Here is a 57671-nt window from a genome sequence, read left to right as displayed (position 1 = left end):
GTGGCCAGTACGGCGGATGTGCCGGTCTACCTCAATGCTTTGGGTACGGTGATCCCCAACGCCAGCGTAACCGTCACCAGTCGGGTGGCGGGTCAGTTGGAAAAGGTCTACTTCACCGAGGGACAAAAAGTGGCAGCGGGCCAGTTGCTGGCGCAGATCGATCCGCGCAGTTATCAGGCGACGCTGGCGCAATATCAGGGCGATCTGGCACAGAACCAGGCGTTACTGAAAAGCGCAGAGCTGACGCTGACACGCTACAAAAAACTCTATGCGCAGGACTCGCTGGCGCGTCAGGATCTCGACACGCAAACCGCCACGGTCGGCCAGTATCGGGGTGCGGTGGCTGCCGATGAAGCGCAGATCGCCAGCGCCAAACTGGATATCGAATATTCGCGCATCACCTCGCCGGTCAGCGGTCGCGTCGGCTTACGCCTGGTCGATCCCGGTAATATGATCCAGACCACCGATACCACCGGCATTGTGGTGGTGACGCAGATGCAACCGGCGGCGGTGACCTTTAGCGTGCCGCAGAGCAATATCCCGCAGCTGACCAAAGCGCTGCACAACAATCAGAGCCTGCCAGCGACGGCATTTGATCAGGACAACACCACGGTGCTGGCGCAGGGTGACGTGCGCTATATCGGTAACCAGATCGACACCAGCACCGGCACCATCGAACTGAAAGCCAGCTTCCCGAACGAAGACGAGTCGCTGTTTGCTAACCAGTTCGTCAACCTGCGTCTGCAAACCGATACACTGAAAAATGCCACGGTGATCCCGGCGCAGGCATTGCAGTTGAGTAGCGACGGCAGCTTTGTGTTCATCATCAACAAAGACAACACCGTGACGCGCAAAGCGGTCACCACCGGCCCTGCCTTCGGTGATGATCAGCAGGCGATCCTGAAAGGGGTTGAACCGGGCGATCGTCTGGTGACGGAAGGTATCGATCGCCTGACCGACGGCAGTAAAGTGACGCTGGCCGATGAGAGCAAACCGACTGCGACCGCCGAGGCCAAATGAACCCGTCACGCCTGTTTATCCAGCGTCCGGTCGCGACCATCCTGTTGATGGTCGGCGTGCTGATCTCTGGCATCTTCGCTTATAAGTTTCTTTCCACCTCGGCGCTGCCGCAGGTGGATTATCCCACCATCCAGGTGACCACCTTGTATCCCGGTGCCAGCCCGGATGTGATGGCTTCTTCCGTCACCTCGCCGCTGGAGCGCCAGCTCGGACAGATGGCGGGGCTGAGCCAGATGACCTCCACCAGCTCCGGCGGTTCGTCGATCATTACCCTGAAGTTCAGCCTCGATCTGTCGCTGGACGTGGCCGAGCAGGAAGTTCAGGCGGCAATTAACGCTGCCAACAACCTGTTGCCGAGTGATTTGCCTAATCCGCCGACCTATAAAAAGGTCAACCCGGCAGACAGCGCGGTGATCACTCTGGCGGCAAGCTCCGATACGCTGCCGCTTACCCAGGTTCAGGATCTGGTGAATACCCGCGTGGCACTGAAGCTGTCGCAGATCTCCGGCGTCGGTATGGTGACGCTGGCGGGCGGCCATCAACCGGCCATCCGCGTGCAGATGGATCCAAGAGCGCTGGCGGCACACAACCTGACGCTGGAAGACGTCAACACCCTGATCAGTAACGGCAACGTTAACGGTTCGAAAGGGGGCTTCGACGGCAAATATCACTCCGTCACCATCGATGCTAACGACCAGCTTCGCACCGCCGAAGAGTACGGCAATCTGATTATCACCTACCAAAACGGTGCTGCGCTGCGCCTGAAGGATATCGCTCATATCGAACAAGGGCCGGAAAACAGCTTCCAGTCGGCCTGGGCCAACAACAGCCCGGCGATTGTGATCAGCGTGCAGCGTCAGCCAGGGGCGAATGTGATTCAGGTGGTGGATGCAATCAAAGCCAAATTGCCGACCTTGCAGGCCGCACTGCCGGATGGCGTGAAGATGAGCATCCTGTCGGATCGTACGCAAACCATTCGCGCTTCGATTAGCGACGTGCAGTTTGAGTTGATGCTGTCGGTGGCGCTGGTGGTGATGGTGACCTTCCTGTTCCTGCGCAATATCGCGGCGACGCTGATCCCCAGCGTGGCGGTGCCGCTGTCGTTGATTGGCACCTTTGGCGTGATGTATCTGGCCGACTTTAGCCTGAATAACCTGTCACTGATGGCACTGACCATCGCCACCGGCTTCGTAATTGACGATGCCATCGTGGTGGTGGAAAACATCTCGCGGCGGCTGGAGGAGGGTGAAACGCCAATGCAGGCGGCGTTGAAAGGATCACAGCAGATTGGTTTTACCATTATCTCTCTGACCTTCTCGCTGATTGCGGTGCTGATCCCGCTGCTGTTTATGGGCGATGTGGTGGGGCGTCTGTTCCGCGAATTTGCTATCACCCTTGCGGTATCGATTCTGGTGTCGATGATAGTGTCGCTGACGCTCACCCCAATGCTGTGTGCTTATTTGTTGCAGCATATCCCGCCGGAGAAACAATCGCGCTTCTCGCGCAAGGGCGGCGAGTTCTTTGACAAGCTGATTCGCGGTTACGACCGCATGCTGACCATCGTCCTTAACCACCAGAAGCTGACGTTGCTGGTGGCGCTGGCAACTTTCGCACTTACCGCGTTGCTGTACATCGCTATCCCGAAAGGCTTTTTCCCGACGCAAGATACTGGCCTGATTCAGGGTGTGACCATCGCGTCGCAAGATGTGTCCTTTAATGAGATGTCGAAACGTCAGCAGGCGCTGGCGCAGGTGATTCTGAAGAATCCTTCGGTGGAAAGCCTCTCCTCCACCATCGGCATCGACGGCACCAATACCAGCCTTAACAGCGGCAGCATCCAGATCAACCTCAAACCGTTTGGTGAGCGTGATGATAAAGCCGACGTGGTCATTAAGCAGCTGCAACAAGCCGCCGCGCAGGTGACGGGTATTCAGCTTTATCTGCAACCGGCGCAGGATCTGACGGTCAACGATCAGGTCACACCGAATCAGTATCAGTTCACCCTCGACGATGCCGACAGCGAAAACCTGGTGAAATGGACACCACAACTGGTTGCTGCGTTACAGAAACGCCCGGAATTTAACGGCGTGGTGAGCAATTTGCAGGATCAGGGGCGCGTGGCGTACGTGGAGCTGAACCGCGACAAAGCTGCGCGCTATGGCATTACCGCTGCCGATGTCGATACCGCGCTGTATAACAGCTTTGGTCAGCGTCTGGTTTCCACCATCTTTACCCAGGCGAACCAGTATCGCGTGGTGCTGGAGGTGGCGCCGCGTTTCCAGCAGTCGCCAGCCTCGTTCGACGATGTCTGGCTGCCCTCGACCACCAGCACCAGCGATAGCAGCACCAGCAGCACCACGACATCATCGTCCAGCAGCACCACGAGCAGCTCGACCTCCAGCAGTTCGGATTCGAGCAGCAGCACCACCACCGGTATGGTGAAACTGACCTCGATCGCCACCATTCATCAACGCACCGGTTCACTGATGCATATGCGCCTGAACCAGTTCCCGGCGGTGATGGTGTCGTTCAACCTTAACAGCGACTATTCGTTGGAGGATGCGCAGAAAGCGATTGCCGACGTGACGCAACAACTGAATCTGCCTTCGAGCATCACCTTGCGTTATCAGGGCGAGACTTCCGCCTTCCAGAGCGCCACCAGTAACACGCTGTGGCTGATTCTGGCGGCGCTGATCACCATGTATGTGGTGCTGGGCATTCTGTACGAAAGCTTTATCCATCCGGTGACCATCCTCTCCACGCTGCCATCGGCGGCGGTCGGAGCGCTGTTGACGCTGCTGCTGGCTGGCAGCGAGTTCAGCCTGATTGCGTTGATCGGGGTGATCCTGTTGATCGGTATCGTGAAGAAGAACGCGATTATGATGATCGACTTTGCGCTGGAAGCGGAAAACAAACAGGGGATGAGTCCACGCGATGCTATTCATCAGGCGTGTTTATTGCGTTTCCGCCCGATTCTGATGACCACGATGGCGGCGCTGCTCGGTGCGTTGCCGCTGATGCTGGCCTCCGGCTCTGGCGCAGAACTGCGTCAGCCGCTCGGCCTGGTGATTGTCGGCGGATTGATCGTCAGCCAGGTGCTGACGCTGTTCTCCACCCCGGTGATCTACCTGTGGTTTGATGGTTGGGCGCAGCGCGGCAAGCGTTTCGTGCAACGCAAACAACAGCAGGCGCGAGGCGAGCAATGAATTTGACGCGGCTGTTTATCTTCCGCCCGGTTACCACCTTACTGCTGACGCTGTCGATCATGCTGCTCGGCCTGCTGGGCTACCGGTTGTTGCCGGTAGCGCCGCTGCCGCAGGTGGATTTCCCGACCATTATGGTCAGCGCCAGTCTGTCTGGTGCCAGCCCGGAAACCATGGCCGCCACGGTGGCGACACCGCTGGAGCGCTCGCTCGGCCAAATCGCCGGTATTACCGAGATGACCTCCAGCAGCTCGCAGGGTTCCAGTACCATTATTTTGCAGTTTGAACTGGACCGCGATATCAACGGCGCAGCGCGAGATGTGCAGGCGGCGATTAACGCGGCACGCAGTTTGCTGCCCAGTTCAATGGAATCGCTACCGACCTATCGCAAAGCCAACCCGTCGGATGCGCCGATTGTGATGCTGGCGCTGGTATCGGCGACCCGTACCCCAGGTGAACTCTACGATCTGGCGGAGAGCAAGATTGAGCAGGCGGTAAGCCAGGTGCAAGGGGTGGGTGAAGTGTCGCTGATGGGCAGTGCGCTGCCTGCGGTGCGTATCGACCTGCAACCGCAGAAACTGACGCAGTACGGAATCTCGCTGGACACGGTGCGTACCGCCATTGCCGACAGCACCACCAACTTGCCGAAAGGTATCCTGCAAGGCAACAGCCAATCCTGGGTGGTGGACAGCAACGGCCAACTGGATAAAGCGGCGCAGTACCGCAATCTGATCATCACCTATAAGGACGGCAAAGCGGTACGCCTGCATGATGTCGCCACCGTGTATGACTCGATAGAAGATAAGTACCAGGCCGGTTTCCTGAACGCCACACCGTCGGTAATGGTGGGGATTAAGCGTCAGGCCGGTGCCAACATGCTGGATACTATCGACGCCATCAAAGCCCAGTTGCCGGAGCTGGAGAAAGATCTGCCCGCCGATACCCAGTTGAAGGTGGTGGTGGACCGTTCGCCAACGGTGCGCGAATCTCTGTACGACACCGAAGAGACGCTGTTGATTGCCGTGATGCTGGTGATTGCGGTGGTGTTTATCTTCCTGCGTAACGTGCAGGCGGTAGTAATCCCGGCGCTGGCGCTGCCGGTGTCGCTGATTGGCACCTGTGCGGTGATGTATTTACTTGGCTATAGCCTCGATAACCTGTCCCTGATGGCGCTGATCATCTCCACCGGTTTTGTGGTCGATGATGCGATTGTGGTGCTGGAAAATATCACCCGCCATATCGAAGAAGGGCTGAGCCCGCTGCGTGCCGCCTTACGGGGTGCGCAGGAGGTGAGTTTCACCGTGCTGTCGATGACCATGTCGTTGATTGCGGTGTTTATTCCTATCTTGTTGATGGGCAGCATTGTCGGGCGTCTGTTCCGTGAGTTTGCGGTAACCCTGACCATCTCGCTGCTGATCTCAATGTTTGTCTCGCTCAGCCTGACGCCGATGTTGTGCGCGCGCCTGCTGAAGGCCAAACCGAAAGTCACCCAACGCCCGCACCCGGTGTATCAGTTCATTGAAAACCAGCTCAATGCGCTGCTGGCCGCCTACTCGCGCGGTCTGGCGTGGGTGATGGCACACCAGAAAATCACCATGTTTAGCCTGGTGCTGACCGTGCTGCTCAACCTGTTTCTCTATTCGGTGGTACAGAAGGGCTTCTTCCCCAACCAGGATACCGGCCTGCTGATGGGCGCGTTGCGCGCCGACCAGAACATCTCGTTCCAGGCAATGAAGCCGAAGATGCTGGAGTTCACCAAAATCATCCAGTCCGACCCGGCGGTGGAGAGCGTGATGTCATCGATGGGGAGCGGCATGTTTGGTTCGCGTAACAGCGCCAACTTCTTTGTGCGTCTGAAGGATTTTGATCAGCGCAGCGCGACCGCGACCGAAGTGGCTAACCGCCTGAGCATGAAAACCAGCCATATTGCCGGTGGGCAGATGTTCCTGATGGCGGCGCAGGATCTGCATATTGGTGGCCGTAGCGCCAACGCCACCTATCAATACAGCTTACAAGCCGACGATCTTGACCTGCTGCGTACCTGGACACCCAAAGTGCAGGCGGCGCTGGCAGCGATCCCGCAGCTAAACAGCGTCGATTCCGACTCGCAAACCGGCGGTCAGGAAGTGGTGATCAACATCGATCGCGATCGGGCGAAGATGCTGGGCGTTAACGTGCAGATGATCGACACCATGCTGAATAACTCCTTCAGCCAGCGACAAATTGCCACGCTGTACCACACGCTCAACCAATACCATGTGGTGATGTCGTTGCAGGATAGCTACACCCGTGACCCGGACATTTTGCAACAGTTGTTTGTGGTGAATGACAGCGGCGATCGCGTGCCGCTTTCGGCATTCGCCACCTTTAAGGGCGGCAACGCGCCGTTGTCGGTGGCGCATCAGGGCCAGTCAGCGACCAGCACCATCGCCTTTAACCTGAATGACGGCGTGTCGCTGGAACAGGCGCAGGCGCTGATTAAGCAGGCGATGGCGAAACTGGGCCTGCCTTCGACGATTCAGGCGGGCTTTGCCGGGACGGCGGCGGCCTTTGCCCAACTGACGGCCACCATGCCGTGGTTGATTCTGGCAGCGCTGGCGGCGGTGTATATCGTGCTGGGCGTGTTGTATGAAAGCTATATCCACCCGATCACCATCCTGTCGACGCTGCCCTCGGCAGGGGTGGGGGCGCTGTTGTTGCTGTTGCTGACCAACACGCAACTGACGGTGATTGCGCTCATTGGCATCATCTTGTTGATCGGTATCGTGAAAAAGAACGCCATTATGATGATCGACTTCGCCATCGATGCGGAGCGCCGCCTTGGTCTGACGCCACAACAGGCGATTACGCAGGCCTGTCTGATGCGCTTCCGTCCAATCATGATGACCACGCTGGCGGCGTTCTTTGGTGCCTTGCCACTGGCGCTGGGCAGCGGTGGTGACGCCGATCTGCGTAGCCCGCTTGGTATGGCGATTGCCGGTGGTCTGGCGCTCAGCCAACTTCTTACCCTGTTTACCACGCCGGTTGTTTATCTCTGGCTCGATAGTCTGAGCCGCGCCACGAAACGTCAGTGGCGGCGGTTGCGTCATGCGGAATCCTGATCCATGAAAATGTCGTTATCTGTTACCCCGATCGTTATGGCGCTGTTGCTGGCAGGCTGTACCGTTGGCCCTGATTATCAGCGTCCAACGATGGCGATGCCGACCCATTTTAAAGAGGCCAAAGGCTGGACCCAGGCCATGCCGCAGGATGATAAGAGCAAAGGTGAATGGTGGTCGGTCTACCACGACGCCACGCTCGACAGCTTGCTGCGTCAGGTCAGCATCTCCAACCAGAACGTTGCCAACTATGCGGCGCAATATCGTGAAGCCCAGGCGCTGGCGGGGCAGTCGCGTGCGGAATTGTTCCCATCGGTCAGCTATGACGCCAGCAGCACCCGCAGTGGCAGCCGTGTCAGCACCACCGGGCAGCGCAGCGTCAGCAACAGCCATCAGGCTGAGCTGAGCGCCAGTTGGGAACTGGATCTGTGGGGCAAACTGCGCCGCACGCTGGAAGAGAACAAAGCCAGCGCTCAGGCGAGTGCGGCGGAACTGGCGAATATCACCCTCAGCGCCCAGTCCGAGCTGGCGCAGGACTATTTCCAGTTGCGCATCATGGACGAAAAGATCGCCCTGTATCAGCGCAGTGTTGATGCCTATCAGCGTTACCTGACGGTGATTCAGAACAAATATCAGGCAGGCAGCGAATCACGCGCCACCCTGGCGCAGGCTCAGATGCAACTGGAGAGCGCCCGTGCCTCGGCGCAGGATTACCAGTGGCAGCGCGCCCAACTGGAGCACGCCATTGCGTTGCTGATTGGCCGTGCCCCGGCGGATTTCTCACTGCCGGTGGCGAAGCTGGAAGCGACCTTACCGGAGATCCCCAACAGCATTCCGTCGCAGTTGTTGCAACGCCGCCCTGATATCGCCTATGCCGAACGTAACGTGGCGGCAGCCAATGCGGCGGTGGGGGTAGCGATTGCCGGTTACTACCCGGATCTGACCCTGAGCGCCAGTGGCGGCGTCAGTTCATCAACCTTCAGTAATCTGTTCTCGCTGCCGAACCGTGTCTGGTCGCTTGGCCCGGAACTGAGCGGCACGCTGCTGGACTTTGGTGCCACCTCGGCGAAAGTGGAACAGGCGAGGGCTTCTTACGACGCCAGTGTCGCCAGCTATCGCCAGGCGGTGCTGGAAGGGATGCAGGAAGTGGAGGATTACCTGGTGGAGCTGAACACGCTGAAAGGCGAACTGGTTTCACTGCAATTGTCTACTGCTGCTGCGCAGGAATCGGCACGCGTGACGCGGAATCAGTATGAGGCGGGGATGATCGATTATCTCGACGTTGCCACCACTGAAAACAGCAGCCTGAGTGAGCAGCAGACCCTGCTGTCAACGCAAAGCACCCAATGGGTGACCAGCGTAGAGTTGATTGCCGCGCTGGGTGGTGGCTGGCAGGCGGATAAATCGCACTAACGGCTGGTGCGGGTTTCGTTCGCCATAGGCTGATGTAGTTGCAGCTCGCCGGTGCGGCGACCGAGCAAAGGGTGCCTGGCCGCACCCTTTGCAATCCCGGGCCTCGCGCCAGCCTCTTTTTTTGCGCGATAAATCGCGCCGCTACCACTCAACGCCGCCTTTCGCCGCATGGATGCGGCGAGAGAGCGGAATGAGCCAGGGATGGCGAATCCGCGCGTGCCGTGTGGCCTGAGTGATAAGCGAGGGCACAGCGCTATGCGCTGCGCGAGGACGGCGCAAGGCGCGGATTGCAAAGGTCCGCGCCCTCGGACCTTTGCCCGTCCGCTTGCACGTTGCGGCTGAAACTGCCTAATGCCTGGCGGGCGGACCCTTCTCAGTGCCAAACCGCTGCCTGACACGTAACACGATTTATCGTGCAGCCCCGCGCGATAAATCGCGCCGCTACTTGTCGAAAATCCCTGAATCCTGCATCGTAGGGGCCATTTTTAACGACTGCTAAGGAGCTGGCATGTTATTCACCTGTCTGCGTTTCCTCTGCCGCCTGTTATGGCGCGTCGAGCTGCGCGGTGATCTGACGGTACTGAACAAACCCAAGGTGTTGATCACCCCTAACCACATGTCATTTCTCGATGGCGTGCTGGTGGCACTTTTTCTGCCGATCAAACCGGTGTTCGCCGTCTATTCATCGATCAGCGATCAATGGTTTATGCGTATCCTCAAGCCGCTCATCGACTTCGTGCCGCTTGACCCCACCAAACCGATGTCGATTAAACATCTGGTGCGTCTGATCAACGAAGGCCGCCCGGTGGTGATATTTCCGGAAGGGCGTATTACCGTCACCGCTTCGCTGATGAAAATCTACAGTGGCGCTGGCTTTGTGGCAGCGAAATCGGGTGCCACCGTGGTGCCAATGCGCATCGAAGGCGCGGAATATACCCCGTTTGGTCGCCTTGCCGGCGTATTTAAGCGCCGTCTGTTTCCGCGTATTACCCTGAGTGTGTTACCTGCGACGGTTATCCCGATGCCAGAAGCCAAACGCGCGCGTGAGCGGCGTATCCTGGCTGGCGAGCATTTACATCATGTGATGATGGAAGCGCGTATGGCGGTGCGGCCACGGGAAACGCTGTTTGAGGCATTCCTCAATGCGCGTACCCGCTACGGTCTGTTTAAGCCGTGCATCGAGGACATCAACTTCAAAACCGACAGCTACACCGGATTGCTGAAAAAAGCGCTCGGCGTGGGCCGTATCCTCGAGCGCTACAGTCGTCAGGGCGAATATGTCGGCCTGCTGCTGCCGAATGCCACCGTGACCGCTGCGGCCATTCTGGGGGCTTCGCTGCGTGGACGCATCCCGGCCATGCTCAATTACACCGCCGGGGTTAACGGGATGCGCGCAGCGTTGACCGCCTCACAGGTGAAAACGGTCTTCACCTCGCGTCAGTTCCTTGATAAAGGCAACCTGTGGCATCTGCCCGAAGGTTTGACGGACGTGCAGTGGATCTTCCTCGAAGATCTGCGATCGACCGTCACCACCAAAGATAAACTGTGGATCCTCAGCCATCTGCTGATGCCACGTCGTGCGATGGTGGCGCAAAAGCCTGAAGAGGCCGCGATGGTGCTGTTTACCTCCGGCTCGGAAGGCAATCCCAAAGGAGTGGTGCATTCGCATAAAAGCCTGCTGGCGAATGTTGAGCAGATTCGCACCGTTGCCGATTTCACCCCGCGTGACCGTTTTATGTCAGCGTTGCCACTGTTCCACGCCTTTGGTCTGACCGTGGGGCTTTTCACGCCGCTGCTGACCGGTGCGCAGGTGTTCCTTTACCCCAGCCCGCTGCATTATCGCGTGGTGCCGGAGCTGGTATATGACCGCAACTGTACCGTGCTGTTCGGCACCTCCACCTTCCTCGGCAACTATGCACGCTTTGCCAGCCCGTACGATTTTGCCCGTCTGCGCTACGTAGTGGCGGGGGCGGAAAAATTGCAGGAAGGCACGCGTCAGATTTATATGGAGAAATACGGCATCCGTATTCTCGAAGGCTATGGTGTGACCGAGTGCGCACCGGTGGTGGCGATTAACGTGCCGATGGCGGCAAAATCGCACACTGTAGGCCGAATTCTGCCGGGGATGGACTCGCGTCTGATTTCGGTGCCGGGTATTGAGCAGGGCGGTCGCCTGCAACTGCGTGGGCCAAACGTGATGAACGGTTATCTGCGCGTGGAAAATCCCGGTGTGCTGGAGCCGCCAGTAGCCGATAACGGTGAAGGTGAGATGGAGCCGGGTTGGTATGATACCGGCGACATCGTCAGCTTTGATGAGGGAGGGTTTTGCCAGATTCAGGGCCGCGCCAAACGCTTCGCGAAAATTGCCGGAGAGATGGTTTCGCTGGAAATTGTCGAGCAGATTGCGTTGAAAGCCTCACCAGAAAAACAACATGCCGCATCGTTGCGACCCGATGGCAACCGTGGAGAGGCGCTGGTGCTGTTCACCACTGACAGCGAGCTGGATCGCGAGATGCTCAAACATGCGGCCCGTGAGTTGGGGGCGCCAGAACTGGCGTTGCCGCGTGATATCCGTGTGCTGAAACCTTTGCCGATACTCGGCAGCGGTAAACCTGACTATGTCAGCCTGAAAAAACTGGCCGAAGAGGAGCAGGCATGAGCCAGGCGGTAAATCCGGATACGCCGCTGTTGTCGCGTGGCATGATGGCGGTGATTGTGGCGCAGTTTCTCTCGGCGTTTGGCGATAATGCGTTGTTATTTGCCACCCTCGCGGTGCTGAAAAACCAGTTCTATCCCGACTGGAGTCAGCCGATTCTGCAAATGTTGTTTGTAGCCACTTACATTCTGCTCGCGCCTTTTGTCGGGCAGATGGCCGACAGCTTCGCCAAAGGTCGTGTGATGATGTTTGCTAACAGCCTGAAGCTGTTGGGGGCGTTGATTATCTGTTTTGGCTTCAATCCGTTCCTTGGATACACCCTGGTAGGGGTGGGCGCGGCGGCCTATTCTCCGGCCAAATATGGCATTCTGGGTGAAATCACGCAGGGTGATAAGTTGGTCAAAGCCAACGGACTGATGGAGGGATCGACCATTGCGGCGATCCTGCTGGGGTCGGTTGCGGGTGGCATTCTGGCGGACTGGCATCTGCTGGCAGCGCTGGCGGTGTGTGCACTTACTTACGGCCTGGCGGTCGTCGCAAACCTGTTTATCCCGCGTTTGCTGGCAGCACGTCCCGGCCAGAGCTGGCACTTTGGCATGATGCTGCGCAATTTTACTCAGGCAACGTTGTTGCTGTGGCGTAATGGCGAAACCCGTTTTTCATTGATGGGTACCAGCCTGTTCTGGGGCGCAGGGGTGACACTGCGTTTTCTGCTGGTGCTGTGGGTGCCCGTGGCGCTGGGTATCAGCGATAACAAAACGCCGACCACGCTGAATGCGATGGTAGCGATAGGTATCGTGATTGGCGCGGCTGCGGCAGCAAAGCTGGTGACGCTGCAAACCGTACGCCGCTGCATGCCTGCCGGGGTGCTGATTGGCGTGATGGTGGTGGTGTTTTCCTTGCAGCACAGCTTGTTGCATGCGTACCTGATTCTGATGCTGATTGGTGCGCTGGGCGGGTTCTTCGTGGTGCCGCTCAACGCGCTGTTGCAGGAGCGCGGTAAAGCCACTGTCGGAGCGGGCAATGCAATTGCCGTGCAGAACCTCGGTGAAAACACCGCGATGTTGCTGATGCTGGGGCTGTATACGCTGGCGATTAAGCTGGGGGCACCGGCAGTGGCGACCGGGGTTGGTTTCGGCGCGATATTCGCTGTGGCTATCGCAGTTTTATGGTGGAAAGGACGGCGCTAGCCGCGGTGGGTTCGAACGTAGCTGCGCGATAAATCGCGCCGCTACGGATGATGGTACGCTTGGTAGCGGCGCAATTTATTGCGCGATGTTGAGTGTGCGTATCAAGGCGCCGGGTAAGTAAACTGGCGGTGAATCGCCTCAATGCCTTCCAGCACGTCCGCATTTAACGTCAGATTAAAACTCTCAACATCGGTCTTCAGCTGTTCCAGCGTGGTCGCCCCCAGCAGGGTGCTGGCAACGAAGGGTTGCTGACGGACATAAGCCAGTGCCATCTGCGAAGGATCGAGATTGTGCTGCTTCGCCAGCGCCACATAGGCCGCTACCGCTTGTTGCGACTGCTCGCTGCTATAGCGGGTAAAGCGACTGAACAGGGTGTTACGCGCACCAGCAGGTTTGGCACCGTTCAGATACTTACCACTCAGGGTACCAAATGCCAGGCTGGAGTAAGCCAGCAGCTCTACGCCTTCATGCTGGCTGATCTCCGCCAGACCCACTTCGAAGCTGCGGTTCAGCAGGCTGTAGGGATTCTGAATGGTGACGATGCGCGGCAGTTCATGTTTTTCCGCCAGTTGCAGATAACGCATCACGCCCCAGGCGGTTTCGTTCGAGACGCCGATATAGCGAATCTTGCCGGCACGGACCTGCTCGGTCAGCGCTTCCAGCGTTTCCAGCAACGTCACCGGTACGGTCGATTCCGTATATTGATAACCCAGCTTGCCAAAGAAATTGGTCTGGCGCTGCGGCCAGTGGAGCTGATAGAGATCGAGATAGTCGGTATTCAGGCGCTTCAGGCTGGCTTCCAGCGCTTCACGGATATTTTTACGATCCAGCGCCTGGTTAGGGCGAATGGAGGCATCCGCGCCACGTACCGGACCCGCCACTTTGCTGGCGAGGATGATCTTGTCACGGCTGCCACGCTTTTTCAGCCAGCTGCCAATATATTGTTCAGTTAATCCCTGAGTTTCCGGGCGCGGCGGCACCGGATACATTTCTGCGGTATCAATCAGGTTGATCCCCTGGCTGACAGCATAATCCAGTTGCGCATGAGCATCGGCTTCGCTGTTCTGCTCACCAAACGTCATGGTTCCCAACCCCAGCTGACTCACTTCCAGCGTGCTATGGGGGATACGGTGATAGTGCATTGCCGGCTTCCTTTTTTCATTATGGAATGGAATGTTGTGTCCTGTGGGACTATAGCGCGTTGATCGGCGCGGAAGGAAGGGGGGAAAGTTCGGGAAATCGCCTGCACAACTGGAAAAATACCGCAGGCGATGAAATTTGGCACTTAACGCTCAATGATGGTGGAGACCTCGTCACCATTGATCTGCATCTCATGGCCTTTTTCGTCGGTGTACTGCACCAGGCCGGTGTCTTTATCAATCGACGGCTTACCTTCCGTCATGATCATGCGACCATCTTTGGTCGCCATCACGTAATCACTGCTGCAACCGCTTAACACCAACGCCGCCAGCACTAACCCCACTACACTTACCAACCCTTTCATTCGCCACTCCCTACACAGCTTCAACAGCAAAAGTGTAGTAATAAATGTTTTGGGCGTCTGAGGTAATCGCATGATTCTTAAAATCAGTGGGCGAGAATAACTCGCCCTTGACTTTGTCAGGCCGCGCCTTTCTTGCCGCGCATCAGGTTGAGGCACTCCACGGCCATCGAGAAGAACATGGCAAAATAAATGTAACCTTTTGGTACATGGACGCCAAAACTCTCCAGAATCAGGGTAAAGCCCACCAAAATCAGAAACGCCAGCGCCAGCATTTTCACCGATGGATGTCGGTCAACAAACTCGCCAATGGTTCGCGCGGCAAACATCATCATCAGCACGGCAATCACCACCGCCATCATCATAATGATCAGATGGTCTGACAGACCGACAGCGGTAATGACAGAATCGAGGCTGAAAATAATGTCCAGCAGCATAATCTGCACGATGGCCCCGAAGAATGAATGGACGTTGGTTTTATGTTCCTCTTCTCCACCTTCGATCGTCTCATGGATCTCCATGCTCGATTTCCACAGCAAAAACAGGCCACCGAACAGCAGAATCAAATCACGCGCCGAGAAGGCGTGGTCCATCAGTGAAAACAGGGGATTGGTCAGGCGGGCCACCCAGGCAATCGAGGCCAGCAACCCGATACGCATCAGCATGGCACCCATCAGCCCCAGACGGCGAGCGCGATTTTGTTGATGTTTGGGGAGTTTAGCGACCACCAGAGAAAGGAAGATGATGTTATCAATGCCCAGCACCACTTCCAGTATGGTTAACGTTCCCAACGCCAGCCAGGCATTCGGATCAGCAATCCAGTCAAACATGTGTAGATTTAATCCTAAACGAAAGTTAAACGGCGATTATACACGATATCGTTGACGCTCCGGTTACGGCAGCAAAAAATGGCGCGCCAGCAGTGGTCCGGTAAAACTTTTCTTCAGATAAAAGCCGCGCGGGAGCGTCATGATAGGCTCGCCGTGAGCACCGATGGCTTCGGTCAGTGCTTTGCTGTTTGCCGCTTTGGGGCGGATTTGTAGCCAGGCACCGTGACGAGCGGTGATGCGTTCCACCTGGCCCAACACGATCATATCCATCAACTCTTCCCAATCTTCGCGCAGTTGTTGCTCTTCTTCGGCATTTGGCTGCCATAGCAGCGGTGAGCCGACGCGACGTTCCGCCAGCGGCAAGGCGCGATCGCCTTCAACCGGGATCCACAACACCCGTGCCAGCTTATGGCGCACATGGCTGGTTTCCCAGGTAACGCCGCTGTTCCCGGTGAGCGGTGCAACACATACGAAGGTGGTCTCCAGCGGTTTTCCCAGGGCATCGACCGGAATGGTTTTCAACTCAATGCCGAGATGGGCGAAATCCTGCTCCGCTTTACTGCCCGCGCTGGCACCGAGATGCAATTCCAGCAGCATCCCCACCCAGCCCTTATCCCGTTTCAGATTGGCGGGCATCGGCAGGTTAAGCTGGGCCGCCAGCGCGGCGAAAGTCTGGCCTGCCAGTTGTTGTGCACGTTGCAGTAATTCCGCTTCGTTTTGCGGCGTTGCGGGAGGAAAAGCTGGGGAACTCATGGTTTTGCTCGTGTTGGTTAAATGATAAACAGCAGGCTGCCAGAAAGGTTGTCCACATTTCATAACCGCCGGGCCTGAAGATAATAGCATGATTCGGCATACTTTTTTATTCACCCTCACCCAGCCTTTACCGCAGCGGTGGCAGGTTATCCCGGTTTGTTATCGACAATAAACAGGATCTTAAACCCAGTTATCCACAGAAAGATGGGATAACCCCCACTTTCCTGTACCCCTGTTTCGATTTCCAGCCTTGACTTTAGTGATTTGTTGGCTTTTTTTCCCATTTCTGACCAGGTTTAGGTCATTCTCTGTGGATAAAAACGACGGAGGTCGATCTTTGACCAGTTCGCTAAGGGGCGGTTTTACAAAGCCCCGGTTTCTGGATATGAATTTCGTGTTTTTTATTTTATCATTATGATTATAATGATTTTTAATATTGTCCGGCCCTGTCTTGATAAGACTTTTCCTAACCGGTTATTCATTTAATTCCCGTGTTCTGCACAAAGCTATCCACAGAAAAGGTGCATAAGATCGCCTGGAAAACCCCATCGCTGTTTATAACTTGGCTAAACTCTGTGAGTTATCCTGTAATTGTTCCGCCATCTCCCCTGATATCCAGTGGTTTACCGCCTGTAAGGAGTGTGAAACAATCAGACTATTCAAATTTAGCTTTGAGGTAGTCCAGTGATCGATGATGATGGCTACCGCCCGAATGTTGGTATCGTAATCTGTAACAGGCAGGGACAAGTGTTATGGGCCAGGCGCTTTGGACAGCACTCCTGGCAATTTCCTCAGGGAGGCATCAATCCCGGTGAAACCGCAGAACAGGCGATGTATCGCGAACTGTTTGAAGAAGTGGGTTTGCACCGTAAAGATGTTCGAATACTTGCTTCAACCCGTAACTGGTTACGTTACAAATTGCCAAAACGTTTGGTGCGTTGGGACACAAAGCCGGTATGTATCGGCCAGAAACAAAAGTGGTTTCTTCTGCAGTTGATGTGTAGTGACGCGGATATCAATGTGCAACACAGCAGCACGCCAGAGTTCGACGGCTGGCGCTGGGTCAGCTTCTGGTATCCGGTGCGTCAGGTTGTCTCCTTCAAACGTGATGTCTACCGTCGCGTAATGAAGGAATTCGCTGGCGTGGTGATGTCTATGCAGGAGAGTGCGGGGCAGCAGCGCAATGCCGCAGCCCATCGACGTAAAAGAGGATAGGCCACGCCCTTTATGCTCACTCAGTTGCGCGAAATAGTTGAAAAAGTGGCGAGTGCGCCGCGTCTGAATGAAGCACTCGACCTGCTGGTAAACGAGATTTGCCTTGCGATGGAGACCGAGGTTTGCTCGGTCTATCTTGCCGATCACGATCGGCGTTGCTACTACCTGATGGCAACGCGCGGGCTGAAAAAACCGCGTGGCCGCACAGTCACGCTGGCGTTTGATGAAGGTATTGTCGGGTTGGTTGGTCGTCTCGCCGAGCCGATTAACCTCGCCGATGCGCAGAGCCATCCCAGCTTCAAATACATCCCCTCAGTGAAAGAGGAGCGTTACCGCTCCTTCCTCGGCGTGCCTATTATCAGCCGCCGCCAGCTGCTGGGTGTGCTGGTGGTGCAGCAGCGTGAACATCGTCAGTTTGACGAAAGCGAAGAATCCTTTCTGGTTACACTGGCAACGCAAATGGCGGCTTTGCTGTCGCAGTCGCAGCTTGGCCAGCTGTTCGGCCAATTTCGCCAGTCACGGGTAAAAGCCATTGCCGCAGCGCCCGGTGTGGCGGTGGCGCCGGGTTGGGTGGATGAAACCCAACCGTTGCTCGATCAGGTTTCCGCCGCTTCTACGCTGGATGTGCAGCGCGAACGCGATCGTCTGGCGGTCGCCATGAGCGAGGCCGCCAATGAATTTCGTCGCTTCAGTAAACGTTTTACCGCCAGCGTGCAGAAAGAGAGTGCGGCGATCTTCGATCTCTATTCGCACCTGCTGACGGATGCCCGACTGAAAAAAGATCTGTTCGCCGAGATCGAACGAGGATCGGTGGCCGAATGGGCAGTCAAAACGGTGATCGAGAAGTTTGCCGCGCAATTTGCCAGCTTGCAGGATCAATATCTGCGCGAGCGCGCCGGGGATTTGCGGGTATTGGGTCAGCGCCTGTTATTCCACCTCGATGATACCCTGGTCGGCACCAATGCCTGGCCAGAACGTTTTGTTCTGGTGGCCGATGAATTGACCGCGACCACCCTGGCCGAGTTGCCTCATGAACGCCTGGCGGGTGTGGTGGTGCGTGACGGCGCTGCGAACTCCCATGCGGCGATCCTGACGCGAGCAATGGGTATCCCGACGGTGATGGGGGCAGATATCCTGCCAGCCCAGCTCAACAAACGCTTACTGATCGTTGACGGTTATCGCGGCGAGTTGTTGATCGATCCTGAACCGGTGCTGGTGCAGGAGTACCAAAGGCTGATCAGCGAAGAAAATGCGCTGAGTAAAATGGCCGAAGATGTGGTGGAGCAGCCGGGCGAACTGAAAAGCGGCGAACGGGTGCAGGTCATGCTGAACGCCGGTCTTAGCCCGGAACATGAACAGGCGCTCGACAGTTGGGTTGATGGGATTGGCCTGTATCGCACCGAAATTCCCTTTATGTTGCAAAACGGCTTCCCGTCAGAAGAGGAGCAGGTGGCGCAATATCAGGGCATGTTGCAGCTGTTCCACAACAAACCGGTGACGTTACGTACCCTGGACATCGGCGCAGATAAGCAGCTGCCGTATATGCCAATCAGCGAAGAGAACCCCAGCCTGGGCTGGCGTGGTATCCGTTTAACACTTGATCAGCCAGAGATTTTTCTGGTGCAGGTCCGCGCCATGCTGCGCGCCAATGCGGCGTCTGGCAATCTGAGCATTCTGTTGCCGATGATCAGCCATATCGACGAGATCGAAGAAGCACGTCGCCTGATCGACCGCGCCGGACGTGAAGTGGAAGAGATGCTGGGCTACGTGATTCCTAAGCCGCGCATTGGTGTGATGATCGAAGTGCCGTCGATGCTATTTCTGATCCCGCATCTGGCGGATCGTATCGATTTTGTCTCTGTCGGTACTAACGATCTTACCCAGTATCTGCTGGCGGTGGATCGTAACAATACCCGTGTCGCCAACCTCTACGATCCGCTGCATCCGGCGATGCTGCGTGCGTTGCAATTGATTGCTCAGGAAGCCCACAAGGCCAAGCTTGAGCTCTGTCTGTGTGGTGAAATGGCCGGCGATCCGATGTGTGTTGCGCTGCTGGTGGGGCTGGGTTATTACCACCTCAGCATGAACGGGAAAAACATTCCGCGCGTCAAATACCTGCTGCGCCACCTTGATAAAGAGGACGCACAGAAGCTCAGCGAGCTGGGCGTGGCGGCAAATACGGTGTCGGAAGTGCGTCATCAGGTTTCGGCGTTTATGGAACGGCGCGGTCTGGGCGGATTGATCCGTGGTGGTCGTTAAGGTTTACATTTCTGCGGCATATGTATGAAAACCCGCTGTGCTATGATGCGCAGCTTTGATTGTATTGCCCTTGGCCACACCCGTTTTCAGGGCAGAAAATTTCATGGTGAAAGATGACTAACGGCTATATCGCTTTTCCCCAATTTGACCCGGTGATTTTCTCCATCGGTCCGATTTCGCTCCACTGGTACGGTTTGATGTATCTGGTGGGTTTTGTGTTCGCTATGTGGCTGGCGGTGCGTCGCGCTAACAAGCCAGGTAGCGGCTGGAAGAAAGAGGAAGTGGAGAACCTGCTGTACGCCGGTTTCCTTGGCGTTTTCCTCGGCGGGCGAATTGGTTATGTGCTATTCTATAACCTGCCGTTGTTCCTTGAGAATCCGCTCTATCTGTTTAAAGTCTGGGATGGCGGCATGTCATTCCACGGTGGCTTGATTGGTGTGATCGTGGTGATGCTGGTGTTTGCCCGTCGTACCAAACGTACCTTCTTCCAGGTTTCTGATTTTATTGCGCCGCTGATCCCGTTTGGTCTGGGTGCGGGCCGTCTCGGTAACTTTATCAACGGTGAGCTGTGGGGCCGTGTGGCACCTGATTTTAAATTCGCCATGCTGTTCCCCGGTTCGCGCAGCGAGGATGTGGCATTGGCTGCCACTAACCCGCAGTATCAGTCATTGCTGAACACCTACGGCGTGTTGCCGCGTCATCCGTCGCAGCTGTATGAATTGATGCTGGAAGGTGTGGTGCTGTTTATCATCCTCAATCTGTTTATTCGCAAGCCGCGCCCGATGGGTAGCGTCTCCGGCCTGTTCCTGATTGGTTACGGTGCGTTCCGTATTATCGTTGAATTCTTCCGCCAGCCGGATGCCCAGTTGGGTCTGTTCGACGGTGGTATCAGCATGGGGCAGATTCTCTCTACTCCGATGATTCTGGCCGGTGTGATTATGATGGTTTGGGCGTATCGTCGTCGCCCGCAGCAACAACCCCGCGAGGTAAAATGAAACAGTATCTGGATTTGATGCAACATGTGCTGAATGAAGGCGCAGAAAAGGCCGACCGTACCGGTACCGGCACGCTTTCCATTTTTGGCCACCAGATGCGTTTCAATTTGCAGGATGGTTTCCCGCTGGTCACCACTAAGAAGTGTCATCTGCGCTCGATCATTCATGAGCTGCTGTGGTTTCTGCAAGGTGATACCAACATTGGTTATCTGAAGGATAACAAGGTCACCATCTGGGATGAGTGGGCGGATGAGAACGGCGATCTTGGCCCGGTGTATGGTAAGCAGTGGCGCAGCTGGGGCAGCGCCAATGGCGAACAAATCGACCAGATTAGCCGGGTGATTGAGCAGTTGAAGCGCGACCCGGATTCGCGCCGAATCATTGTTTCGGCGTGGAACGTCGGTGAACTGGACCAGATGGCGCTGGCACCTTGCCACGCATTTTTCCAGTTCTACGTAGCGAACGGCAAACTCTCTTGCCAGCTTTATCAGCGTTCGTGCGATATCTTCCTTGGTCTGCCATTCAACATCGCCAGCTACGCGTTGCTGGTGCATATGGTGGCGCAGCAGTGTGACCTGGAAGTGGGTGATTTTGTCTGGACCGGTGGCGATACCCATTTGTACAGCAACCACCTGGAGCAGGCGCGCCTGCAACTGACTCGTGAACCGCGCCCTCTGCCGAAGCTGATCATCAAACGTAAACCTGCCTCTATCTTTGACTATCAGTTCGAAGATTTCGAGATTGAAGGTTACGATCCCCATCCGGCCATCAAAGCGCCGGTCGCGATCTAATACCGCGTAGTGTGCCCCGTCGCGGCGCGATTTATCGCGCCGCGCGTGCCTTTTCAGATCGCCCTCGCAAAATTCTGTAACCCACTGTATTCATCTGGTATTTCCTGCGTACTCTTTTCCAGAGTACATTTTCTCGCCTTGAGCGAAACACGCCAGTCACGCATTCTGACGACCATGAACAGAAACGATGAAAACGGCTTTACCTTGCCGGAACTGTTGGTGGTGATGGTGATTGCGGGCGTGCTGAGTCTGGGCGCAATGCAGGGATGGCAACGCTGGCAACAGCAGCAACAACTCCGGGAAAGCGTGCTGCAACTCCAGGGTTTTTTATTACGGCTGCGTGCCTGGGCCAGTTGGCAAAATGCCGAGGCCAGCCTGTGGCTGCAACCAGGGAATCCGGGCTGTATCGGCAGCGGTCCGCGCCCGTTGGACGGTTGTCAGTCAACATCCCGTTGGATATTTGTCCCACCACATGCCGGTGTGAAGCTGGTCAACATCATCGGTGAGCCAGGATTCTATGGCCGCCGCGATGTAGCGCGGGCTGGCAGTATTGATGTTGAAAGCAGCGACGGCCGCTGGCGGGTGATCATTTCAGCGCGAGCACGTATTCGCGCCTGCCAGCCGGGAGAGAAGGGATGCGAATAAACCAGGCCGGTTTTAGCTTGTTGGAAATGTTGATGGCAATGGCGGTGGGGGCGGTGTTGATGGTAAGTGCCGGGCGTTTTTTACCGCTGTTGCTGGCAGAAAACCTGCGTTTACAACAGCGTGTACAACTGCAACAGGAACTACAGCAAATCACGCAAACGCTACAAAAAGCGTTGCGGCGAGCGGGTTATTGCAATGGGGAATGCAGTGGCCCGCCACTAACCATCCGGGAAAACGGCAGTTGTGTCTTGTTGCGCTGGGATGAAAACAGCAATGGCCGCTGGGAAGGCGTTGGCCATAGCGACAGTGATTTTTATGGTTACCGATTACGCAGTGGTCAGCTTGAAATGCAGCGTGGCGTGGATGACTGCAATGGCAATGGCTGGGAACGTTTGACCGACCCTGAGTTTCTTGCGGTGGAACAGTTCAGAGTTGAGCGGGAGGCAAGGCGCCTGATGGTGCAGCTGACGGGCAAGGTGGCTGAACAATCACTTACGCAGGAGAGCTGGGTCACGGGGGAGAACCTGTGAATCAGGCGGGAAACAGTACGCTGGGAATGGTGCTGATGGTGTTGCTAATGGGGGGCCTGACCTTACAGGCTACACGTACCCGGCTGACACAGGACATGGTGCTGGTTGCGGATGAACAACACTATCATCAGGATTTCTGGCAGGCAGCGGGCGCATTGCAATGGGGGACAGTGCAACACTGGCCGCACAGCCAGGGCTGGCAATGTCAGGATTGGGCAGCCGAAAAGTGGCGCAGTTGTCTGCTACGGATGGAGGGTGACAATGGTTTATTGCAGGGACATGGAACGGAACGGGAGCTGGCACTGTGGCATTGGGTGTCAATTCAGGGGAACCAGCTCAAACCACGGGCGCAGGGCTGGATTGACTACTGCCCGCTGGCCGACGCCGCATTATGCCAGGCAGCAACAGGGATTTAGTCTGGCGGAAACGCTGGTCGCGATGCTGTTGCTGGCGATGAGCATCAGCGCGTTGCTGCATTATCATCGGGCATTAACGTTGAGCTTTAGCCAACAATGGCAACAACGTCAGGCATGGCGGGTGGCGGGGCAGGCGTTGCTTGGGCACGATGTATCCGGCTGGCAGATTCAGCGTCAGCAGCAACTTCAGCCGGGAGGCTGTGTACTGGAACGAGCAACCGTCCGTGGTCCACAGCAGCGCACAGCGTCACTGGCAAGGTTGGATTGCTCATCTCCCTGATTATGTCCTTGCGGTAGGCATCCCCAACGATAAAGGGTAGAGTGACCGGGCTGCGTCGTTTTTAATTTATCAGGAGTCTTCATGTTCCGGGTTTACCACTCCAATCAGCTTGACCTGTTAAAAGATCTGGCGGTCACGTTGATTAAATCAGAACCCCTTACAGACCCGCTGGCGGCTGAACAGGTTCTGGTACAAAGCCCCGGTATGGCGCAATGGCTACAAATGGAACTGGCGAGCAGCTTTGGTATTGCGGCCAACATTGATTTTCCGCTCCCCGCCAGCTTTATCTGGAACATGTTTGTGCAGGTGCTGCCAGATATTCCGCAGGAAAGCGCCTTCACGAAAGCCAGCATGAGCTGGAAACTGATGCATCGCCTGCCCGCCCTGTTGGAGCAGGAAGCATTTCTGCCGCTGCGTCACTACCTGAACGACGACGATGATAAGCGTAAGCTGTATCAGCTCAGTGCTCGCGTTGCAGACCTGTTTGACCAGTATCTGGTCTACCGATCGGACTGGCTCAATAGCTGGGAGCGCGGCGAGCTGATTGAAGGGTTGGGTGATTCGCAACAGTGGCAGGCAGCATTATGGCGCGACCTGGTCAGCTTCACCGAAAGCCTTGGTCAGCCGCTCTGGCACCGTGCCAATTTATATGCACGCTTTATCCGGACACTGGAGCAGGCAGACAGCCCGCCGCCAGGCTTGCCGCAGCGCGTATTTATTTGCGGGATTTCGGCACTGCCGCCGGTTTATTTGCAGGCGCTGGAGGCTCTGGGGCGCCACATCGATATTCATCTGCTGTTCACCAATCCCTGTCGTCATTACTGGGGGGATATTCAGGATTACGCATTTCTGGCTAAGCTCCAGAGCCGTCAGCGCCGCCGACTTCATTCCAATGAACAGCAATCGCTGTTTCGCGATCCTGCGTTGGCCTCGTCGCTGTTTAATGACGCGGGTGAACAACAATTAACGAATCCGCTCCTCGCATCGTGGGGCAAGTTAGGGCGCGATAATCTTTTCCTGCTCAGTCAGATGGACGCGGCTACAAACGATATTGATGCTTTTGTCGACATGCCCACAGATACTTTGCTGCATGCGTTGCAGGCGGATTTACTTGACCTGGAAGATAATGCGGTAATTGGTGTCAACGCCGGGGAACTGGCAAACAGCCAGGGAAAGCGTTTGCTGGATCCGCAGGATCATTCGCTGACCATTCAGGTGTGCCATAGCGCCCAGCGTGAAGTGGAAATTTTGCAGGACCATTTATTGGCGCTGATGGAAGCCGATCCAAACCTGAAGCCGCGCGATATCATCGTGATGGTGGCAGATATCGACAGCTACGCTCCCTTTATCCAGGCGGTGTTCGCCAGCGCACCATCATCGCGTTATTTGCCGTTCGCCATCTCTGACCGCCGTGCCAGCCAGGCACATCCGGCGATCCTGGCGTTGCTGAGTTTACTCGCACTGCCGGAGAGTCGCTTCGCTTCGGAAGAAGTGCTGGCGCTGTTGGAGGTTCCGGCACTGGCGCAGCGCTTCTCGGTGGATGAAAGCGGATTACGCCTGCTGCGCCGTTGGGTGATGGAATCCGGGATTCGTTGGGGGCTGGATGATGCCAGCGTGGAAGCACTGGCACTCCCGGTCACCGGGCAGCACACCTGGCGTTTTGGTTTGCAGCGTATGCTACTGGGCTATGCGCTGGAAAGTCGCAACGGCGACTGGCAAGGCATCCTGCCTTATGACGAATCCACCGGATTAATTGCCGAACTGGCGGGGCATCTGGCGGAGTTGCTGGCAAAACTCGATGACTGGCGTACGCGACTGACGCAGGAGCGCACCCTTAATGACTGGTTGCCGCTATGCCGTGAAATGATCGAGAGTTTCTTCAGCGGTGATAGTGAAAGCGAAGCGGCGCTAATGCTGGTGGAAACCCAGTGGAAACAGATCATTGAGCAGGGCATGCAGGCCTCTTATCAACAAGCGATTCCTGTGACGTTACTGCGCGATGAGTTACGTTCACGGCTCGATCAGCAACGCATCAGTCAACGTTTCCTTGCAGGCCCGGTTAATTTCTGTACGCTGATGCCGATGCGTTCGATCCCGTTTAAGGTGGTGTGTTTGTTAGGGATGAATGATGGTGTTTACCCCCGCACTCTGGCACCGCTTGGCTTTGATCTGATGCAACAGCAGATGCGCAAAGGCGATCGTAGCCGCCGTGATGATGACCGCTATCTGTTCCTTGAAGCGTTAATTTCCGCGCAGCAGCAGCTGTATATCAGCTACATCGGCCGTGCCATTCAGGATAATACCGAGCGCTATCCCTCGGTATTGGTCACGGAGTTGGTTGACTATCTCGGTCAGAGCTTCTGTCTGCCGGGGGATGAAGCCTGTGAACCGGATGTCAGCGAGCAGCGCGTGCGCGAACATTTGCAGACGCTGCACAGCCGTATGCCATTTGCCCCTGAAAACTATTTGCCGGGGCGTAATGGGCAAAGTTTTGCCGCTGAGTGGTTACCTGCCGCCGCAGGGCAGGGTGAGGCGCAGCCTGATTTTGTCCAGCCATTGGATGCGCTGCCACTCACCACATTGTCGCTGGAGCAACTTTTGCGTTTCTGGCGTCATCCGGTACGTGCCTGGTTTCAGCAACGGCTGGGGGTGGCTTTCTGGATGGAAGAGAGCGAGTTGCCTGATAGCGAACCTTTTGCTCCTGACAGCCTCGAACGTTATCAGATCAACGCGCAGTTGCTGAATACCCTGGTTGCCGGAGAGGATCCTGCGCAGTTATATGCCCGTCATCGCGCGGCGGGTAACCTGCCATATGGCGCTTTTGGGGAACTTTTCTGGCAAAGCCAGACCGAAGAGATGCAGGAAGTGGCCGCTGAGGTCAGTGGACAACGTCAAATATCGGAAAGCTGGGAAGTGAATCTACGGCTTGGTGATGTGCAGTTGACCGGCTGGCTTACGCAGGTGCAAGCTGATGGACTGCTGCGCTGGCGTCCCGGCGTACTCAATATGAATGATGGTTTACTGTTGTGGCTGGAACATCTGGTGTATTGCGCGCTGGGAGGCAGTGGCGAAAGCCGGATGTATGGGCGTAAACAGAGCCACTGGCGTTTTAACGCACTTCCTTGTGACCAGGCGCTGAGTTTGTTGCAGGAGTATGTGGCTGGGTATCAGGCAGGATTAGCACAGCCACTGATGCTGTTGAATAAATCCGGCGGAGCCTGGCTGGAAGCGAGTTTTGATGCCAAAACCCGCCAGTTACTGGATGACGAGGCGACGCAGAAAAAAGCGCGCAGTCGGCTGTTACAGGCCTGGCAGGGTAGTTTCCAACTGGAAGGTGAGGGCAGTGATCCTTACCTCCAGCGTCTGAGCCGTGTGCTTGATGACACGGCATTACAGGCAATCACTGAGGCGGCACGACGCTGGTATTTGCCAGTACGTCTGGCGCATCAGGATGATGAATAGCAATCGGGTGACGGTGTGACAGGATGTCGTCCCCACCACAATAAAAAAGTCATTTTTTGACCGCCGGGTGCACAGCCAGCGGTAAAGGGTAACGTAAGGGGTTTAAATGCGGATTTACGCACGCTGGATAGCGGCGCTGCTGCTGAGCGTCACGGCATTGGTTGCTGTGGCTGATGAGCAACGTGGCTGGCAGCCAGTCAATGAAACCATTCGTAAGAGCGATCATGATCCACGCGCCTACCAGGCCATTACGCTGACAAACGGTATGACCGTATTGTTAGTCTCCGATCCCGCCGCACCGAAGTCGCTGGCAGCACTGACCTTACCGATAGGATCCCTCGATGATCCCAATCAACAGCTGGGGCTGGCGCACTATCTGGAACACATGGTGCTGATGGGGTCGAAGCTGTATCCGCAGCCGGATAACCTCGCAGAATTCCTGAAAAAACATGGCGGCAGCCACAATGCCAGCACCGCGTCTTATCGAACGGCGTTCTATCTGGAAGTGGAAAATGATGCACTGCAACCGGCGGTGGATCGTCTGGCCGATGCTATTGCTGAGCCGTTGCTGGATCCGGTCAATGCCGATCGTGAGCGTCATGCGGTTAATGCGGAATTGACGATGGCGCGATCGCGCGATGGTTTGCGCATGGCGCAGGTGGGCGCGGAAACTCTCAACCCGGAACATCCCGGTGCGCGTTTTTCGGGCGGCAACCTCGATACGCTGAAGGATAAACCTGATAGCAAACTGCATCAGGCATTGCTCGATTTCTATCACAGCCACTACTCGGCTAACCTGATGAAAGCGGTGATTTACAGCAACAAACCGTTGCCGGAAATGGCGGATATTGCCGCGAAAACGTTTGGCCGCGTGACCAATCATCAGGCTAAAGTGCCGGATATCAGTGTGCCGGTGGTGACTGATGCACAGAAAGGCATCATTATTCATTATGTGCCTGCTCAGCCGCGCAAACAGCTGAAAATTGAATTCCGTATTGCCAATAATAGTGACCGTTTCCGTAGCAAAACGGATACATTGATCAGCTATTTACTCGGTAATCGCAGCAAAAACACCCTGAATGACTGGCTACAACGCCAGGGGCTGGCGGACGGTGTTAACGCCGGAGCCGATCCGATGACCGAACGCACCAGCGGCGTGTTTGCCATTACCGTGTCCCTGACTGATAAAGGTCTGGCGCAGCGTGATGAAGTGGTCGCGGCGATCTTCAGTTACCTCGATATGCTGCGGAATAAAGGCATCGACAAAGCCTATTTCGATGAAGTTTCCCATGTGCTGGCGCTGGATTTCCGTTATCCCTCCATCACCCGCGATATGGATTACATCGAATGGCTGGTTGATACCATGCTGCGCGTGCCAATTGAGCATGCGCTGGATGCCCCATACCTGGCGGATGATTATGATCCTGCCGCCATCAAAGCGCGTCTGGCGGAGATGACACCGCAGAATGCGCGCATCTGGTATATCAGCCCGCAGGAGCCGCACAACAAAGAAGCCTACTTTGTGAATGCGCCCTATCAGGTGGATAAAATCAGCGATGCCCAGTTCAGTGACTGGCAACAGCGCGCGGCTGCCATCCAACTGTCAATGCCGACGCTTAACCCTTATATCCCGTCAGATTTCTCGATTATGCCGTCTGATGGCAAAACCTATACCCATCCGGTGGCGCTGACTACAGGCGACAGCATGCGTATTTTCTGGATGCCAAGCCAGTTCTACGCCAGTGAACCTAAAGCCGCCATCACCCTGGCGCTGCGTAACAAAGCGGCGATCAGTGATGCTCAGCAACAAGTGTTGTTTGGCCTCAATGACTATCTCTCCAGCCTCGCGCTGGATCAGCTGAACTCTCAGGCCTCGGTTGGCGGTATCAGTTTCTCCACCGGAGAAAACGATGGGCTAGAGTTCAATGCCAGTGGCTTCACTCAGCGTTTGCCTGAGTTGCTGAAAAAGCTGGTTGAAGGCTATGCCACCTTCACGCCGACTGAGCAGCAACTGGAACAGGCGAAATCCTGGTACCTTGATCAGCTGGAATCCGCCGACAAAGGCAAAGCCTTTGAGCTGGCGATTCAGCCAATGCAGATGCTGTCGCAGTTGCCTTATACCCAACGCGAGGTGCGCCGTAAGCTGGTGAAAGAGATCACCCTGAAGCAGGTAACGGACTACCGTGATGCACTGATCCACCACGCCACGCCAGAAATGATCGTGGTCGGGAATCTTCCTGCTGACCGGGTTAAACAGTTGGGGGAGGACCTGAAACAGCAGTTGCAAAGCGATGGCCATCGTTACTGGCATAGCGACTATGTGTCGATTGAGAAACCGATTAAAGCCAATCTGCAAAAAGCGGGCAGCAGCACCGATTCGGCACTGGCGGCGCTCTATGTCCCGCTGGGTTACAGCGAATATCAAAGCATGGCAAACAGCTCAATGCTGAGCCAAATCGTGCAGCCCTGGTTCTACAACCAACTGCGCACCGTAGAGCAATTGGGTTATGCGGTGTTTGCTTTCCAGATGCCGGTAGGCCGACAGTGGGGTATCGGCTTCCTGTTGCAAAGCAACAGCAAACAACCCGCTTTCCTGCTGCAACGTTTCCAGGCGTTCTATCCACAGGCGGAGCAGCGTTTGCGCAGTATGAAACCGGAAGAGTTTGCCCAGTATCAACAGGCGATGATCAACGATCTGCAACAACGCCCGCAAACGCTCGATGAGGAAGCAAATCGCTACAATCGTGATTTCAACCGGCAGAATTTTGCCTTTGATACGCGTGAAAAAGTGATTGCTCAGATTCAGCAACTGACCCCCGTCGGACTGGCGGATTTCTTCCATCAGGCGGTGCTGGCTCAGCAAGGCATGGCAATGATTTCGCAAATCGGCGGCAGCCACGATGGCACGGTGAAAGACGATTATGCTCAGTTGCCCGGCTGGACCACCTGGCAGGAGCTTTCGCAGTTGCAACAGTCGCTGCCGGTTAAGAGTGACGCCCAATGAGTTTGCAGCCAGAATCGCTCAATCCGTTAACGCTGCCGTTGCGTGGCGAACGGTTAATTGAGGCATCCGCAGGCACGGGGAAAACCTTCACCATCGGTCTGCTTTACCTGCGGTTGTTGTTAGGGTTGGGAGGCGAACGAGCCTATACCCGCCCACTCTCGGTGGAAGAGATTCTGGTGGTGACTTTCACGGAAGCCGCGACCGCAGAATTGCGTGGGCGCATTCGCGCAAATATCCACGAACTGCGGCTGGCTTGTATTCGTGGTCACAGCAACAACCCGATGTTGGCTCAACTGCTGACGGAGATGCCGCAACCAGCGGATGCTGCGTCCCTGCTGCTGGCAGCGGAACGGCAGATGGACGAAGCGGCAATCTTTACTATCCACGGCTTCTGTCAACGTATGCTCAACCTTAATGCCTTTGAATCCGGCATGTTGTTTGAGCAGCAGTTGATTGAAGATGAGCAACAGCTGCTGAAGCAGGCCTCTGCCGATTTCTGGCGACGTCACTGTTATCCGCTGACGCTGGACGTGGCGCGAGCCATCGTGGCGGAGTGGAGTGGCCCGGAGCAGTTGCTGGCAACCCTGCGTCCCTGGTTACAGGGAGAAACGCCTGGCCTGCAATCTCCCCCGGCGGCTGATGAAACTTTGGCTACGCGACATGCGCAGAATCTGGCACGTATTGCAGATATTAAAGCGCGCTGGGTTGCGGTGGGCGAAGACATTGTTAGCCTGATTAGCGATTCCGGGGTCGATAAGCGCAGCTACAGCAGTAAAAATCTGCCGGTATGGGTTAACAAAGTGTCGCTCTGGGCGCACAGCGAGACGCTGGACTATCAGGTGCCCCCGGAACTGGCCCGTTTTGGTCAGCAGGTGCTGGACGAGAAAACCAAAAAAGGGGAGGCCCCGCGTCACGCATTGTTTGTCGCGATTGACCAGTTCCTGGCGCAGCCGATTTCTCTGCGTGATTTGGTGATTGCCCGGGCGCTGAGCGAAGTTCGTGAGGCGGTGCGTAAAGAGAAACGTCTGCGTGCGTTACTTGGCTTTGATGACCTGTTGAGTCGTCTGGATGAAGCGCTGCAACAACCCGGCGGGGCACAGTTGGCACAGGTCATCCGCCAGCGTTTCCCGGTGGCGCTGATTGATGAATTTCAGGATACCGATCCGCTGCAATACCGTATTTTCAGCACGCTGTATGTTAATCAACCAGAGCATGCTTTGCTGTTGATCGGCGATCCCAAGCAGGCAATTTATGCCTTCCGTGGGGCTGATATTTTTACCTATATCCGCGCCCGTAATGATGTGAGCGCTCACTATACGCTCGATACCAACTGGCGCTCCTCACCATCAATGGTGACAAGCGTCAACCAGCTATTCTCCAGGCTCAAAGCCCCGTTTCTGTTTGCCGATATTCCTTTTCTGCCAGTGAACTTTGCCGTACCGAACCAGACGTTGACCCTGAGTCTTGACCAACAACCACAGGCGGCATTGCGTTTTTGGTTACAACCCGGCGAAGGATGCAGCGTGGGGGATTATCAACAGTTGATGGCGCAGCAGTGTGCGGCGGATATCAGCCGCTGGTTGCAGGCTGGTCAGCAGCAACGTGCGTTGTTAGGAAAAGCCCCGGCTTTGCGACCGGTGCAGGCATCCGACATCACCGTGCTGGTCCGTAGCCGCAACGAAGCCAATCTTATTCGTGAGGCATTGAATCAGCTGGCGATCCCGTCGGTATACCTGTCGAACCGCGATAGCGTGTATACCACGCCGGAAGCGCGTGAACTGCTGTGGCTGCTACAGGCGGTTTTGGCACCGGAACAGGAGCGTATGCTGCGTACCGCCCTGGCAACCTCATTGTTTGCCTTTGATGCGGCGCAACTGGATGCGCTTGACCAGGATGCGCGCGGATGGGATCAACTGGTGGATACTTTTGCCCGCTGGCAGTTGGTGTGGCAGCAACGTGGTGTATTGCCCATGCTGCGGGAGATGATGCTGGAGCGTCAACTGGCGGAAAACCTGCTGGCTTCCGAAAACGGTGAGCGTCGTCTGACTGACTTGCTGCATCTTGGCGAGCTGTTGCAGGAGGCGGCCAGCCAGCTCGACAGTCCTCATGCCCTGGTGCGTCATCTGGCGCAGCAGATTGCCCGCCCGGACAGTCAGGCGGCCAGTCAGCAATTGCGTCTGGAAAGCGATCGCCATCTGGTGCAGATCGTCACCATCCACAAATCGAAAGGGTTGCAGTATCCCCTTGTTTGGCTGCCATTTGCCGCCGGTTATCGCGAGGCCGATAGCGCGTTGTATCACGACCGGGAAAACTTCGGGGCGGTGCTTGATCTGCAAAATGGTGAGGCCAGCCTTGAGCTGGCAGAACAGGAGCGTCTGGCGGAGGATTTGCGCCTGTTATATGTGGCGCTTACGCGTTCGGTGTATCACTGTAGCGTTGGCGTGGCCCCCCTGTTCCGTGGCACGCGAAAGAAAGAGGGAGCCAGCGATCTGCATAAAAGCGCGTTGGGTTATCTGCTGCAGCGCGGTGAGGCGGCAACAGCGGAGCAGTTGGCGGCGTTGCTGGCGGAGATGAACGCTGACGGTACCGAAGTGGTGCTGGCCGGGGAGTCTGATGCCACGCGCTGGCAAGCGCAGACCGTCAGTGAAGAGACATTAAGCGCACGGGAGGTCACGCGTGTGCTGGCCGAACCCTGGCGCGTTACCAGCTATTCAGGCTTGCAGCAGCATGGCAGCAGTCGTTTGCTGGAGGTCATGCCTGGGTTTGATGTGGAAGCATCTGGCGATGAGTCGGGTGAACCTCAACCATCAGCGTTGACGCCCCACCATTTTCCGCGTGGTGCCGCCCCCGGCACCTTTCTGCATGAATTGTTTGAGTCGCTGGATTTCACTCAACCGCCAACGGATGCGGCGCTGGAGCAGCATCTGCAACAGAATGGTTATCCGCTGCACTGGCAGCCGATGTTGAGCGCATGGATTGCCAGGGTCGTCAGTACACCGCTTGATGAGCAGGGTATTCAGCTGGCAGGAGTGCAGACAAAAGATCGCCTGGTAGAGATGGCGTTTTATCTGCCGATTGAGGGCATGTTGCTGGCCGAAAAAATGGATAAGTTGGTCAAAAGCCATGACGAATTATCCCGCCAGGCGCCAGCTCTCGATTTTCGTCAGGTGCAGGGCATGCTGAAAGGCTTTATCGATTTAGTGTTTCGCTGGCAGGGGAAATATTATTTGCTGGATTACAAATCTAACTGGTTGGGTGACAGTCATGCCGCGTACACGCCGCAGGCGATGGCCCAGGCGATGATCGACCACCGTTACGATTTGCAGTACCAACTCTACAGCCTGGCACTACACCGTTATCTGGAGCATCGCCTGGTGGATTACGACTATGAACAGCATTTCGGTGGCGTATTCTATCTGTTTTTGCGCGGCATGGATGGCAGCTCGCCTGCCAATGGGGTGTTCCATACCCGCCCCTCCCACGCATTCATTACCCAACTGGATAACCTGTTTCGCGGCGAAGGAGCGACATCATGAGTAGCATGACTGCGCTGCTGACTCAGGCGATGGCGTTGCGTTTGTTGCGCCCGCTCGATATCCAGTTTGCCTGCCTGTTGGCAGATGACACTCAACCGGCACGTTTGCTGGCGGCGGCCTGTCTGAGCGCGGAGGCCGGTGAGGGGCACGTTTGTCTGCCTTTGACACAATTGACGGCGGAGCAATTATTTAATGGCCGACATCCTGAGCTGGCCCAGGCGATGTGGCAGGCTGCGGGTGCCCCGCAAGACTGGCAAGCGGCGTTTCACGATTGGCCCGCGCTGAGTGATGGCTCACAGGCTACCCCGATGGTACTGACGCAACAGCGGCTCTACCTGCATCGCTTATGGCAGAACGAAGGTCAGGTCGCACGCTTTTTCCGTGTGGATGCCGCACCACAGCAATTCGCGCCAGAAGTGGTGCGCCCGGTGCTGGATGTGTTGTTTGGTACCCAGGCAGAAGACTGGCAGAAAATTGCCGCTGCGGTGGCGTTAACGCAGAAAACCGCGGTGATTTCTGGTGGGCCAGGCACCGGGAAAACCACCACGGTGGCAAAATTGTTGGCGGCGTTAATCCGGCTGAGTAAGGACCCACTGCGCATTCAACTGGCCGCACCGACCGGCAAAGCGGCGGCACGCCTGACGGAATCGCTCGGTAAGGCGTTACGGCAACTTGACGTCAGCGAGGAAGAACGCCTCTGCTTCCCGGCAGAAGCCACCACGTTACATCGTTTATTGGGGGCGCAGCCGGAGACACAACGCCTGCGCTATCATGCCGGTAATCCTCTGCATCTGGACGTGCTGGTCGTGGATGAGGCCTCAATGGTTGACCTTGGCATGATGGCGAACCTGATTGCCGCGTTGCCGCCACAGGCTCGCGTCATCTTCCTCGGCGATCGCGATCAGCTTGCATCGGTAGAGGCCGGGGCGGTGTTGGGGGATATCTGTCGGTGTGCGGAGGCGGGTTATAGTCCGGTACGTGCAGCACTGCTGAGTCAACTGACCGGATGTCATCTGACGGGCAGGGAAGATCCCCAGGCTCCACAGGTACGTGATGCCATTTGCCTGCTACGCAAAAGTTACCGCTTCGACGCACAATCCGGTATCGGCCAGTTAGCAGCCGCCGTTAATCAGGGGGATGTGGTTACGGTCGAACGGGTGTTTGGTGCGGGCTTCAGCGATATCTCTCGCCAGCCGTTGAGCGATACTGAGGCGTATCAGACGATGCTGACACAGGTCGCAGAGGGATATCGACCCTACCTGAACCTGGTTGCCGAACGAGCCGACCCTGCCACGATTATTTATGCTTTTGGCCGTTATCAGCTGTTGTGTGCGTTACGTGAAGGGCCTTTTGGTGTTCAGGGGCTTAATCAGCGTATTGAACAGAAACTGATTCAGTTGCAACTGCTGCGTCGTCCGGCTGGAGGCAGTCGCTGGTATCAGGGGCGACCGGTGATGGTGACGCGCAACGACAGCGCATTGGGGCTGTTCAATGGCGACATTGGCATTACCTTACTGGACGAGGAGGGACTGCTGAAAGTCTTCTTCCCGTTACCGGATGGCACCATCAAAGCCGTTCAGCCCAGCCGCTTACCGACGCATGATACGGCTTGGGTGATGACGGTGCATAAATCCCAGGGATCGGAGTTTGAGCATACCGCGCTGGTCATGCCGGCGCAGTTTCTGCCGGTGCTGACCCGTGAACTGATTTATACCGCCATTACCCGTGCACGCCATCAATTGACGTTGTTCAGCGATGAAGGGGTATTCCGCCGTGCGGTACAACTGCGCACGCAGCGCAGAAGTGGATTGCTGGAGAGATTGGTTTCGTAGCGGCGGGATTTATCGCGCGGGTTTTTATTGGCATCGCGCACGAAATCGCGCGATGAATCGCGCCGCTACGGCAGGCGGAACAGTTAGCGCAAATCTGCCATCAACACTTTAGAACGGCGCTGATAGTTGTACATCTTTTTCTTGCTCTCCGGCAGCGATTCAATGTCCACCGGTGTGAAACCGCGTTCCTGGAACCAATGAATGCTGCGGGTGGTGAGCACGAACAGCTTTTTCAGACCCATCTGCCGTGCCTGCAATGCCACACGTTGCAGCAGTGCTTCGCCGCGTGACGAGCTACGATAATCCGGATGAACGGCCACACAGGCCATCTCGCCAATTTGTTCGTCCGGGAACGGGTAGAGTGCCGCGCAGGCAATGGTCAGGTTATCGCGTTCGATGATGGTGAACTTGTCGATCTCCATTTCCAGTTGCTCGCGTGAACGACGTACCAGAATCCCTTGTTGTTCCAGCGGGCGAATCAGCTCCAGAATGCCACCAATATCATTGATGGTGGCACGACGAATCTGTTCGGCAGACTCCATGACAATCTGTGTGCCGATACCGTCACGCGAGAACAACTCCTGCAACAGCGCGCCATCTTCCTGATAGCTGATTAAATGGCTGCGACGCACGCCGCTGCGGCAGGCTTTGACTGCGCCACGCAGAAAACGCACCGTGCCAGAAAGGAAATCACCTTCGTTTTCCATTTCATCAATACGCGCCTGGGCGTCGTTCGGGAACAGTTCGGAAATGATATTGCCATCGCGGTTGGTCACGCCCTGTTCAGAACAGAAGCCGATCATTTTTTCCGCTTTCAGTTTGATCGCCAGTTGGGTAGCGACTTCTTCTGAAGTCAGGTTAAAACTCTCACCGGTAACGGAAACAGCAACCGGACCAAGCAGCACAATCGCCCCGTTATCCAGCTGACGATGGATTGCCTCTTCGTCGATACGACGAATGCGTCCACTGTGGCAGTAATCCACACCATCATCGACGCCAAGAGGTTGGGCGATGATGAAGTTGCCGCTGACCACGTTAATATGCGCGCCCTGCAAAGGGGTGTTGTTCAGGCTCATCGACAGACGCGCGGTGATATCCAGCTGTAAACGACCTGCCGCCTGTTTCACCAGCTCCAGTGATTGCGCATCGGTAACACGCGTATGTTTATGATAAGTCGGCTCCAGTTGATGCTGTGCCATGCTGGCATCAATCTGCGGACGGGCGCCGTAAACCACCACCAGGCGGATGCCAAGGCTATGCAACAGACCGATGTCGTTAACGATGCTGGAGAAGTTATCATGCTCGATGGCCTCGCCACCCAGCATGATGACAAAGGTCTTGCCACGGTGGGCATTTATATAGGGAACGGTATGGCGAAAACCCTGAACCAGTTCAGTACTACGTTCCTTCACGGCAAACCCTCTGTGAATGGTTATTCGAAATTTTTGTATTTTTATGCTTTATTGCGCCGTAATGCAAGCGGCCAGCCTGACGTTACTTTACGAATTTTCTGATGCAACCTGCGCTAACAGCCTGCATTATCTGGCTTTTCCTGAGTGGGAAGGCACCAGGGACTGGCTAAAGTTTTCATCTTCTTTTACTCAACTGGCGATATTTTAGACATTACGCAGTAGCTGGAGAGGCATGTTTGACGTAAATCCTTTTTTTTCACGCCGACGATTATTGCAGGGAGCGGGCGCGCTATGGTTGCTGAGCGTGACGCGCAGCGGGCTGGCGGCCAGCCAGCATATTATGGCCGTGCGCATCTGGCCTTCGTCGACGTACTCGCGCGTTACGCTGGAATCCAATGTTCCCCTGCAATACAAACAATTCACGCTGAGTCATCCCGACCGTCTGGTTATCGACATCAACAATCTGCATATCAATCCGGTGCTGAAAGGCGTCGATAAACTGGTGCGCGTTGATGATCCCTATATCAAAACAGCTCGCGTGGGGCAGTTCGATCCCAATACGGTGCGTATTGTACTGGAACTGAAGCGCAGCGTGGCACCACGCAGCTTCACCCTCGATCCGGTCGCGGGGATTAAGCATCGGTTGGTGGTCGATCTTTATCCCAGCCAGCGTCAGCCGGAAGAGGATCCCTTACTGGCGTTACTCCAGGATTACAATCAGGGCGATCTGGATCGCGATCAACCTGCGCAGGCTCCGTTACCGGGTAAAGCCGGACGGGACCGCCCGATTATCATCATGATCGATCCAGGTCATGGCGGGGAAGATCCGGGCGCGCATGGCAAATATAAAACGCGTGAAAAAGATATTGTGTTGAAGATGGGGCGTTATCTGAAGGCGCTGATCGACAAACAACCCAATATGAAAGCCTATATGACGCGCAACGAAGATGTATTTATCCCGTTGCGTGTCCGGGTGGCAAAAGCGCGCAAGCAGCGTGCGGATTTGTTTGTGTCAATTCACGCCGATGCCTTTACCAGCCGCGCGGCGCGCGGTTCGTCGGTGTTTGCGCTTTCCACCAGCGGCGCAACCTCTGCTGCGGCACGCTTTCTGGCACAAACCCAGAATGAATCAGACTTGATTGGTGGCGTCAGCATGAGCGGCGACCGTTATCTCGACCACACCATGTTCGATATGGTGCAGCGTCAGACCATTCATGACAGCCTGAAGTTTGGCAAAGAGGTGTTGTCGCGCATGGGGCACATCAACCATCTGCATAAACGTACGGTGGATCAGGCCGGTTTTGCGGTGTTAAAAGCGCCGGATATCCCGTCGATTCTGGTAGAGACGGCGTTTATCAGTAATGTGGAAGAAGAAAGGAAGCTACGTACAGCGCGTTACCAGCATCAGGTAGCGGAAGCCATTCTGCATGGCATCAAAGCGTATTTCGAGAAGGGGGCGGTGCTGGCGCATCGCTGATGGTTGTGGCAAGGATGCCGCGATTCTCCAGACGATAAAAACAAAAAAACACCCGTTAAGGTGCTTATTTGTATTGGTTGCGGGGGCCGGATTTGAACCGACGACCTTCGGGTTATGAGCCCGACGAGCTACCAGGCTGCTCCACCCCGCGTCCGTCTGTCGCTGTGCGACTTTTCACATTGTCTCTCTTCATCTAAGAAGAGTTGGTTGCGGGGGCCGGATTTGAACCGACGACCTTCGGGTTATGAGCCCGACGAGCTACCAGGCTGCTCCACCCCGCGTCCGTGGATGCGCACTATACTCCGCACGCGCCGCGATGCAACCCCTTTTTGACAGAAAGCACAAAATTTACAGCCAGTTGGTGAATAAAACCTCCAATAGGTTATTTATTGTACGTATATCAAGGTCGCACTGGGTGGCGGATTTCATTCTGTCGGCCCCTTTGCTATCGTCGCCATGCAAACTATCGATAAAAAGAGAAGGTCATGAAAGCAAATCGTGTGAAGTATGCACTTACTGGCGCATTTCTCGCGCTGTTGGCGGGTTGTAGCTCCAAACCTACGGATCGTGGCCAGCAATATATAGATGGCAAGTTGGATCAGCCGCTGGGCCTGGTGAACCAGCCGAATGCGAAAGGGCGTCCGGTCAATGGCCGGGACTTTGGCGATCAGGTTCGTCAGATTCAGTCTGCGTCCTCCGGGTTGTATGGCCGCAACACCGGTACCTACAGCGCGATTGAAAACTGGCTGATGTCAGGCGGTGATACCCGTCAGTTGCGTCAATTCGGCCTTAACGCTTATCAGATGGAAGGGACGGATAACTACGGCAACGTGCAGTTCACCGGTTACTACACCCCGGTGGTCGAAGCACGTTATACCCGTCAGGGCGAATTCCAGTACCCGATTTATCGTATGCCGCCTCGCCGCAGTGGGCAAAAATTACCCAGCCGCGCTTCTATCTATAGCGGCGGCCTTGATGACCGTTATGTTATTGCTTACAGCAACTCGCTGATCGACAACTTTATGATGGATGTTCAGGGCAGTGGCTATGTCGACTTCGGTGATGGGCGACCACTGCGCTTCTTTGGTTACGGCGGTAAAAACGGCTGGGCTTACCATAGCATTGGTAAAGAGCTGATCGATCGTGGTGAAGTGAAACGCGAAGATATGTCGATGCAGGCGATTCGTCAGTGGGCGCAGACACATTCACCAGAAGAGGTGCGTGCACTGCTGGAAACCAACCAATCTTTCGTGTTCTTCAAACCGGAAGAGTATGTACCGGTACGTGGTGCCAGCGCCGTGCCGCTGATAGCCAAGGCTTCGGTGGCCTCAGACCGTTCGCTGATCCCTGCCGGGACGGCGCTGCTGGCGGAAGTGCCGCAGTTAAACGAGAAGGGCAAGTTTAACGGTAAGTATGAAATGCGTCTGATGGTGGCGCTGGATGTCGGTGGTGCGATTAAAGGCCAGCATTTTGACATCTATCAGGGCGTCGGCCCGGATGCCGCTCATTTGGCTGGTTTCTACAACCATTATGGGCGTGTCTGGGTGCTTAAAGCGGCACCGGGAGCGGGTCAACCGCTGTTCAGCACCGCACAAAGCGGCAATAATGGTTCGTTGTTGTTAGGTTCCAATTAAATTTTCCTCTGCGGGCGTTATCGCCCGCACGATCAGTAAGGTTTGTTATGACAGTGGTTAGCGACGCCTGGCGGCAACGCTTTGGCGGCACGGCGCGTCTGTATGGGCAGGATGCGTTGCAGCGTTTTGCCGACGCCCATTTTTGCGTGATTGGCATTGGCGGTGTGGGCTCCTGGGCGGCAGAGGCACTGGCGCGTACCGGAATCGGTAAAATCACCCTGATTGATATGGACGATGTCTGTATCACCAATACTAACCGGCAGATTCATGCGTTGCAGGGCAAAGTGGGCCAGGCAAAAACTGAGGTGATGGCGGAGCGTATCCGCGCGATTAACCCGGAATGTGAGGTCATCTGTATCGATGATTTCATCACGCCGGAAAACACCGCAGAACTGCTGCCGATCGGCTTCGATTATGTGATCGATGCGATCGATAGCGTACGGCCCAAAGCGGCGCTGATTGCCTGGTGTCGGCGCAACAAGATTCCGTTGATCACCACCGGTGGTGCCGGTGGACAGATTGATCCGACGCAGATCCAGGTAAGCGATCTGGCGAAGACCATTCAGGATCCGCTGGCGGCGAAACTCCGTGAGCGTTTGAAAAACGATTTTGGTGTGAAGAAGAACAGCAAAGGTAAGCTGGGCATCGATTGCGTGTTTTCGACGGAGGCACTGGTCTATCCGCAACCAGACGGCAGCGTCTGTGCATCCCGCAGCACCGCAGAAGGTCCGAAGCGGATGGATTGCGCCGCCGGATTTGGCGCGGCGACGATGGTGACCGCGACCTTTGGTTTTATCGCGGTTTCACACGCGTTGAAAAAATTCCTCGCGCGAGCAGCGCGGCAACATTAAATATGCTGGCGTGCGGCACGTTGCACTGCGTCGGCCAGTGCCTGCAATCCGCTGCTGCGAGAGGCGCTGAGCTGAGCGCGCAGGCCAAGCGTATCAAACAGCGCCAGAGGGTCCTGTTGCAGCAGGGCGGCTGGCGTTTTCCCTTCCACCGCGGTGAGTAGCACCGCCAGCAAGCCACGCACGATGCGACCTTCACTGTCGCCATAGAAATGCAAGGTGCCATTGCTTTGTAGCTGGCTACTCAGCCAGACGCGATTCTCACAGCCAGTCAGTTCGATTTCAGCGGATTTTAAATCCTCCGGTAAAGCAGGCAACTGACGACTCAACTGAATCAACTGGCGATAACGGTCTTCCCACTGATGAAAATGGCTGAATTTCTCCGTCAGGCTGGCCTCGGTAATCAGATCACCAAACGGGTGCGGGGCGAGAAGGGCTGTGCTCATTGTATTATTCACTCAGTAAATCCACGGCGCTATGCATGGCGCGCACCAGCGCGTCCACGTCCTGCAAGTTATTATAGGGGGCGAACGAGACACGCAGCGTGCCGCTGACACCCAGTGCCGCCATCAGGGGCTGGGCGCAATGTTGACCGGCGCGCAACGCGATGCCATGTTCTGCCAGCAGTGTGACGATATCGCTATGATGGATACCCGCGATATCGAACGCCAGCAGGCTGCTGCTGCCGCAGCGGAAACTGCGGAAACCGGGCAGGGCGCTCAGCTGTTCTTCGGCGAGGCTTGCCAGTTGCTGGCTCCACATCTCCATCTTTTCCGCGTTGTGCTGGCTGAGCCACCGCAGCGCAGCGCTTAAGCCAATCACCCCTGCCACATTCGGTGTACCCGCCTCAAAACGCCACGGCACCGGTTGTGGGGTGAAACCGCTGAAATCCACCTGCGTCAACATTTTGCCGCCACCTTGCCAGGGGGACATGGCTTCGAGTAATTCCGCCTTGCCATACAGCACGCCAATACCCATCGGCCCGTACAACTTATGGCCGGAGAACGCATAAAAATCGATATCTTCAGCCTGCACATCCGGCGCGCAATGCACCACACCCTGTGCGCCATCGACCATCACTTTGGCACCCACGGCATGTGCCAGCTGAATCGCCTGCGCCAGGTCCGGGCAACCACCGGTGACATTCGACATCTGACCGATAGCCAGCAGACGGGTACGTGAGTTCAGTAAGTGAGGTAACTGCTGAATATCGGGCAGGCGATTTGCCCCCAGCGGCCATTTCACCACTTTTGCGCCTTTTGCTTGCGCCACCATCAACCAGGGCACCAGATTGGCGTGGTGCTCCGCCTCACTCACCACAATTTCATCGCCAGGTTGCAGACGCGGAGCCAGCCAGCTGTTTGCCACCAGGTTGATGGCTTCAGTGGTCCCACGCGTCCAGATAATTTGTCGGTCATCGGCAGCATTCAGCCAGCGTGCGACCAGGCCGCGTGCCTGTTCATATTGTTCTGTCAAGGCACGCGCGGCGGCAAACTGGCTGCGATGCACCGTCCCGGCGCTCAGTGAATAGAATTGTTGCGTGGCCTCAATCACCGCCAGCGGTTTCAGGGCGGTGGCGGCGCTGTCGAGATAGACACCAGCATCAGCCAGCGCGGGGAATTGCTGGCGAAAAGCGGTGGGCGTAAAAATGGTCATATCCGGCCTGTTGTGATGAGTTTTTAGGACCAGACTGAAAGTCGGTCTGTAACCTGGCAAAGCTGAGAAAGCGCGTTATGCTAATTATTGCAAGGTTTAAACCAAAACCCGCATTAGAAATCGACCTTTACCAGTCGATTTCACTTTTTCAGCTGCCTCTGGTCAGCGTCTCGCGGGTGGTTTGATGCAATCAATCTGCAAGGAGATAGAAAATGAAAAAACTCGCCGCAGTGCTGGCCGTGTGTACCATGGCCTTTACCCTGGCTGCCTGTTCCAGCAACTACGTGATGCATACCAATGATGGCCGCACCATTGTTGCTTCTGGCAAACCTAAAGTAGACGATGATACCGGTATGATCAGCTATAAAGATGCCAATGGCAACCAGCAGCAGATTAACCGCTCAGATGTCAAAGAGATGGTTGAGATGGGGCAGTAATCGACAGATAAAAAAAAAGCACCGCAATTTGCGGTGCTATGTAAATCACTTTGGACAGACAGGGTAAATCTACAGGAATTAAAAGCTTGATCTGCAATCGTCAGATCAAAATGCAAACACAACATCACGACCACAAGCCAAAAGCTCTCCAAAAGTCTGCGAACTAACGCACATTTCCAGAAATCTTTTCGTTCCGGCTTAGGAAGTGCGGCAACTATAGGTATTTGCTGGAGCTTCCTCAACGGACAATTTATAATGTCTCGGATTAAAAAAACTAATACCGTATGACTTGTTATAAGTTGCAGTATTACTCTGTTGATCCGGATACGGAAAACCATGTCAAAACGCCTTCCCCCGCTGAATGCTTTACGCGTCTTTGATGCTGCGGCACGCCATTTAAGCTTTACCAAAGCTGCTGAGGAGCTGTTTGTTACCCAGGCAGCTGTCAGCCATCAGATTAAATCTCTGGAAGATTTTCTCGGTCTTAAGCTATTTCGCCGGAGGAATCGTTCGCTTTTGCTGACGGAAGAAGGGCAAAGCTACTATCTGGATATCAAGGAAATTTTCTCCGCGCTGAACGATGCGACGCGTAAACTACAGGCACGTAGCGCCAAAGGGGCGCTGACGGTTAGCCTGCTGCCGAGCTTTGCCATTCAGTGGCTGGTGCCACGTCTTTCCAGCTTTAATACAGCTTATCCGGGTATTGATGTTCGCATCCAGGCCGTTGACCGCGATGAAGAGAAACTGGCGGATGATGTGGATGTGGCGATTTTCTATGGTCGTGGCAACTGGCCGGGGTTACGCGTGGAGAAACTCTACGCGGAATATCTGTTGCCGGTTTGCTCACCGTTATTGCTGACCGGGGACCATCCTCTGAAGTCACCAGCTGATCTGGCGCACTTCACACTGCTGCACGATGCCTCACGCCGTGACTGGCAATCCTATATCCGCCAGCTAGGCTTGCAGCACATTAACGTGCAGCAGGGACCGATTTTCAGTCACAGCGCGATGGTGTTGCAGGCGGCGATTCACGGTCAGGGCGTGGCGCTGGCGAATAATGTGATGGCGCAGAGCGAAATTGAAGCGGGTCGTCTGGTCTGTCCTTTTAATGACGTATTGGTCAGTAAAAATGCTTTTTATCTGGTTTGTCATGACAGTCAGGCAGAACTGGGTAAAATAGCCGCCTTTCGACAGTGGATCCTGGCCAAAGCCGCAACCGAACAAGAGAAATTTCGTTTTCGTTACGATCACTAACACGTTGATTGTTGCACAGTGACGTGCGTATTCACTCTGAGGATTGTTTGATGTCCAGTCGTGCGATGTTTATTTTTGCAGCCATTAGCGGTTTCACGCTGGTGGCTTTTGGTGCTTTTGGTGCCCATGTGTTGAGTAAATCCCTTGGCCCAGCTGAGATGGCGTGGATTCATACCGGCCTTGAATATCAGGCCTATCATACGCTGGCGATTATCGGTCTTGCATCGGCGATGTTGCGCCGTGCCAATATCTGGTTTTACTGGAGCAGCGCGGCGTTAGCCTTGGGCACCGTGTTGTTCAGCGGCAGCCTCTATTGCCTGGCGCTGTCGCATCTGAAGTTTTGGGTATTTGTAACGCCAGTCGGTGGCTTTGGCTTCCTGATTGGCTGGTTTTTGATGTTGATTGGCGCACTGCGTCTGAAACGAAAGGCAGAACGCCATGAATAAAGTTTTACTCTATTGCCGTCCCGGCTTTGAGAAAGAGTGTGCGGCAGAGATCAGTGCGAAAGCGGCTGAGCGTGAGATCTATGGTTTCCCGCGCGTAAAAGATGATGCCGGTTATGTGTTATTTGAGTGCTACCAACAGGAAGATGCAGAAAAACTGATCAGCCAGTTGCCGTTTGCTGAACTGATTTTTGCCCGCCAGATGGCGGTGGTGGGCGAGTTGCTGCGTGATTTGCCGCCAGAAGATCGTATTTCACCGATTGTCGGTATGCTGACGGGTGTGGTGGAGAAGGGCGGTGAATTGCGTGTTGAAGTGCCGGACACGAATGAAGCCAAAGAGCTGACCAAGTTCTGCCGCAAATTTACCGTGCCGCTGCGTGCCAGCCTGCGTGAAAATAAAATTCTGCTCAACTACGAAAGCCCGAAGCGTCCAGTGGTGCATGTGTTCTTTATTGCGCCCGGCACCTGTTATGTCGGCTACTCATTGCCGCAGAATAGCTCGCCGTTCTATATGGGCATTCCGCGTCTGAAGTTCCCGGCCGATGCGCCGAGCCGTTCCACTTTAAAACTGGAAGAGGCGTTTCACGTCTTTATCCCGGCTGACGAATGGGATGAACGTTTGGGCAGTGGGATGTGGGCGGTTGACCTGGGGGCATGCCCCGGCGGCTGGACTTATCAGTTGGTGAAACGCAGCATGATGGTGTATGCGGTTGATAATGGCCCGATGGCTCCGAGCCTGATGGATACCGGGCAGGTTACACATTGCCGTGAAGATGGTTTCCGTTTCCGCCCACCGCGTAACAACATCAGTTGGCTGGTGTGCGACATGGTGGAAAAACCAGTGCGCGTTGCCAGCCTGATGAGCGAATGGCTGGTCAATGGTTGGTGCCGCGAGGCGATCTTTAACCTCAAGCTGCCGATGAAAAAGCGCTACGAAGAGGTGACGCAAAATCTGGCAATGATCGATGCCACCCTGAAAGAGCATGGTATCAATGCGCAGATTCAGGCGCGTCAGCTCTATCATGATCGCGAAGAAGTGACGGTGCATGTGCGCCGTATCTGGGCCGCCGTCGGTGGTCGCCGCGACGAACGCTAATTTTGCTATATACGTAGCGGCGCGATTATCGCGCTGATGTTGAAAGTCGCGCCGCTACGAATTCGTGTTAATGAGCAACATTATTGGTGGTTATACCGCAGCGTATTCAGATTGCCCTGCAATACCAGGTCCCGCTTCAATGTTGAGACCTGGCGGCAAATCTCCGCCATATCACGCTGTGCCTGCAATTTCCCCTGCCACTTTGTTGGCACTTGATCCCACTGCTGGTAAATCGCTTCCAGCGAACCAAATTGCGCAATCAGTTCCCGCGCACTTTTCGGGCCGATGCCCGCCACACCGGGAATCTTGCTGCTGCTGATGCCACACAATCCCCAGTAATCCGCCAATTGACCGGGTGTGACGCCGAACTCTTGTTCGATAAAGGGGACGTCCAGCCAGCGTTTCTGGAAGTAATCGCGAATGCGGATATTCGGGGCCAGCAGTTGGCAATAACCTTTGTCTGTCGAAACGATGGTTGCCTGATGTCCGGCATCAGCCATTTTGACCGCCAGCGTGGCCGCCAGATCATCGGCTTCGTCCAAATCGGCGATCCAGCAACTAACCCCTGCCGCCTGAAACGCTTGTTGGATGGCGGGCATTTCCAACTGCAAATCATCCGGCATCGGTGGACGGCCCGCCTTGTAATCCGGCAATAACGTATGACGCCAGCCTGGTTGGCGTGTGGCACTATCAAACACCGCAACCACATGTGTCGGGTGGGTATGGCCCAACAACTGATGTAATGCTGCCACGCAGGCATCGCGGCATGGTGAGCCCTGAACGGCATGTAAACGACGGATCAGGTTCAGGGCATCAACAATAAGAAGATGGAAAGACATGATGATAGCGGCAGCCCGCAGGCTGCCTTCCTGAGTTATTTGATGATTTCGTAGCAGGGAATATACGCGGTGCCCGGCAGTTTCATGCGGTGTTGGGCGACGAAGCCCTGTAGCAGTTCATCCATGCGGTGCATGATGTCCTGATCGCCATGAAGTTTGTACGGACCTTTTTCGCGGATCTCGCGAATACCCACTTCTTTCACGTTACCGGCGACAATGCCAGAGAAGGCTCGACGCAGGTCTGCCGCCAGTTTTTCTGCGGGTTGATTGGTATACAGGTTCAGGTTAGCCATATTTTCGTGGGTTGGCAGGAACGGCAGTTGCAGGTCCGGCACGATACGAATTGACCAGTTGAAGCTGTAAGCATCACCGGTTTCACGACGATACTCTTTCACCTGCGGCATTGCATGCTTCATCAGGCGGGCCACTTCGGCAGCATCATCAATAATAATTTTGTAATGTTTGCGCGCACTTTCACCCAGCGTGCTGACAATAAAATCATCCAGAACGCGGAAGTAATCAGCGCTCTCCTGCGGGCCGGTCAGAATCAACGGCAGTACCTGATCGCTATTCTGCGGGTTCATCAAAATGCCAAGCAGATACAGCAATTCTTCCGCGGTGCCAACGCCACCAGGGAAGATCACGATGCCGTGGGCAATACGCACGAAGGCTTCAAGACGTTTTTCGATATCCGGCATGATAATCAATTCATTGACCAGCGGGTTCGGTGGTTCAGCGGCAATGATTGAAGGCTCAGTCAGGCCAATAAAACGACTGTCGCGATAACGTTGCTGTGCATGCCCCACTGCGGCACCTTTCATCGGCGCTTCCATCACCCCCGGACCACAGCCGGTACAGATATTGAGTTCGCGCAGGCCAAGTTGTGTGCCGACGTTACGACAATACTGATATTCCACAGCGTTAATCGAGTGACCACCCCAGCACACCACGGTATTGGGATACTCACCGACGTGCAGCGCACGGGCGTTACGCAGGATAGAAAAGACCAGGTTGGTGATATGTGCCGAGTCTTCAGCATCCAGATTCTGAAAGCGTTCGGCAGCGGAAAGCTGGCCATTCACAAACAGAATGTCGCGCAGTACGGCAAACAGGTTCGCCTGTAATGAGCGGATAATCCGGCCATCGACAAAGGCTTCTTCCGGTGGGTTGATCAGTTCAAGTTTAACGCCACGCTCACGGCGTAATACGTTGATATCAAAGCTTTCAAAGCGGGAAAGCAGTTCATGACTACTGTCGGTCTGACTACCAGAATTGAGCACCGCGAGTGAACAGTTGCGAAACAGTTGGTACAGGTCGCTGCTGGCGGTGCGTTTCAGCATATCGACTTCCAACTGGGAGAGCAGATCCATCGAGCCAAGAGGGCTAATATGAGTAATCAAGAGAACTCCTTTACACGCAAGCGCGTGACTGATGACGCTGTGCTTAACTTCCTGAGCACAGTGACGAATATCCTTGGTCGCGCACGGTTAGCCGCCCGCGCCTTGGACAGAGTAGCCTTGTCTGCGGTCAATGCTCAAGTGGAACCGCGCATCCGTGCCGCGGCCTGCGAGGTATCTCGCAATCTGTTACTGGCGAACCAGGCGGGAAAATCCCGGTGAGAAGGGCACATTGCTACGCCACGGGTTGATATCCAGCCCACCACGGCGGGTGTAACGGGCATAGACCGTCAGCGCTTCCGGTTGGCAAAAGCGTTGAATGTCGTTGAAAATGCGCTCAACGCATTGTTCATGAAACTCATTGTGCTGACGGAAAGACACCAGATAACGCAGCAGCGCTTCACGATCGATACGTGGGCCTTTATAGCGAATCATCACCGAACCCCAGTCAGGCTGGTGGGTGATGAGACAGTTAGATTTCAGAACATGGCTGACCAGCGTTTCTTCAATAATGTCGTGGCCAGCGGCCTGCGCCAGGTGATCGGCATTAAACGCATAGTCGTGAATCTCAATGTCCTGTTCATCGATCAGTTCACCGGTAAAATGACCGATCGGTTGGCCTTCGATTTCACCGAGGCGGAACAGCGCCACGCTAACTTCACCTTCAGCACAGGCGCTGAGATCACGCTCCAGCGTTTGGCGAACTTCCCCCCAGTCGGCGAAAATCGTCTGATTAAAACTGTTAAGATAGAGCTTGAAACTCTTGGACTCGATAAGATTGCGGCTCGCAGCGTTGAGTACCACTTCGCCTACCGCCACCTGTGGTACGCCTTTGCTGTTAAGCCAGGAGAGTTCGTACAGCGTCCAGATATCTGCGCCGTGAAAAGGCAGGTTGTCGGGAAACAGCCCCAGCGGTTCGCGATTGAGACTGCGTGGCACAGCCTGTAACAGCGAACGGTCGTAATGATCGACATACGCCGTGGGTTTACCCAAGGTCAGGCCGCTTAATACCTGATCCTGTTGTTCAGTAGACATAACGGTTACCACTAAAATCCATCAAAGTGGCTAAGTGTAACCTATCAGAAGCGAGAAGATGAATGATGCAGCAAACCGTGGATGCTCTGCGCGATTTTACCGCCCGATATTGTGACGAATGGCAGCAGCGCACCGGGCATTTACCTGCAAGCAGTGAACTGTTTGGCGTACCTTCCCCTTGTATACAGAGCACGGTGAATGATCGTGTGTTGTGGCAGCCACAGCCTTTTACCTTGCCTGCCACGCTGGCTGCGGTTGAGCGCGCACTGGAGATTGAGCTTCGGCCCGAAATCACCGCGTTTTATACCACTCAGTTTGCTGGTGATATGACCGCCCGTTTTCAGCAGCAGGATATGACCTTGCTACAGGTATGGAGTGAGGACGACTTCACGCGGCTACAGGAGAATTTGATTGGTCATCTGGTCATGAAGCGTCGCCTGAAACAAAGCCCCACTTTATTTATCGCCACCACTGATTCCGAACAGGATGTCATCTCCCTGTGCAATCTTACCGGTGAAGTTATTCTTGAGCATCCTGGTAGCAAAAAGCGCGAAGTATTATCCCCAGAAATTAAGATGTTTCTTAATAACTTACAACCAGTTAGCGAGTAAATTGCAGACATTGGCCTGTGTTGGTGTAAGAGATCTCTCACATAGCGTGTGAGAGATCGGCAAATTGTACTGAAGAATTCAGGAAGCCAGGCTTGTAAAAATATTGTGAATCATGAGTTTATGGCTGCAGTCCGAAAATAATTCGATAACTGACTGATGTAACGGCTTTTAGTACCTTGTTTACGCGATAGTTTCTGCCAGAATAGTCACCACTGGCAGGAAGCCACGGATTAAGCGATGTTCAGGAGAATGTCAGCCAGGGGGCTGGAGCGTAACGGAGTTTACGGCACACGGAAGGCTTCATGATGAAGCAGGACACTCAGGATGAGTCAGGGACACCTCCAGGACGGAGAATGAGAGCCATGCGGGATGTGGCGGGCCAGGATGCTAAGGACCAATGTCAGGATGACAAGCAAAGGACAGCACAGGAAAAGTTGTCACGGATGAGCAGGGAGCACAGCGGTGGCGGGATTGCTGCAAACGAACCGGGAGCACTGTAATTACAGTGCTCCCCTTTTTTTATGCGTTTTTTGAGCATCGCCCGACAAGTGATATGCTTGCCGCCCGATTTTTCTCTGGAGGTGGCGCATGTCGTCGCAACAACTTATTTTGCAGCGGCTACAGCAGGTCGAAGCGGTGATGCGCGAGCACGACCACTGGCAGACGCAATCCCCCGATGCGGCAGCGTTTGCCAGTACCCAACCCTTTTGCCTTGATACGCTGGCACCTCTTGAGTGGTTACAGTGGGTGTTGATCCCGCGTATGCAGGCGCTGATTGACGCCGGTGCACCCTTGCCGCAAAACTTCGCCGTAGCGCATTATTATGAAATGGCGCTTCCTCCCGGCACGCCGGGCCATCCCATGCTGTTGCTGACCTTACGCCAGCTTGATGCCTTATTTTCGGAACCCGCAGCCTGATGTTGGAAATTATTTATCAGGACGAGTGGCTGGTCGCGGTCAATAAACCTGCGGGTTGGCTGGTGCACCGAAGCTGGCTCGACCGCAAAGAAAAAGTGGTGGTGATGCAGACGGTGCGCGATCAGATCGGTCAGCACGTCTTTACCGCACACCGGCTCGATCGCCCCACTTCCGGCGTATTGTTGATGGGACTGTCGAGCGAGGTTGGCCGGCTGCTGGCTCAACAATTTGAGCAACATCAAATCCGCAAAACCTACCATGCCGTGCTGCGTGGCTGGCTGACGGAAAGCGGCACGCTGGATTATCCGTTGGTCGAGGAACTCGACAAAATCGCCGATAAATTCGCCACCGAACCGCGTGGCCCGCAACCGGCCGTCACCGACTTTCAGATGCTGGCCCACACCGAGATGCCTGTGGCGATTGGCCGCTATGCCAGCGCGCGTTACAGTCTGGTGGAGATGCAACCGCGCACCGGGCGTAAGCATCAGCTGCGACGCCATATGGCGCATCTGCGCCATCCCATTATTGGTGATACCACGCACGGCGATCTGCGCCAGAACCGTGGTGCGGCAGCAAATTTTGGTCTTGATCGCCTGATGTTGCATGCCAGTGCGCTGAGTCTGAATCATCCGGTGACAGGGGAGCCGTTGGTGATTCGCGCCGGGTTGGATGCCGTCTGGCAGCAGATGCTGCATCAGTTTGGCTGGCAGGATCAGATCCCTGATGTTCCCAGGGTTGAGTTTGCCGATGAGGCAGTCCAGGATAAGCCAACAGAATAAGGAGCGGCTTGATGGCAAAGATTGGCATTTTTGTAGGTACGGTTTACGGCAATGCGTTGTTGGTTGCGGAAGAGGCGGAGCCGGTGTTGCAGGCGCAGGGTCATGAAGTGAAAGTCTTTGAAGACCCATCGCTGGCGCAGTGGCAGGATTATCAGCAGGATGTGGTGTTGATTATCACCTCCACCACCGGACAAGGCGATTTTCCCGATAGTATCGCCGGGCTGTACCATGCGGTGAAAGATCAACTGGGCTATCAACCTGACTTGCGTTACGGCGTGATTGCGCTGGGCGACAGCAGCTACGATAACTTCTGCGGCGCGGGTAAGACCTTTGATGCGTTGTTGCAGGAGCAGAGCGCCAAACGTGTCGGCGACCTGTTAACGGTAGATGCGACAGAAGATCCGGAGCCGGAATCCGTGACGACACCCTGGGTGGAAAACTGGGGTAAATTGTTGTAATTCCGTAGCGGCGCGATTTATCGCCAAAAATCCGCGCGATAAATCACGCCGCTACGTGTTAATGCGGTCAGGTCACGGGTGCCGGATTGAACACCGCCAACTGATTGCGAATGCCCCAGCGATCTGACCATGTCTGCTTACGTGCGCTGGCAATATCCAGAATCAGTTCAAACAACCGCCAACCCACCTGCTCGATACTCTCCTCGCCGGTGGCGATGGTGCCCGCATTGATATCCATCAGATCATGCCAGCGTTCAGCCAGTGCGCTGCGTGTAGCCATCTTGATCACCGGAATTGCCGCCAGACCATACGGCGTACCGCGACCGGTGGTAAATACCTGCAACGTAATGCCGGATGCCATCTGCTGTGTACCGCAGACAAAATCGCTGGCGGGGGTCGCCGCATAGATCAAACCGCGCCTGGTAGGTCGCTGTCCTGGAGACAGCACTTCAACGATCGGGCTGCGGCCTGATTTGGCAATCGATCCCAGCGCTTTTTCTACCACATTTGCCAGGCCGCCTTTTTTGTTGCCGGGCGAGGGGTTGGCGCTCCGGTCGGTTTGACCGAGGCTGAGGTAGTCGTCATACCATGCCATCTCTTCCAGCAGACGTTTGCCGGTCGCCTCATCGACCACGCGCGGCGTCAGCAGATGGATTGCATCGCGCACTTCAGTCACTTCAGAAAACATCACTGTCGCGCCGCAACGTACCAGCAAATCAGAAGCAAAACCCACCGCCGGGTTAGCGGTGACACCGGAAAACGCATCGCTGCCGCCACATTGCATGCCGATGACTAACTCAGAAGCCGGGCAGGTTTCGCGCTTGCGTTGATTCAGTCGCTTCAGGTGGCGCTCAGCGACCTGCAAAATCTCATCCACCATCGCGCCGAAGCCGACCAGACGCTCATCCTGCAAACGCACAATGTCGTTATCGTCCAGCGAAATGGCCTGTACATCGGGCGTGCCGGTGAGCAGGCGTTCCGGCTGTAATTTCTCGCAACCGAGGCTAACCACCATCACTTCGCCGCCAAAATTGGGGTTCAGCGCCAGGTTATGAATGGTGCGAATCGGTACCACTGCCGCCGGCGCGTTGATCGCCACACCACAACCATACAGGTGATTCAGCGCCACTACGCCATCAACATTGGGATAACGCGGCAACAGATCCCGCTCGATAATTTTCACCACGTAATCCACCACGCCCGCGACACAATGCACGCTGGTGGTGATGCCGAGAAGATTACGGGTTCCCACACTGCCATCGGCATTGCGGTAGCCTTCGAAGGTATAACCCTCAAGTGGCGGTAAATCCGGTGGGACATTATTCGCCAGCGGCAGGCTGGCAAGAGGGGGCGCTTCGGGCAGCGCCACCAGCGACTCTTCAATCCAGCTGCCCTGGGCAATCGGACGTAGCGCATAGCCGATCACTTCGCCGTAGCGCACAATCGCGCCCTGCTCAGGAATATCAGCCAGCGCGACTTTGTGGCCCTGCGGCACATGCTCAGTCAGTTGCAGCCCATCGTCAAAGCGGGTGCCCGCAGGCAGCCCCTGATTATTCACCACGATGGCGACGTTATCGCTATCGTGCACTTTAATATAAAGCGGTTTCTCGCTTAGAGGTCGGTTCATTGCTCACCTTCCATTCTGCCGCGCTGTACATGGCAACGCGGTGTCATTGATTGCTTCCGTCACGCCATCTTTTTTTTGCCAGCCTTAGTATATGCAGGGGTATTACCCAATACATTGTGCAACTGACTGGCTTTTAGCGGTTTTATTGCGTCAGTTTGAGACGTTTCACCAAACACAAGTGAAGGGACTCACAAAGCGTCATAAGGCTGTACGTTAATTAACCATTGCTGGGTTGATTTTGATGGTTCCGTGAGCCATGCCGCAGCGTTATGTGCAAACGCCATAAAATATGTATCCAGGTGATGAAATCATCGGGCTTTCTTCCAGTGTTTCGCTCTCCGCCTGTTCCTATACTGGCTCTCGTTATCCAACGTTAGGTTATTCGTCACGACGCATCATCGTATTGCCAATATAAAAATCGCCGTGTTTAACCGAACATCATTCTGATACCCAACGCGATGTGTATGCAGTCAGAGTGAATGTAGCTACCGCTATATTTCAGGAGTGCATCATGAATAGTTTTAGCCAGACAGCGGAAGCGGTGCAAAAGCGCACCAACGCCCGTTACTGGATTGTGGTGATGTTGTTTATCGTCACCTCTTTCAACTACGGGGACCGTGCAACGATTTCGATTGCCGGTTCTGCTATGTCCAAGGATATCGGCCTTGACTCGGTCGGTTTAGGATATATTTTCTCAGCATTCTCATGGGCTTATGTTATCGGCCAAATACCCGGCGGTTGGCTGCTCGACCGCTTCGGCTCCAAACGCGTTTACTTCTGGAGCATCTTCACCTGGTCGCTGTTTACCTTCCTGCAAGGATTCGTCGACCTGTTCAGCGGCTTCGGCATTGTGGCTTCGTTGTTTATGTTGCGCTTCCTCGTGGGGCTGGCTGAAGCACCGTCGTTCCCTGGTAACAGCCGTATTGTTGCTGCCTGGTTCCCTGCGCAAGAGCGCGGCACTGCCGTGGCTATCTTTAACTCCGCCCAATACTTCGCCACGGTAATTTTCGCGCCGATTATGGGTTGGCTGACCTCAGAAGTGGGCTGGGCGCATGTGTTCTGGTTTATGGGTGGACTGGGCATCATCATCAGCTTTATCTGGCTGAAAGTGATTCATGATCCTAACGATCATCCTGGTGTCAACAAGGCTGAGCTGGAGTATATGGAGCAGGGCGGTGCGCTGATCAATATGGACAGCAAGAAGTCCGAGCACAAAGTCAGCTGGGGAGAGAAGTTCTATCAAATCAAACAGCTGCTCTCCTCTCGCATGATGTTGGGTATCTATCTCGGCCAGTACTGTATCAACGCCTTGACCTACTTCTTTATCACCTGGTTCCCGGTATATCTGGTGCAGGCGCGTGGTATGTCGATTCTGAAAGCCGGGTTTATCGCCTCCGTTCCAGCGATATGCGGCTTCCTTGGTGGCGTATTGGGCGGGGTGATCTCCGATTACCTGATGCGTAAAACCGGTTCTTTGAACATTGCGCGTAAAACCCCGATTGTGGTCGGCATGCTGATGTCCATCAGTATGGTGATGTGTAACTACACCCAAACTGAGTGGGTGGTGGTGTTCTTTATGGCACTGGCGTTCTTTGGTAAAGGCATCGGGGCACTGGGCTGGGCAGTGATGGCGGATACCGCGCCGAAAGAGATCAGCGGCCTGAGCGGCGGTCTGTTCAACATGTTCGGTAACTTCTCCGGCATTGTCACCCCGATCGCCATTGGCTACATCATTGCCACCAGCGGTTCTTTTGAAGGTGCACTGATTTATGTCGGTATCCACGCCTTCGTCGCAGCGTTCAGCTTCCTGGTGATTGCCGGGGACATCAAACGTGTCGAATTGAAACATCGGGCATAAGGACAGAGCATGAATACGCAAAGTACCCCGGTTATCACCGATATGCAGGTGATTCCGGTTGCCGGTTACGACAGCATGCTGCTCAACATCGGCGGCGCACACAGCGCTTGTTTTACCCGCAACATTGTGGTGCTGACCGATAGCGCCGGGCATACCGGTGTCGGTGAGGCGCCGGGTGGCGAAACCATTTATCAGACGTTGGTGGATGCGATTCCGCAGGTGAAAGGCCAGCAGGTGGCGCGTATGAATCGCCTGGTGCAGCAGGTGCACAAAGGCAACCAGTCGGCGGATTTCGATACCTTCGGCAAAGGTGCGTGGACGTTTGAACTGCGCGTCAACGCGGTGGCTGCGCTGGAAGCCGCGCTGCTGGATTTGCTTGGTCAGTGCCTGGGGGTTCCGGTGGCGGAGCTGCTTGGCCCGGGTCAACAGCGTGATGAAGTCGTGGTCCTCGGTTATCTGTTCTACATTGGTGATCGACGTAAAACCGATCTGCCGTATCTGGGCGGCGAAGCTGCCAGCCATGACTGGTATCACCTGCGCCATCAGGAAGCATTAACGCCGGACGCGGTAGTGCGTCTGGCGGAGGCAGCGCAGGACAAATACGGTTTCAAAGATTTCAAACTGAAAGGCGGCGTGCTGCCGGGTGAGCAGGAAATTGCTTCTGCGGTGGCGTTGAAAAAACGTTTCCCGGATGCGCGTATCACCGTCGATCCCAACGGGGCCTGGTTGCTTGATGAGGCCATCAGCCTGTGTAAAGGCATGGGGGATGTCCTGACCTATGCGGAAGACCCTTGTGGGGCTGAGCAAGGCTACTCTGGTCGCGAAGTGATGGCGGAGTTCCGTCGCGCCACCGGCCTGCCGGTGGCCACCAACATGATCGCCACCAACTGGCGTGAAATGAACCATGCGGTGATGTTGAATGCTGTCGATATCCCGTTGGCTGACCCGCATTTCTGGACGCTGAGTGGCGCGGTGCGCGTGGCGCAGTTGTGTGACGATTGGGGCCTGACCTGGGGTTGCCACTCCAACAACCATTTCGACATTTCGCTGGCGATGTTCACCCATGTTGGCGCGGCTGTACCCGGTAAACCCACCGCCATTGATACCCACTGGATCTGGCAGGAAGGCGACCAGCGTCTGACCAAAGAGCCGCTGCAAATCCGCAACGGCAAAATCGCCGTACCGGACAAACCCGGCCTCGGCATTGAACTGGACTGGGATCGTCTGCAACAAGCCAATGCCCTGTACAAATCTTTGCCGGCAGGCGCGCGCAACGACGCCACGGCGATGCAATATCTGGTTCCCGGTTGGTCGTTCGACCGTAAGCGTCCGGCCTTCGGTCGCAGCAAAGTTTAAGGAGCAGGAAATGAGTCAGACACCGAAAATTACATCCATGCAGGTCATCCCGGTGGCCGGTTATGACAGCATGTTGCTCAACCTGAGCGGCGCACATGCCCCTTTCTTCACCCGTAACATCGTCATCATTAAAGACAATGCGGGCCATACCGGAGTTGGGGAGATTCCGGGCGGCGAGAAGATTCGTCAGACGTTGGAAGATGCGGCAGCGCTGGTAGTACATAAAACCGTTGGCGAGTACAAAAATATTCTTAACCTGGTGCGCAGTACCTTTGCCGACCGTGATGCTGGCGGGCGTGGCACCCAGACGTTTGACCTGCGCACCACCATCCATGTGGTGACCGGGATTGAAGCGGCACTGCTCGATCTGCTCGGCCAGCATCTGGGCGTCAATGTGGCGTCGTTGCTGGGTGATGGTCAGCAACGCGACCGGGTAGAAATGCTGGGTTATCTGTTCTACGTCGGCGATCGCAAGAAAACCTCGCTGCCGTACCAGAGCCAGGAAAATGACAAATGCGACTGGTATCGCCTGCGCCATGAAGAAGCGCTGACGCCGGATACCGTGGTGCGTCTCGCGGAAGCGGCGTATGAAAAATACGGCTTCAATGATTTCAAACTGAAAGGGGGGGTGCTGCGTGGTGGTGAAGAGGCCGAGGCGGTCACCGCACTGGCGAAGCGTTTCCCACAGGCGCGCGTCACCCTCGATCCGAACGGTGCTTGGTCGCTGAATGAAGCGATCCTGCTGGGGAAACAGCTGAAGGGCGTGTTGGCCTATGCTGAAGACCCGTGTGGGGCTGAACAGGGCTATTCCGGACGCGAGGTGATGGCGGAATTCCGTCGTGCCACCGGGCTGCCTACCGCCACCAATATGATCGCCACCGACTGGCGTCAGATGGGCCACACTCTGTCACTGCAATCCGTCGATATCCCGCTGGCCGATCCTCACTTCTGGACCATGCAAGGCTCGGTGCGCGTGGCGCAAATGTGCCACGACTTTGGCCTGACCTGGGGCTCGCACTCCAACAATCATTTCGATGTGTCGCTGGCGATGTTTACGCATGTCGCGGCGGCGGCACCGGGCGCGATTACCGCCATCGATACCCATTGGATTTGGCAGGAAGGTAACCAACGCCTGACCAAAGAACCGTTCCAGATCAAAGGCGGCATGGTTCAGGTGCCGCAGAAACCAGGTCTGGGTGTTGAGCTGGATATGGATCAGGTGATGCAGGCCAATGCGCTGTATCAGAAACACGGGCTGGGCGCGCGCGATGACGCTCAGGCGATGCAATTCCTTGTGCCCAACTGGACTTTTGATAACAAACGTCCGTGCCTGGTGCGCTAATTTTTTCCGTTACAGGAGTCAAGATAATGAGCAATACAGCCTGGCCGAATGCGTTTCGTCGCCGTTTGCTGGCAGGAGAAACCCTGATTGGTAGCTGGTGTGCGCTGGCCAACCCGATCACCACCGAAGTCCTGGGGCTGGCGGGTTTTGACTGGCTGGTGCTGGATGGCGAACACGCGCCGAATGACATCACCACTTTTATTCCGCAACTGATGGCGCTGAAAGGCAGCCACAGCGCACCGGTGGTTCGTCCACCCTGCAACGAACCGATCATCATCAAGCGTCTGTTGGATATCGGTTTCTATAACTTCCTGATTCCGTTTGTTGAGACGGCGGAAGAGGCGACGCGCGCCGTGGCCTCCACCCGCTATCCGGGAGCCGGTATTCGCGGTGTGTCGGTATCGCACCGTAGCAACATGTACGGCACGCTGCCGGATTACAACGCCACCATCAACGACAACATCACGGTGCTGGTGCAGATCGAATCCCAGTTGGCGGTGGACAACATTGACGCCATTGCTGCAGTGGAAGGTGTGGATGGCATTTTCGTGGGACCGGGCGATCT

44 protein-coding genes and 2 tRNA genes (2 of these 46 running past the window's edge) are annotated in these 57671 nt (G+C 55.5%); 33 read left to right on the top strand and 13 right to left on the bottom strand.

All coding sequences use genetic code 11. The features are described 5' to 3' along the window. The 6 genes from AC6I8N_RS16110 to lplT all read left to right on the top strand — a co-directional run. On the top strand, positions 1–1020 hold the 3' portion of the coding sequence (locus AC6I8N_RS16110) for an MdtA/MuxA family multidrug efflux RND transporter periplasmic adaptor subunit (RefSeq protein ID WP_497829464.1). It extends 228 nt beyond the left edge of the window; the window shows 1020 of its 1248 coding nt (coding positions 229–1248); its start codon lies off the left edge, out of view; the stop codon is at positions 1018–1020. Beyond that, positions 1017–4226 (top strand): efflux RND transporter permease subunit, encoded by a 3210-nt coding sequence (locus tag AC6I8N_RS16105; RefSeq protein ID WP_497829463.1) that lies wholly within the window; start codon positions 1017–1019, stop codon positions 4224–4226. Before AC6I8N_RS16110 ends, AC6I8N_RS16105 begins: the two co-directional genes overlap by 4 nt. Next, positions 4223–7324 carry an efflux RND transporter permease subunit gene (locus tag AC6I8N_RS16100; RefSeq protein WP_415175240.1) on the top strand — a complete coding sequence of 1034 codons (3102 nt, stop codon included), beginning with the start codon at positions 4223–4225 and terminating at the stop codon, positions 7322–7324. Before AC6I8N_RS16105 ends, AC6I8N_RS16100 begins: the two co-directional genes overlap by 4 nt. Positions 7325–7327: 3 nt before the next feature. Further along, entirely contained in the window at positions 7328–8734 is a 1407-nt protein-coding gene (locus tag AC6I8N_RS16095) for an efflux transporter outer membrane subunit (protein ID WP_497829462.1), read from the top strand. A 508-nt stretch (positions 8735–9242) separates the two neighbouring features. After that, a complete protein-coding gene (gene aas / locus AC6I8N_RS16090) occupies positions 9243–11393 on the top strand; it encodes a bifunctional acyl-ACP--phospholipid O-acyltransferase/long-chain-fatty-acid--ACP ligase (RefSeq protein ID WP_497829461.1) in 2151 nt (716 codons plus the stop codon). Further along, a complete protein-coding gene (lplT, locus tag AC6I8N_RS16085; RefSeq protein WP_208723704.1) occupies positions 11390–12580 on the top strand; it encodes a lysophospholipid transporter LplT in 1191 nt (396 codons plus the stop codon). The genes aas and lplT overlap by 4 nt, the downstream gene beginning before the upstream one ends. 101 nt (positions 12581–12681) lie before the next feature. Here lplT and AC6I8N_RS16080 read toward each other — a convergent pair whose 3' ends face one another. The 4 genes from AC6I8N_RS16080 to mutH form a co-directional block, all read right to left on the bottom strand. Beyond that, positions 12682–13722: an NADP(H)-dependent aldo-keto reductase gene (locus tag AC6I8N_RS16080; protein ID WP_497829460.1), complete on the bottom strand. Its 1041-nt coding sequence runs from the start codon at positions 13720–13722 to the stop codon at positions 12682–12684. Between the two features lie 143 nt (positions 13723–13865). Further along, positions 13866–14084, bottom strand: a complete 219-nt coding sequence (locus tag AC6I8N_RS16075) for a YgdI/YgdR family lipoprotein (protein WP_021184578.1) — start codon at positions 14082–14084, stop codon at positions 13866–13868. A gap of 116 nt (positions 14085–14200) precedes the next feature. Then, positions 14201–14911: a TerC family protein gene (locus AC6I8N_RS16070; protein ID WP_021184577.1), complete on the bottom strand. Its 711-nt coding sequence runs from the start codon at positions 14909–14911 to the stop codon at positions 14201–14203. A 63-nt stretch (positions 14912–14974) separates the two neighbouring features. Beyond that, complete coding sequence (gene mutH / locus AC6I8N_RS16065; RefSeq protein ID WP_021184576.1) at positions 14975–15664, bottom strand: DNA mismatch repair endonuclease MutH; 690 nt, start codon at positions 15662–15664, stop codon at positions 14975–14977. Positions 15665–16348: 684 nt separating this feature from the next. Between mutH and rppH the strand changes: the two genes are divergently transcribed. The 12 genes from rppH to recD all read left to right on the top strand — a co-directional run bounded on the left by rppH (position 16349) and on the right by recD (position 34629). Then, complete coding sequence (gene rppH, locus AC6I8N_RS16060) at positions 16349–16879, top strand: RNA pyrophosphohydrolase (RefSeq protein WP_021184574.1); 531 nt, start codon at positions 16349–16351, stop codon at positions 16877–16879. Between the two features lie 12 nt (positions 16880–16891). Beyond that, positions 16892–19138, top strand: a complete 2247-nt coding sequence (ptsP, locus tag AC6I8N_RS16055) for a phosphoenolpyruvate--protein phosphotransferase (protein WP_021184573.1) — start codon at positions 16892–16894, stop codon at positions 19136–19138. A gap of 113 nt (positions 19139–19251) precedes the next feature. After that, on the top strand, positions 19252–20133 hold the full coding sequence (gene lgt, locus AC6I8N_RS16050; protein WP_497829459.1) for a prolipoprotein diacylglyceryl transferase: 882 nt from the start codon (positions 19252–19254) through the stop codon (positions 20131–20133). Further along, entirely contained in the window at positions 20130–20924 is a 795-nt protein-coding gene (gene thyA / locus AC6I8N_RS16045) for a thymidylate synthase (RefSeq protein WP_208723707.1), read from the top strand. The genes lgt and thyA overlap by 4 nt, the downstream gene beginning before the upstream one ends. 174 nt (positions 20925–21098) lie before the next feature. Then, entirely contained in the window at positions 21099–21569 is a 471-nt protein-coding gene (locus tag AC6I8N_RS16040; protein WP_497829458.1) for a prepilin-type N-terminal cleavage/methylation domain-containing protein, read from the top strand. Then, entirely contained in the window at positions 21560–22099 is a 540-nt protein-coding gene (locus AC6I8N_RS16035) for a prepilin peptidase-dependent protein (protein ID WP_415175235.1), read from the top strand. The genes AC6I8N_RS16040 and AC6I8N_RS16035 overlap by 10 nt, the downstream gene beginning before the upstream one ends. After that, entirely contained in the window at positions 22096–22515 is a 420-nt protein-coding gene (locus AC6I8N_RS16030; RefSeq protein ID WP_497829457.1) for a DUF2509 family protein, read from the top strand. Before AC6I8N_RS16035 ends, AC6I8N_RS16030 begins: the two co-directional genes overlap by 4 nt. Further along, a complete protein-coding gene (locus AC6I8N_RS16025) occupies positions 22460–22795 on the top strand; it encodes a prepilin-type N-terminal cleavage/methylation domain-containing protein (protein WP_497829456.1) in 336 nt (111 codons plus the stop codon). Before AC6I8N_RS16030 ends, AC6I8N_RS16025 begins: the two co-directional genes overlap by 56 nt. 81 nt (positions 22796–22876) lie before the next feature. Beyond that, entirely contained in the window at positions 22877–26257 is a 3381-nt protein-coding gene (recC, locus tag AC6I8N_RS16020) for an exodeoxyribonuclease V subunit gamma (protein ID WP_497829455.1), read from the top strand. A gap of 106 nt (positions 26258–26363) precedes the next feature. Next, entirely contained in the window at positions 26364–29261 is a 2898-nt protein-coding gene (gene ptrA / locus AC6I8N_RS16015; RefSeq protein ID WP_497829454.1) for a pitrilysin, read from the top strand. After that, positions 29258–32797 (top strand): exodeoxyribonuclease V subunit beta, encoded by a 3540-nt coding sequence (gene recB, locus AC6I8N_RS16010; protein WP_497829453.1) that lies wholly within the window; start codon positions 29258–29260, stop codon positions 32795–32797. The genes ptrA and recB overlap by 4 nt, the downstream gene beginning before the upstream one ends. Then, positions 32794–34629, top strand: coding sequence for an exodeoxyribonuclease V subunit alpha (gene recD, locus AC6I8N_RS16005; RefSeq protein WP_497829452.1), 1836 nt, complete (start codon positions 32794–32796; stop codon positions 34627–34629). Before recB ends, recD begins: the two co-directional genes overlap by 4 nt. Positions 34630–34712: 83 nt before the next feature. Here recD and argA read toward each other — a convergent pair whose 3' ends face one another. Beyond that, a complete protein-coding gene (gene argA, locus AC6I8N_RS16000; protein WP_021184562.1) occupies positions 34713–36041 on the bottom strand; it encodes an amino-acid N-acetyltransferase in 1329 nt (442 codons plus the stop codon). A gap of 232 nt (positions 36042–36273) precedes the next feature. Between argA and amiC the strand changes: the two genes are divergently transcribed. Further along, positions 36274–37518, top strand: coding sequence for an N-acetylmuramoyl-L-alanine amidase AmiC (amiC, locus tag AC6I8N_RS15995; protein WP_497829451.1), 1245 nt, complete (start codon positions 36274–36276; stop codon positions 37516–37518). A 74-nt stretch (positions 37519–37592) separates the two neighbouring features. Here the strand turns inward: amiC and AC6I8N_RS15990 are convergent. Together AC6I8N_RS15990 and AC6I8N_RS15985 are read right to left on the bottom strand one after the other, a co-directional pair. Next, positions 37593–37669, bottom strand: a tRNA-Met gene (locus AC6I8N_RS15990). A gap of 53 nt (positions 37670–37722) precedes the next feature. Continuing rightward, positions 37723–37799 (bottom strand) — tRNA-Met (locus AC6I8N_RS15985). Positions 37800–38003: 204 nt separating this feature from the next. On the opposite strand from AC6I8N_RS15985, the gene mltA reads away from it, so the two are divergent. Together mltA and tcdA are read left to right on the top strand one after the other, a co-directional pair. Further along, positions 38004–39152: a murein transglycosylase A gene (gene mltA, locus AC6I8N_RS15980; protein WP_021184559.1), complete on the top strand. Its 1149-nt coding sequence runs from the start codon at positions 38004–38006 to the stop codon at positions 39150–39152. A gap of 47 nt (positions 39153–39199) precedes the next feature. Next, complete coding sequence (gene tcdA / locus AC6I8N_RS15975) at positions 39200–40003, top strand: tRNA cyclic N6-threonylcarbamoyladenosine(37) synthase TcdA (protein WP_497829450.1); 804 nt, start codon at positions 39200–39202, stop codon at positions 40001–40003. Here tcdA and csdE read toward each other — a convergent pair. Together csdE and csdA are read right to left on the bottom strand one after the other, a co-directional pair. Then, the gene (csdE, locus tag AC6I8N_RS15970; protein WP_415173277.1) at positions 40000–40446 is read right to left on the bottom strand and encodes a cysteine desulfurase sulfur acceptor subunit CsdE; all 447 of its coding nucleotides are present in this window, start codon (positions 40444–40446) and stop codon (positions 40000–40002) included. The genes tcdA and csdE overlap by 4 nt on opposite strands. A 4-nt stretch (positions 40447–40450) precedes the next feature. Then, positions 40451–41656 carry a cysteine desulfurase CsdA gene (csdA, locus tag AC6I8N_RS15965; RefSeq protein WP_208723717.1) on the bottom strand — a complete coding sequence of 402 codons (1206 nt, stop codon included), beginning with the start codon at positions 41654–41656 and terminating at the stop codon, positions 40451–40453. Between the two features lie 212 nt (positions 41657–41868). Here csdA and AC6I8N_RS15960 point away from each other — a divergent pair, with 212 nt between their 5' ends. The 4 genes from AC6I8N_RS15960 to rlmM all read left to right on the top strand — a co-directional run bounded on the left by AC6I8N_RS15960 (position 41869) and on the right by rlmM (position 44886). After that, positions 41869–42093 (top strand): YgdI/YgdR family lipoprotein, encoded by a 225-nt coding sequence (locus AC6I8N_RS15960; RefSeq protein ID WP_013510266.1) that lies wholly within the window; start codon positions 41869–41871, stop codon positions 42091–42093. Between the two features lie 336 nt (positions 42094–42429). Next, complete coding sequence (locus AC6I8N_RS15955) at positions 42430–43347, top strand: transcriptional regulator GcvA (RefSeq protein WP_013510265.1); 918 nt, start codon at positions 42430–42432, stop codon at positions 43345–43347. Between the two features lie 50 nt (positions 43348–43397). Further along, on the top strand, positions 43398–43793 hold the full coding sequence (locus AC6I8N_RS15950) for a DUF423 domain-containing protein (RefSeq protein WP_021184555.1): 396 nt from the start codon (positions 43398–43400) through the stop codon (positions 43791–43793). Beyond that, a complete protein-coding gene (rlmM, locus tag AC6I8N_RS15945) occupies positions 43786–44886 on the top strand; it encodes a 23S rRNA (cytidine(2498)-2'-O)-methyltransferase RlmM (RefSeq protein WP_497829449.1) in 1101 nt (366 codons plus the stop codon). The genes AC6I8N_RS15950 and rlmM overlap by 8 nt, the downstream gene beginning before the upstream one ends. A gap of 80 nt (positions 44887–44966) precedes the next feature. Here rlmM and xni read toward each other — a convergent pair whose 3' ends face one another. The 3 genes from xni to queF form a co-directional block, all read right to left on the bottom strand. After that, positions 44967–45725, bottom strand: a complete 759-nt coding sequence (gene xni / locus AC6I8N_RS15940; protein ID WP_497829448.1) for a flap endonuclease Xni — start codon at positions 45723–45725, stop codon at positions 44967–44969. 35 nt (positions 45726–45760) lie between these two features. Then, complete coding sequence (ppnN, locus tag AC6I8N_RS15935) at positions 45761–47125, bottom strand: nucleotide 5'-monophosphate nucleosidase PpnN (protein WP_021184552.1); 1365 nt, start codon at positions 47123–47125, stop codon at positions 45761–45763. Between the two features lie 186 nt (positions 47126–47311). Next, on the bottom strand, positions 47312–48157 hold the full coding sequence (gene queF, locus AC6I8N_RS15930) for an NADPH-dependent 7-cyano-7-deazaguanine reductase QueF (RefSeq protein ID WP_021184551.1): 846 nt from the start codon (positions 48155–48157) through the stop codon (positions 47312–47314). 62 nt (positions 48158–48219) lie between these two features. Here queF and syd point away from each other — a divergent pair, with 62 nt between their 5' ends. The 4 genes from syd to AC6I8N_RS15910 all read left to right on the top strand — a co-directional run bounded on the left by syd (position 48220) and on the right by AC6I8N_RS15910 (position 50923). Continuing rightward, complete coding sequence (gene syd / locus AC6I8N_RS15925) at positions 48220–48768, top strand: SecY-interacting protein (protein ID WP_036626560.1); 549 nt, start codon at positions 48220–48222, stop codon at positions 48766–48768. A gap of 588 nt (positions 48769–49356) precedes the next feature. Next, positions 49357–49686, top strand: coding sequence for a YqcC family protein (locus AC6I8N_RS15920; RefSeq protein WP_415174792.1), 330 nt, complete (start codon positions 49357–49359; stop codon positions 49684–49686). Then, positions 49686–50465, top strand: a complete 780-nt coding sequence (gene truC, locus AC6I8N_RS15915) for a tRNA pseudouridine(65) synthase TruC (protein WP_021184549.1) — start codon at positions 49686–49688, stop codon at positions 50463–50465. The genes AC6I8N_RS15920 and truC overlap by 1 nt, the downstream gene beginning before the upstream one ends. A gap of 11 nt (positions 50466–50476) precedes the next feature. Next, positions 50477–50923 (top strand): flavodoxin, encoded by a 447-nt coding sequence (locus AC6I8N_RS15910; protein WP_208723723.1) that lies wholly within the window; start codon positions 50477–50479, stop codon positions 50921–50923. 67 nt (positions 50924–50990) lie between these two features. On the opposite strand, the gene garD is transcribed toward AC6I8N_RS15910, so the two are convergent. Next, the gene (garD, locus tag AC6I8N_RS15905) at positions 50991–52550 is read right to left on the bottom strand and encodes a galactarate dehydratase (RefSeq protein ID WP_021184547.1); all 1560 of its coding nucleotides are present in this window, start codon (positions 52548–52550) and stop codon (positions 50991–50993) included. A gap of 511 nt (positions 52551–53061) precedes the next feature. Here garD and AC6I8N_RS15900 point away from each other — a divergent pair. The 4 genes in view from AC6I8N_RS15900 to garL are tightly spaced (at most 26 nt apart) and all read left to right on the top strand, a layout consistent with a single transcriptional unit that may run on beyond the window. After that, positions 53062–54408, top strand: coding sequence for an MFS transporter (locus AC6I8N_RS15900; RefSeq protein WP_021184545.1), 1347 nt, complete (start codon positions 53062–53064; stop codon positions 54406–54408). A 9-nt stretch (positions 54409–54417) separates the two neighbouring features. Continuing rightward, complete coding sequence (locus AC6I8N_RS15895) at positions 54418–55764, top strand: enolase C-terminal domain-like protein (protein ID WP_208723724.1); 1347 nt, start codon at positions 54418–54420, stop codon at positions 55762–55764. A 10-nt stretch (positions 55765–55774) separates the two neighbouring features. Then, complete coding sequence (gene gudD, locus AC6I8N_RS15890; protein ID WP_021184543.1) at positions 55775–57106, top strand: glucarate dehydratase; 1332 nt, start codon at positions 55775–55777, stop codon at positions 57104–57106. A 26-nt stretch (positions 57107–57132) separates the two neighbouring features. Then, positions 57133–57671, top strand: the 5' portion of a protein-coding gene (garL, locus tag AC6I8N_RS15885) for a 2-dehydro-3-deoxyglucarate aldolase (RefSeq protein WP_021184542.1). The gene runs 232 nt beyond the window's last position; the window shows 539 of its 771 coding nt (coding positions 1–539); it begins with the start codon at positions 57133–57135; its stop codon lies beyond the right edge, outside the window.

This window comes from Pantoea sp. X-Soil-TKNS-1279, assembly GCF_059730565.1.
The sequence above is the reverse complement of the archived record's forward strand: the minus strand, read 5'-3'. Positions and strand labels throughout refer to the sequence as shown.

Excerpts from the sequence above, each read along its gene's own strand:
- AC6I8N_RS16105 (WP_497829463.1), top strand. The coding sequence starts at position 1,017 with ATGAACCCGTCACGCCTGTTTATCCAGCGTCCGGTCGCGACCATCCTG.
- AC6I8N_RS16100 (WP_415175240.1), top strand. The coding sequence starts at position 4,223 with ATGAATTTGACGCGGCTGTTTATCTTCCGCCCGGTTACCACCTTACTG.
- AC6I8N_RS16095 (WP_497829462.1), top strand. The coding sequence starts at position 7,328 with ATGAAAATGTCGTTATCTGTTACCCCGATCGTTATGGCGCTGTTGCTG.
- aas (WP_497829461.1), top strand. The coding sequence starts at position 9,243 with ATGTTATTCACCTGTCTGCGTTTCCTCTGCCGCCTGTTATGGCGCGTC.
- lplT (WP_208723704.1), top strand. The coding sequence starts at position 11,390 with ATGAGCCAGGCGGTAAATCCGGATACGCCGCTGTTGTCGCGTGGCATG.
- AC6I8N_RS16080 (WP_497829460.1), bottom strand. The coding sequence starts at position 13,722 with ATGCACTATCACCGTATCCCCCATAGCACGCTGGAAGTGAGTCAGCTG.
- AC6I8N_RS16075 (WP_021184578.1), bottom strand. The coding sequence starts at position 14,084 with ATGAAAGGGTTGGTAAGTGTAGTGGGGTTAGTGCTGGCGGCGTTGGTG.
- AC6I8N_RS16070 (WP_021184577.1), bottom strand. The coding sequence starts at position 14,911 with ATGTTTGACTGGATTGCTGATCCGAATGCCTGGCTGGCGTTGGGAACG.
- mutH (WP_021184576.1), bottom strand. The coding sequence starts at position 15,664 with ATGAGTTCCCCAGCTTTTCCTCCCGCAACGCCGCAAAACGAAGCGGAA.
- ptsP (WP_021184573.1), top strand. The coding sequence starts at position 16,892 with ATGCTCACTCAGTTGCGCGAAATAGTTGAAAAAGTGGCGAGTGCGCCG.
- lgt (WP_497829459.1), top strand. The coding sequence starts at position 19,252 with ATGACTAACGGCTATATCGCTTTTCCCCAATTTGACCCGGTGATTTTC.
- thyA (WP_208723707.1), top strand. The coding sequence starts at position 20,130 with ATGAAACAGTATCTGGATTTGATGCAACATGTGCTGAATGAAGGCGCA.
- AC6I8N_RS16040 (WP_497829458.1), top strand. The coding sequence starts at position 21,099 with ATGAACAGAAACGATGAAAACGGCTTTACCTTGCCGGAACTGTTGGTG.
- AC6I8N_RS16035 (WP_415175235.1), top strand. The coding sequence starts at position 21,560 with ATGCGAATAAACCAGGCCGGTTTTAGCTTGTTGGAAATGTTGATGGCA.
- recC (WP_497829455.1), top strand. The coding sequence starts at position 22,877 with ATGTTCCGGGTTTACCACTCCAATCAGCTTGACCTGTTAAAAGATCTG.
- ptrA (WP_497829454.1), top strand. The coding sequence starts at position 26,364 with ATGCGGATTTACGCACGCTGGATAGCGGCGCTGCTGCTGAGCGTCACG.
- recB (WP_497829453.1), top strand. The coding sequence starts at position 29,258 with ATGAGTTTGCAGCCAGAATCGCTCAATCCGTTAACGCTGCCGTTGCGT.
- recD (WP_497829452.1), top strand. The coding sequence starts at position 32,794 with ATGAGTAGCATGACTGCGCTGCTGACTCAGGCGATGGCGTTGCGTTTG.
- amiC (WP_497829451.1), top strand. The coding sequence starts at position 36,274 with ATGTTTGACGTAAATCCTTTTTTTTCACGCCGACGATTATTGCAGGGA.
- mltA (WP_021184559.1), top strand. The coding sequence starts at position 38,004 with ATGAAAGCAAATCGTGTGAAGTATGCACTTACTGGCGCATTTCTCGCG.
- tcdA (WP_497829450.1), top strand. The coding sequence starts at position 39,200 with ATGACAGTGGTTAGCGACGCCTGGCGGCAACGCTTTGGCGGCACGGCG.
- csdE (WP_415173277.1), bottom strand. The coding sequence starts at position 40,446 with ATGAGCACAGCCCTTCTCGCCCCGCACCCGTTTGGTGATCTGATTACC.
- csdA (WP_208723717.1), bottom strand. The coding sequence starts at position 41,656 with ATGACCATTTTTACGCCCACCGCTTTTCGCCAGCAATTCCCCGCGCTG.
- AC6I8N_RS15960 (WP_013510266.1), top strand. The coding sequence starts at position 41,869 with ATGAAAAAACTCGCCGCAGTGCTGGCCGTGTGTACCATGGCCTTTACC.
- AC6I8N_RS15955 (WP_013510265.1), top strand. The coding sequence starts at position 42,430 with ATGTCAAAACGCCTTCCCCCGCTGAATGCTTTACGCGTCTTTGATGCT.
- AC6I8N_RS15950 (WP_021184555.1), top strand. The coding sequence starts at position 43,398 with ATGTCCAGTCGTGCGATGTTTATTTTTGCAGCCATTAGCGGTTTCACG.
- rlmM (WP_497829449.1), top strand. The coding sequence starts at position 43,786 with ATGAATAAAGTTTTACTCTATTGCCGTCCCGGCTTTGAGAAAGAGTGT.
- xni (WP_497829448.1), bottom strand. The coding sequence starts at position 45,725 with ATGTCTTTCCATCTTCTTATTGTTGATGCCCTGAACCTGATCCGTCGT.
- queF (WP_021184551.1), bottom strand. The coding sequence starts at position 48,157 with ATGTCTACTGAACAACAGGATCAGGTATTAAGCGGCCTGACCTTGGGT.
- syd (WP_036626560.1), top strand. The coding sequence starts at position 48,220 with ATGATGCAGCAAACCGTGGATGCTCTGCGCGATTTTACCGCCCGATAT.
- AC6I8N_RS15920 (WP_415174792.1), top strand. The coding sequence starts at position 49,357 with ATGTCGTCGCAACAACTTATTTTGCAGCGGCTACAGCAGGTCGAAGCG.
- truC (WP_021184549.1), top strand. The coding sequence starts at position 49,686 with ATGTTGGAAATTATTTATCAGGACGAGTGGCTGGTCGCGGTCAATAAA.
- AC6I8N_RS15910 (WP_208723723.1), top strand. The coding sequence starts at position 50,477 with ATGGCAAAGATTGGCATTTTTGTAGGTACGGTTTACGGCAATGCGTTG.
- garD (WP_021184547.1), bottom strand. The coding sequence starts at position 52,550 with ATGAACCGACCTCTAAGCGAGAAACCGCTTTATATTAAAGTGCACGAT.
- AC6I8N_RS15900 (WP_021184545.1), top strand. The coding sequence starts at position 53,062 with ATGAATAGTTTTAGCCAGACAGCGGAAGCGGTGCAAAAGCGCACCAAC.
- AC6I8N_RS15895 (WP_208723724.1), top strand. The coding sequence starts at position 54,418 with ATGAATACGCAAAGTACCCCGGTTATCACCGATATGCAGGTGATTCCG.
- gudD (WP_021184543.1), top strand. The coding sequence starts at position 55,775 with ATGAGTCAGACACCGAAAATTACATCCATGCAGGTCATCCCGGTGGCC.